General features: G+C 61.6%; 47 protein-coding genes (2 of these 47 cut by a window edge). 23 read left to right on the top strand and 24 right to left on the bottom strand.

Features of this window, described 5'->3' with window-relative positions; translation table 11 throughout:
• The 6 genes from mdtD to betI form a co-directional block, all read right to left on the bottom strand.
• Positions 1–504, bottom strand: the start of a protein-coding gene (gene mdtD / locus AC3WRD_RS03265; protein WP_102619735.1) for a multidrug transporter subunit MdtD. Its footprint begins 924 nt before the window's first position; the window shows 504 of its 1,428 coding nt (coding positions 1–504); it begins with the start codon at positions 502–504; its stop codon lies off the left edge, out of view.
• A gap of 64 nt (positions 505–568) precedes the next feature.
• Entirely contained in the window at positions 569–1,906 is a 1,338-nt protein-coding gene (locus AC3WRD_RS03260; RefSeq protein WP_102619736.1) for a TldD/PmbA family protein, read from the bottom strand.
• Positions 1,906–3,348: a TldD/PmbA family protein gene (locus AC3WRD_RS03255; protein WP_102619737.1), complete on the bottom strand. Its 1,443-nt coding sequence runs from the start codon at positions 3,346–3,348 to the stop codon at positions 1,906–1,908. The genes AC3WRD_RS03260 and AC3WRD_RS03255 overlap by 1 nt, the downstream gene beginning before the upstream one ends.
• 193 nt (positions 3,349–3,541) lie before the next feature.
• Positions 3,542–5,245, bottom strand: a complete 1,704-nt coding sequence (betA, locus tag AC3WRD_RS03250) for a choline dehydrogenase (protein WP_102619738.1) — start codon at positions 5,243–5,245, stop codon at positions 3,542–3,544.
• A 115-nt stretch (positions 5,246–5,360) separates the two neighbouring features.
• Positions 5,361–6,833 carry a betaine-aldehyde dehydrogenase gene (gene betB, locus AC3WRD_RS03245; RefSeq protein WP_102619739.1) on the bottom strand — a complete coding sequence of 491 codons (1,473 nt, stop codon included), beginning with the start codon at positions 6,831–6,833 and terminating at the stop codon, positions 5,361–5,363.
• Positions 6,834–6,921: 88 nt separating this feature from the next.
• Positions 6,922–7,515, bottom strand: coding sequence for a transcriptional regulator BetI (gene betI / locus AC3WRD_RS03240; protein ID WP_085731629.1), 594 nt, complete (start codon positions 7,513–7,515; stop codon positions 6,922–6,924).
• 425 nt (positions 7,516–7,940) lie between these two features.
• Here betI and betT point away from each other — a divergent pair, with 425 nt between their 5' ends.
• Positions 7,941–9,938, top strand: a complete 1,998-nt coding sequence (gene betT, locus AC3WRD_RS03235) for a choline BCCT transporter BetT (protein WP_096817746.1) — start codon at positions 7,941–7,943, stop codon at positions 9,936–9,938.
• An 88-nt stretch (positions 9,939–10,026) separates the two neighbouring features.
• On the opposite strand, the gene choV is transcribed toward betT, so the two are convergent.
• The 3 genes from choV to AC3WRD_RS03220 form a co-directional block, all read right to left on the bottom strand.
• On the bottom strand, positions 10,027–11,205 hold the full coding sequence (gene choV, locus AC3WRD_RS03230; protein WP_096817748.1) for a choline ABC transporter ATP-binding protein: 1,179 nt from the start codon (positions 11,203–11,205) through the stop codon (positions 10,027–10,029).
• Positions 11,202–12,047 (bottom strand): choline ABC transporter permease subunit, encoded by an 846-nt coding sequence (gene choW, locus AC3WRD_RS03225; protein ID WP_085709139.1) that lies wholly within the window; start codon positions 12,045–12,047, stop codon positions 11,202–11,204. The genes choV and choW overlap by 4 nt, the downstream gene beginning before the upstream one ends.
• 66 nt (positions 12,048–12,113) lie before the next feature.
• A complete protein-coding gene (locus AC3WRD_RS03220) occupies positions 12,114–13,061 on the bottom strand; it encodes a choline ABC transporter substrate-binding protein (RefSeq protein WP_096817750.1) in 948 nt (315 codons plus the stop codon).
• A gap of 433 nt (positions 13,062–13,494) precedes the next feature.
• Between AC3WRD_RS03220 and AC3WRD_RS03215 the strand changes: the two genes are divergently transcribed.
• Entirely contained in the window at positions 13,495–14,871 is a 1,377-nt protein-coding gene (locus AC3WRD_RS03215; RefSeq protein WP_102619740.1) for an L-serine ammonia-lyase, read from the top strand.
• Positions 14,872–15,317: 446 nt separating this feature from the next.
• Complete coding sequence (gbdR, locus tag AC3WRD_RS03210) at positions 15,318–16,421, top strand: choline metabolism transcriptional regulator GbdR (RefSeq protein ID WP_065260190.1); 1,104 nt, start codon at positions 15,318–15,320, stop codon at positions 16,419–16,421.
• On the opposite strand, the gene aac(6') is transcribed toward gbdR, so the two are convergent.
• From aac(6') to AC3WRD_RS03175, 7 genes are all read right to left on the bottom strand, one after another.
• On the bottom strand, positions 16,422–16,868 hold the full coding sequence (aac(6'), locus tag AC3WRD_RS03205; protein ID WP_096817754.1) for an aminoglycoside 6'-N-acetyltransferase: 447 nt from the start codon (positions 16,866–16,868) through the stop codon (positions 16,422–16,424).
• Between the two features lie 55 nt (positions 16,869–16,923).
• On the bottom strand, positions 16,924–17,184 hold the full coding sequence (locus AC3WRD_RS03200) for a hypothetical protein (RefSeq protein WP_096817966.1): 261 nt from the start codon (positions 17,182–17,184) through the stop codon (positions 16,924–16,926).
• A gap of 273 nt (positions 17,185–17,457) precedes the next feature.
• Positions 17,458–18,621 (bottom strand): gamma-butyrobetaine dioxygenase, encoded by a 1,164-nt coding sequence (locus tag AC3WRD_RS03195; protein WP_102619741.1) that lies wholly within the window; start codon positions 18,619–18,621, stop codon positions 17,458–17,460.
• Between the two features lie 24 nt (positions 18,622–18,645).
• A complete protein-coding gene (locus AC3WRD_RS03190; RefSeq protein WP_102619742.1) occupies positions 18,646–19,122 on the bottom strand; it encodes a thioesterase family protein in 477 nt (158 codons plus the stop codon).
• A gap of 57 nt (positions 19,123–19,179) precedes the next feature.
• Positions 19,180–20,145 carry an L-carnitine dehydrogenase gene (locus AC3WRD_RS03185; RefSeq protein ID WP_007959763.1) on the bottom strand — a complete coding sequence of 322 codons (966 nt, stop codon included), beginning with the start codon at positions 20,143–20,145 and terminating at the stop codon, positions 19,180–19,182.
• A gap of 70 nt (positions 20,146–20,215) precedes the next feature.
• The gene (gene cdhC / locus AC3WRD_RS03180; RefSeq protein ID WP_011336296.1) at positions 20,216–21,103 is read right to left on the bottom strand and encodes a 3-dehydrocarnitine:acetyl-CoA trimethylamine transferase CdhC; all 888 of its coding nucleotides are present in this window, start codon (positions 21,101–21,103) and stop codon (positions 20,216–20,218) included.
• Between the two features lie 75 nt (positions 21,104–21,178).
• Positions 21,179–22,123: a choline ABC transporter substrate-binding protein gene (locus AC3WRD_RS03175; protein ID WP_096817760.1), complete on the bottom strand. Its 945-nt coding sequence runs from the start codon at positions 22,121–22,123 to the stop codon at positions 21,179–21,181.
• A 192-nt stretch (positions 22,124–22,315) separates the two neighbouring features.
• Here AC3WRD_RS03175 and AC3WRD_RS03170 point away from each other — a divergent pair, with 192 nt between their 5' ends.
• Positions 22,316–23,260 (top strand): GlxA family transcriptional regulator, encoded by a 945-nt coding sequence (locus AC3WRD_RS03170; RefSeq protein WP_085688589.1) that lies wholly within the window; start codon positions 22,316–22,318, stop codon positions 23,258–23,260.
• Position 23,261: 1 nt separating this feature from the next.
• Here the strand turns inward: AC3WRD_RS03170 and AC3WRD_RS03165 are convergent, their stop codons facing one another.
• A complete protein-coding gene (locus AC3WRD_RS03165) occupies positions 23,262–23,678 on the bottom strand; it encodes a DUF3010 family protein (protein ID WP_102619743.1) in 417 nt (138 codons plus the stop codon).
• A gap of 47 nt (positions 23,679–23,725) precedes the next feature.
• Positions 23,726–24,127, bottom strand: a complete 402-nt coding sequence (locus AC3WRD_RS03160) for a lysozyme inhibitor LprI family protein (protein WP_102619806.1) — start codon at positions 24,125–24,127, stop codon at positions 23,726–23,728.
• A gap of 234 nt (positions 24,128–24,361) precedes the next feature.
• Here AC3WRD_RS03160 and AC3WRD_RS03155 point away from each other — a divergent pair, with 234 nt between their 5' ends.
• The 9 genes from AC3WRD_RS03155 (at position 24,362) to AC3WRD_RS03115 (ending at position 39,982) form a co-directional block, all read left to right on the top strand.
• Positions 24,362–25,339, top strand: coding sequence for a dipeptidase (locus AC3WRD_RS03155; protein WP_007959776.1), 978 nt, complete (start codon positions 24,362–24,364; stop codon positions 25,337–25,339).
• A gap of 75 nt (positions 25,340–25,414) precedes the next feature.
• The gene (locus AC3WRD_RS03150; RefSeq protein WP_007959778.1) at positions 25,415–25,945 is read left to right on the top strand and encodes a DUF5943 domain-containing protein; all 531 of its coding nucleotides are present in this window, start codon (positions 25,415–25,417) and stop codon (positions 25,943–25,945) included.
• 15 nt (positions 25,946–25,960) lie between these two features.
• On the top strand, positions 25,961–28,021 hold the full coding sequence (gene dgcA, locus AC3WRD_RS03145; protein ID WP_102619744.1) for a dimethylglycine demethylation protein DgcA: 2,061 nt from the start codon (positions 25,961–25,963) through the stop codon (positions 28,019–28,021).
• Between the two features lie 84 nt (positions 28,022–28,105).
• On the top strand, positions 28,106–30,055 hold the full coding sequence (gene dgcB, locus AC3WRD_RS03140) for a dimethylglycine demethylation protein DgcB (protein WP_074692124.1): 1,950 nt from the start codon (positions 28,106–28,108) through the stop codon (positions 30,053–30,055).
• Positions 30,055–31,275 (top strand): electron transfer flavoprotein subunit alpha, encoded by a 1,221-nt coding sequence (gene etfA / locus AC3WRD_RS03135; protein ID WP_102619745.1) that lies wholly within the window; start codon positions 30,055–30,057, stop codon positions 31,273–31,275. The genes dgcB and etfA overlap by 1 nt, the downstream gene beginning before the upstream one ends.
• A 9-nt stretch (positions 31,276–31,284) precedes the next feature.
• On the top strand, positions 31,285–32,055 hold the full coding sequence (gene etfB / locus AC3WRD_RS03130; RefSeq protein WP_102619746.1) for an electron transfer flavoprotein subunit beta: 771 nt from the start codon (positions 31,285–31,287) through the stop codon (positions 32,053–32,055).
• Positions 32,056–33,251: 1,196 nt separating this feature from the next.
• Entirely contained in the window at positions 33,252–36,704 is a 3,453-nt protein-coding gene (locus AC3WRD_RS03125; protein ID WP_102651345.1) for a GMC family oxidoreductase N-terminal domain-containing protein, read from the top strand.
• 139 nt (positions 36,705–36,843) lie between these two features.
• Positions 36,844–38,712 carry a c-type cytochrome gene (locus AC3WRD_RS03120; protein ID WP_102619748.1) on the top strand — a complete coding sequence of 623 codons (1,869 nt, stop codon included), beginning with the start codon at positions 36,844–36,846 and terminating at the stop codon, positions 38,710–38,712.
• A 25-nt stretch (positions 38,713–38,737) separates the two neighbouring features.
• Positions 38,738–39,982, top strand: coding sequence for a metallophosphoesterase family protein (locus AC3WRD_RS03115; RefSeq protein WP_102619749.1), 1,245 nt, complete (start codon positions 38,738–38,740; stop codon positions 39,980–39,982).
• A 49-nt stretch (positions 39,983–40,031) separates the two neighbouring features.
• Here AC3WRD_RS03115 and gbca read toward each other — a convergent pair whose 3' ends face one another.
• Positions 40,032–41,324, bottom strand: coding sequence for a glycine betaine monooxygenase oxygenase subunit (gene gbca, locus AC3WRD_RS03110; protein ID WP_096817776.1), 1,293 nt, complete (start codon positions 41,322–41,324; stop codon positions 40,032–40,034).
• Positions 41,325–41,605: 281 nt separating this feature from the next.
• Here gbca and gbcB point away from each other — a divergent pair, with 281 nt between their 5' ends.
• Positions 41,606–42,706, top strand: coding sequence for a glycine betaine monooxygenase reductase subunit (gbcB, locus tag AC3WRD_RS03105; protein WP_096817778.1), 1,101 nt, complete (start codon positions 41,606–41,608; stop codon positions 42,704–42,706).
• A gap of 197 nt (positions 42,707–42,903) precedes the next feature.
• Here the strand turns inward: gbcB and AC3WRD_RS03100 are convergent, their stop codons facing one another.
• Both AC3WRD_RS03100 and AC3WRD_RS03095 read right to left on the bottom strand, forming a co-directional pair.
• Positions 42,904–43,728, bottom strand: a complete 825-nt coding sequence (locus AC3WRD_RS03100) for an SDR family oxidoreductase (protein ID WP_102619750.1) — start codon at positions 43,726–43,728, stop codon at positions 42,904–42,906.
• Between the two features lie 452 nt (positions 43,729–44,180).
• Entirely contained in the window at positions 44,181–45,221 is a 1,041-nt protein-coding gene (locus AC3WRD_RS03095) for a threonine aldolase family protein (RefSeq protein ID WP_102619751.1), read from the bottom strand.
• Positions 45,222–45,349: 128 nt separating this feature from the next.
• Here AC3WRD_RS03095 and AC3WRD_RS03090 point away from each other — a divergent pair, with 128 nt between their 5' ends.
• The 8 genes from AC3WRD_RS03090 to fdhA all read left to right on the top strand — a co-directional run bounded on the left by AC3WRD_RS03090 (position 45,350) and on the right by fdhA (position 55,192).
• A complete protein-coding gene (locus tag AC3WRD_RS03090; RefSeq protein WP_102619752.1) occupies positions 45,350–46,060 on the top strand; it encodes a TraX family protein in 711 nt (236 codons plus the stop codon).
• 156 nt (positions 46,061–46,216) lie between these two features.
• On the top strand, positions 46,217–47,470 hold the full coding sequence (glyA, locus tag AC3WRD_RS03085) for a serine hydroxymethyltransferase (protein WP_096817789.1): 1,254 nt from the start codon (positions 46,217–46,219) through the stop codon (positions 47,468–47,470).
• Positions 47,471–47,490: 20 nt separating this feature from the next.
• Positions 47,491–48,741, top strand: coding sequence for a sarcosine oxidase subunit beta (locus tag AC3WRD_RS03080; RefSeq protein ID WP_003206307.1), 1,251 nt, complete (start codon positions 47,491–47,493; stop codon positions 48,739–48,741).
• A gap of 13 nt (positions 48,742–48,754) precedes the next feature.
• Positions 48,755–49,084: a sarcosine oxidase subunit delta gene (locus AC3WRD_RS03075; RefSeq protein ID WP_007959805.1), complete on the top strand. Its 330-nt coding sequence runs from the start codon at positions 48,755–48,757 to the stop codon at positions 49,082–49,084.
• Entirely contained in the window at positions 49,081–52,098 is a 3,018-nt protein-coding gene (locus tag AC3WRD_RS03070; RefSeq protein ID WP_102619753.1) for a sarcosine oxidase subunit alpha, read from the top strand. Before AC3WRD_RS03075 ends, AC3WRD_RS03070 begins: the two co-directional genes overlap by 4 nt.
• Positions 52,099–52,153: 55 nt before the next feature.
• The gene (locus tag AC3WRD_RS03065) at positions 52,154–52,786 is read left to right on the top strand and encodes a sarcosine oxidase subunit gamma (protein WP_096817792.1); all 633 of its coding nucleotides are present in this window, start codon (positions 52,154–52,156) and stop codon (positions 52,784–52,786) included.
• A gap of 249 nt (positions 52,787–53,035) precedes the next feature.
• Positions 53,036–53,893 carry a formyltetrahydrofolate deformylase gene (gene purU, locus AC3WRD_RS03060; protein ID WP_008086918.1) on the top strand — a complete coding sequence of 286 codons (858 nt, stop codon included), beginning with the start codon at positions 53,036–53,038 and terminating at the stop codon, positions 53,891–53,893.
• Positions 53,894–53,992: 99 nt separating this feature from the next.
• Entirely contained in the window at positions 53,993–55,192 is a 1,200-nt protein-coding gene (gene fdhA, locus AC3WRD_RS03055; protein WP_096817794.1) for a formaldehyde dehydrogenase, glutathione-independent, read from the top strand.
• A 79-nt stretch (positions 55,193–55,271) separates the two neighbouring features.
• Here fdhA and AC3WRD_RS03050 read toward each other — a convergent pair whose 3' ends face one another.
• From AC3WRD_RS03050 to AC3WRD_RS03040, 3 genes are all read right to left on the bottom strand, one after another.
• The gene (locus tag AC3WRD_RS03050; protein WP_102619754.1) at positions 55,272–55,658 is read right to left on the bottom strand and encodes a hypothetical protein; all 387 of its coding nucleotides are present in this window, start codon (positions 55,656–55,658) and stop codon (positions 55,272–55,274) included.
• 159 nt (positions 55,659–55,817) lie between these two features.
• The gene (locus AC3WRD_RS03045) at positions 55,818–56,492 is read right to left on the bottom strand and encodes an anti-sigma factor (RefSeq protein ID WP_102619755.1); all 675 of its coding nucleotides are present in this window, start codon (positions 56,490–56,492) and stop codon (positions 55,818–55,820) included.
• Positions 56,489–57,115: a sigma-70 family RNA polymerase sigma factor gene (locus tag AC3WRD_RS03040; RefSeq protein ID WP_102619807.1), complete on the bottom strand. Its 627-nt coding sequence runs from the start codon at positions 57,113–57,115 to the stop codon at positions 56,489–56,491. The genes AC3WRD_RS03045 and AC3WRD_RS03040 overlap by 4 nt, the downstream gene beginning before the upstream one ends.
• Positions 57,116–57,264: 149 nt before the next feature.
• On the opposite strand from AC3WRD_RS03040, the gene AC3WRD_RS03035 reads away from it, so the two are divergent.
• Positions 57,265–57,671, top strand: the 5' portion of a protein-coding gene (locus AC3WRD_RS03035; RefSeq protein ID WP_096817801.1) for a DUF2780 domain-containing protein. 151 nt of this gene lie beyond the right edge of the window; only the first 407 of its 558 coding nucleotides appear in the window; the start codon lies at positions 57,265–57,267; the stop codon falls past the right edge of the window.

Genomic DNA, 57,671 nt, shown 5'->3' with positions numbered 1-57,671 from the left:
GTGCCACGTCAGGTATTGCACCATCCAGCCGCCCATGGTCGGGCCGATCAGCGGGCCGAGCAGGCCGGGAATGGTAATGAAGCCCATGATCCGCACCAGTTCCGAACGCGGGTAGGCGCGCAGCACCACCAGCCGCCCGACCGGCAACATCAGTGCGCCGCCGAGGCCCTGAATCACCCGGGCGCCGATCAGCATGCTCAGGCTGCTCGACAGGGCGCAGAGCAACGAGCCGATGCTGAACAGCAGGATCGCGCCGAAGAAGATTTTCTTGGTGCCGAAGCGATCGGCGATCCAGCCAGAGGCCGGGATCAGCAGGGCCACGGTGAGCATGTAGGCGATGATCACACCCTGCATGCGCAACGGGTCTTCAGCGAGATCCCGGGCCATGGCCGGCAGGGCGGTGTTGAGGATGGTCCCGTCGAGGGACTGCATGAAGAAAGCGATGGCGATGACCCACGGCAACCAGCGGGCGGTGATGGCGTCGAGAGGCGGGCGGTTGGGCATGGAACCTCTTGTGGTGTAGGGCCGTGAATGATCGTTCCCGCGCAAGGCGCGGGAACGATTTGTATCAGAGCGTCAGGGTCAATCGGCTCACCAACGCCCCCGGCAGCAGCGCCGACGACGTATTGCGCTGGCTGTAGGTGCTCGCCGACAGCAGCAACTCACGCTCGGCAGTCAACGCTTCCAGCTGCGAACCCAGCAGGCTGTAGGCGCTGTCGTCGAAACGCATGGTGCTGACCGGCGCCTGAATTTCGCCGTTTTCAACCCAGAACGTGGCAAACCGGGTCATGCCGGTCAGGCGCGCGGCCGGTTGATCGGAGAAGTTCAGGTACCACAGGTTGCTGATGTACAAGCCGGTGCCCAACTGCTTGAGGATCTCGGCCTGCGGCAGATTGCCTACGCCCATGTTCAGCGCACTCGGCGACTCACCACCGCCGGCACCGTTGGCCGTCAGACCGTATTCGGCGGCACTGCGCGAACCGACCAACTGGTCACCCGCCTTGCCTTCGATGATCAACCGCAGATCGCTGCGCGGGTAACCTTCACCGGAAAACGCCGGGCTCAGCGAGTCGCTGACTTTCTCGTCGAGGGACACCAGCGGGCTGAACGCCTGGTCGCCGGCATACAGCTTCTGCAACGGGCTGCTCTTGCTGGCAATCGACTGCGCCGAGAAACCGCCCCAGCACAGCATGCCCATGATTTCTTCCAGGGCTGCGGGCGCCAGATAGGCGCGGTATTGACCGGGCGGCAAGGTGCGCAGCGGTCGCCCCAGAAACTCGAGTTGCTCGCGGGCCTGCTGGAAGCGTTTGGCGAAACCTTCGCTGCTCCACTCGTGCCCGGCGTAGCTGGCTTTCACCGCTTCGCCGTTCTCGTGGAACAGGCTGAAGTCGAAGTTGAAGCTGTTGGCCTGATGCCAACCGAACGCGCCGGAAGAACTGGCGAAGCCACGACTGATCGGGCCGGCGGCATAGAAGCCGACCAGATCCAGACCTTCGGCCGCTTGAGCGATTTCCGCCACGACCTGTTCGGTGTCCGGCAGCGGATGCTCCTGCACGTTCTTGCTCTGCCAGCCATTGTGGTTGAGCAACAGGTAAGGATCCTGCGGCAGCAGCGGCAAGGTTTCGCGCAGTTGCTGCAGGCCTTCGGCCAGACGTTGCAGGTCGGTGGTCGGCTCGCCGGACAGGGTGATGTGCAGGTCGGCATGGCGACCGTCGTCGATCAGTTTCAGGCCGATACCGGCTTGCTGCACTTGCCCGGCCTGACGCACCTTGGCGTGGTTGAAGCGGACGAAGGCCGACGATTCGGCGTCGTAACTCAGGGTGAATTGTTCCGGCTCGCGCACGGTATCGCGCAGCCAGTTGACCAGAACCTTGAAGGCTTCGACCTGGCTCTTGGAAATACTCATCAGGCGTCTCCCCCAAACACATCAACATTGCTGAACACGCAGGCCGGCGAAGCATGGCCGACGCGGATCACCTGGTTCGGTTCGCCCTTGCCGCAGTTCGGCGTGCCCAGCACCCGGGTGGTGCCGGTGTTGCCGACTGCGCGCAGGCTTTTCCAGAAGTGCGCGGAAATGCCCCGGTAGTTCGGGTTCTTCACCACGCCTTTGAGTTCGCCGTTTTCAATCAACTGGCCCCATTCGCAGCCGAACTGGAATTTATTGCGTGCATCGTCGATCGACCACGAACGGTTGGTGCTCATCAGGATGCCGTTTTCGATGCCGCCGATCAGTTGTTCCAGCGGCTGATCGCCCGGCTCGATGTTGAGGTTGGCCATGCGGTCGATGGGCGGTCGGTTCCAGCCGCAGGCGCGGCTGTTGGCGACGCCGTCCAGACCTGCGCGGAACTGCGACAGTGCACCGCCCAGCGGCCGTACCAACAGGCCTTCGCGAATCAGGAATTGCTTGCTGGCTTTGGAACCGTCGTCATCGTGACCGTAACTCGCCAGTTCTTCGGGAATGCCCGGATCGAACGTCACGTTGAGCAGTTTCGAGCCGTATTGCAGGCTGCCGAAATCCGAGGTTTTGACGAAACTGGTGCCGGCGTAATTACGCTCGTCGCCGAGGATCCGGTCCAGTTCCAGTGGGTGACCAATGGATTCATGGATCTGCAGCATCATCTGGTCAGGCATCAGCAGCAGGTCGCGCGGGCCTTGCGGGGTGTTCGGCGCGAGCAGCAATTGCAGCGCCTGATCGGCGACTTGCGGGCCGGCGCCGATCAGGCCGCAACGGCTGATCACGTCGGCGCCGCCCTGCTGGCCGAAGTTCTCGCGGCCGAGGCTGCGGGTCTGGCTGTCGTTGCCGTCGTAGGCGGTGACGTCCAGGCCCGGATAAACGAAGCGCTGGGCCTGGCGCAATTCGGCCCCGGCACTGCTCAGGTAGATCTGTTCAACATGGGTGATGCCGATGCTCACTTCCCAATTCACCAGGCGCTCATCCTTTGGCACCGAGGCGGACTCCGAGCCGAGCAGCTCGAAGCATTCGCTCAGGGACGGGAAGGGTTGTTCGAGATTGGGTGAAAAGTAGTCAGCGCGGTCGCTGGACACCGGCTGCTGGCTCAGGTCGAGCAGGGCGTGGGGCTTGATCCGCCGGGCCTGCTGTTCGGCGCGCTCGAGGGCGGCTTGCAGGCCTTGTTGCGACAGGTCATTGGTCGCGGCGTAGGCTTCGACGCCGTTGACGCGAACGGTGAGCATCGCACCTTCGTCGCGGCTCAGGCTCGGCGGTTCGGCAACGTTCTTGCGCACCGACAGGTACTGGCCGGACTCGCGTACATACCGCAGGGAAAAAAACTCGGCGCCCGTGCGCAAGGCAGCGAAGCGCTGCTTGAGCTGGGGGTGGAAATCGAACATCAGGGAACCTCCTTGTTATGGGAGTAGCGGCGAAGCGGATTCGGCGGGGAGGGGTGAAACGATTGCGCGAGGACTAGAGTAGGCCTGCGTGGGGGTAGGATCAAGTGAAGAGGGGGTGTAGGAGGATTTACTGCTTTGAGTCGGCTGATCGTTCCCACATTGCATGGGAACGATCACCGCCCGGTATTACGACTTACTGAGCAACAGCACTCACATCACGCAGTGCCTTGCCTTTCACCGGCGCATCGCCAGCGACGTAGTACGGCGCCTTGCTGCGTGGCAGTGGCTGACGGCCACGGATCTTGTCGGCGATTTTCTCGGCCATCATGATCGTCGGCGCGTTCAGGTTGCCGGTGGTGATGATCGGCATGATCGAGGCATCGACCACACGCAGACCCTGCATGCCATGCACGCGGCCTTCGCCATCCACTACGGCCATCTCGTCGGTGCCCATCTTGCACGAGCAGGACGGGTGGAACGCGGTTTCGGCGTGCTCGCGGATGAACTTGTCCAGCTGCTCATCGGTTTGCACTTCGATGCCCGGGCTGATTTCGCGGCCACGGAAAGCGTCCAGTGCAGGCTGTTGCATGATTTCACGGGTCAGGCGGATGCCGTCGCGGAATTCCTGCCAGTCTTGTTCGGTGGCCATGTAGTTGAACAGGATGCTCGGGTGCTGGCGCGGATCCTTGGATTTGACCTGGATGCGACCACGGCTCGGCGAACGCATGGAACCCATGTGCGCCTGGAAACCGTGCTCTTGCACACCGTTGCTGCCGTTGTAGTTAATCGCCACCGGCAGGAAGTGGTACTGGATGTTCGGCCATTCGAACTCTTCGCGAGTACGGATGAAACCGCCGGCTTCGAACTGGTTGCTGGCGCCGATGCCGGTGCCGTTGAACAGCCACTCGGCACCGATGGCCGGCTGGTTGTACCAGAGCAGCGACGGGTACAGCGAGACCGGTTGGGTGCAAGCGAATTGCAGGTACAGCTCGAGGTGATCCTGCAGGTTTTCGCCGACGCCCGGCAGATCGTGAACGACCGGGATGTCGAGGCTTTCCAGCAGTTTCGCCGGGCCTACGCCGGAGCGTTGCAGCAGTTGCGGCGAAGCGATCGCGCCGGAGCAGACGATGACTTCTTTACGGGCGCGGGCTTCAACGCGCTCTTCGGCAGCGCCGACCAGGTAACGCACGCCAACGGCACGTTTGCCGTCGAACAAGACTTTGTCGGTCAGGGCGTGGGTGACGATGGTCAGGGTCGAACGCTTCTTGGCCACGTCCAGGTAACCACGGGCGGTGGAAGCACGACGGCCTTTCGGCGTCACGGTGCGGTCCATCGGGCCGAAGCCTTCCTGCTGGTAGCCGTTCAAGTCTTCGGTGCGCGGGTAACCGGCTTGTACGCCAGCTTCAACCATGGCGTGGAACAGCGGGTTGTTGCCCGCCTTCGGCGTGGTCACGCTGACCGGACCTTCGCCACCGTGGTAGTCGTTCGGGCCGATGTCGCGGGTTTCCGCTTTGCGGAAGTACGGCAGGCAGTCGAGGTAGGTCCAGTCTTCCAGGCCTGGCAGTTTCGACCAGCCGTCGTAGTCCATCGCGTTGCCGCGGATGTAGCACATGCCGTTGATCAGCGAGGAACCGCCGAGGCCCTTGCCGCGACCGCATTCCATCCGGCGACCGTCCATGTACGGTTCCGGATCGGTTTCGTACGCCCAGTTGTAGCGACGGCCTTGCAGCGGGAAGGCCAGTGCGGCCGGCATCTGCGTGCGGAAGTCCATGCGGTAGTCCGGGCCGCCTGCTTCGAGCAGCAGGACGGTGACGCCTTCGTCTTCAGTCAGACGGGTCGCCAGGGTGTTACCGGCAGAACCGGCACCCACGATGATGTAATCGAATTCTTGGGACATTGAATGCACCCTCTTTGAAAATTGGTCAGGTCAGACAGCCAGCGCTTCCCGTGTGGGAGCGGCGAGCAGACATGCCCGCGAAGGCGGCTTCGCGGGCAGCGCACGATGGCGGGTCTTAGAACACCGAGACGTAATCGCCCAGCTCGACCTGTACCGATTTGATGCGAGTGAAGTTGTTCAGCGAGCTGATGCCGTTCTCACGGCCAACGCCCGACTGCTTGTAACCGCCGACCGGCATTTTTGCGTCGGACTCGCCCCAGGCGTTGATCCAGCAGATACCGGCTTCCAGTTGATGAATCACGCGGTGGGCGCGGTTCAGGTCGCGGGTGACGATACCGGCGGCCAGGCCGAAGTCGGTGTCGTTGGCACGGCGGATCACTTCTTCTTCGGTTTCGTAGGTCAGAATCGCCATTACCGGGCCGAAGATTTCTTCACGGACGATGGTCATGTCGTCGTTGCAGTCGGTGAACACGGTCGGTGCCACGAACGCGCCTTTGGCGAATTCGCCGTCGGTCAGACGGTCGCCGCCGCACAGAACGCGAGCGCCTTCTTCTTTACCCTTGGCGATGTAGCCCAGCACGTTTTCCATGTGCGCGAAGCTGACCAGCGGGCCGAAGTTGGTGTTTTCGTCTTCCGGGTTGCCAACGCGGATGCGGGCAACGCGCTCGACGATCTTGGCTTCGAAAGCGGCTTTCAGGTGCGCCGGCACGAACACGCGAGTGCCGTTGGTGCAGACCTGACCGGAGCTGTAGAAGTTGGCCATCATGGCGGTGTCGGCGGCGCGATCCAGGTCGGCGTCGTCGCAGATGATCAGCGGGGACTTGCCGCCCAGCTCCATGGTCACGTCTTTGAGCGACGAAGCCGAAGCGCTGGCCATGACCTTCTTGCCAGTGTCGGTGCCGCCGGTGAAGGAGATTTTCTCGATGCGCGGGTGCTCGGTCAGCCAGGTGCCGACTTCACGGCCGCTACCGGTCAGTACGTTGAACACGCCGTTCGGAACGCCGGCTTCGGTGTAGATCTCGGCCAGTTTCAGGGTGGTCAGCGAGGTGACTTCGCTTGGCTTGAAGATCATCGCGTTACCGGCCGCCAGGGCTGGAGCGGATTTCCACAGGGCGATCTGGATCGGGTAGTTCCACGCGCCGATACCGGCAACCACGCCCAGCGGCTCACGACGGGTGTAGACGAATGCGGTGTCACGCAGCGGGATCTGCTCGCCTTCGATGGCGGGTACCAGGCCTGCGTAGTATTCCAGCACGTCGGCGCCGGTAACGATGTCGACGTATTTGGTTTCGGAGTAAGCCTTGCCGGTGTCCAGTGTTTCCAGAGCAGCCAGTTCATCGTTGCGCTCGCGCAGGATGTCGACGGCGCGACGCAGGATGCGTGAACGCTCCATGGCGGTCATCGCGGCCCAGATTTTCTGGCCCTTTTCGGCGCTGACGACTGCGCGCTCGACGTCTTCCTTGGTCGCACGTTGCACTTGTGCGAGGACTTCACCGTTAGCCGGGTTGATGGCTTCGAAGGTGGCATCGCTGCCGGCGTCGGAGTACGCGCCATCGATGTAGAGTTTTTGCAGTTCGAAACGGGCCATAGTGTCCTCGCAAGTGCATAAGTGGTTGGCGTTGACCACCGCGATCAGGCTGCGGTGGCGTTCAGGGGCCGAGCGTTTTCTCTGTGCTCTAGCTCACCTTCTTGGCCAATTGGAAATCCATGTATTCGTAAGCGATCTGTTGCGCCTGCGCGGTGTCGAAAGCGTCTCCCGACAGCGCGCCGCGCAACCACAAGCCGTCAATCAGAGCTGCCAGTCCGCGGGCGGCGCTGCGCGCATCTTCGAGCGGCAACACACGGCGGAACTCGCAGCACAGGTTGGAATACAGACGGTGATCGTTGATCCGCTGCAACCTGTGCAAAGACGGCTGGTGCATGCTGGTGGCCCAGAAGGCCAGCCAGGTTTTCATTGCCGGGCCATTGACCTGGCTGGCGTCGAAGTTGCCTTCGATGATCACCTGCAGATGCGCCCGGGGGCTGCTGTCTGCCAGCGCCTGACGGCGCGCGGTGACGTTCTCGCTGAGGACGCTCATCAGATACCGCATCGTGGCGGCAATCAGGCCGTTCTTGTCCTGAAAATAGTGACTGATGATGCCATTCGAGACACCGGCCAAACGGGCGATCAGCGCAATGCTGGCGTCCCCCATTCCGACCTGATCGACGGCCTGCAAAGTGGCTTCGATCAGTTGTTGGCGGCGGATGGGTTGCATACCGACCTTGGGCATCTTGCACATCTCCTTAGGCCTTCCAACGGGCGATAAACGCCGATCGGATTGAGGGCCAGTCTATTTTGTTTTGATTGAACGTTCAATCAACAAAGAATAAGATCTGCGACAAATCGTCGCTGCCTACAGATTTTTCCTACGTGTAAGTGGCGATAAACCGACATCCGAAAATGCTCGAAACCTGCGCGGGGCAAGGCGCGGTTCGACGTTCGATGGACGTGTTGAATGGGCAAGACGCTCGCGGCCAGGTTTCGGATGAACGTCCAGACCTCGGCCACGACGGCGATACGCGGTGCCATCTCTGCAGGTTCGGGCTTTTTTCGGGGTGTCTTTATATCACCCGCCGGTCGGCTGCCAACTAACCGATTGGTCGGGTTCCGTGTTGCCTTGTGTTCTTCTCTCGCACTGCCTGGAGCATTTGTGCCATGAGTTCTGCCTCGCTTATAAAGACCCCGCCCGAGAAGGTGACGGTCAACGGTTGGGTGTTCTACACCTCGACCGCGTTGATTCTGTTGTTGACCGCCATTCTGATCATCGCCCCGCAAGAGGCCGGCAGAATGCTGGGAGTGGCTCAGGCCTGGTTGTCCCGCAGCTTCGGCTGGTACTACATGGTGGTGATCGCCGCTTACCTGGTGTTTGTGGTGGGCCTGGCGTTCTCTTCCTACGGCAAACTCAAACTGGGTAGCAAGGACGACACCCCGGATTTCAGCTATGGCGCCTGGGCGGGGATGCTGTTCTCGTCGGGTATCGGTATTTCGCTGCTGTACTTCGGCGCCTCCGAGCCGCTGGATCACTACTTCAACCCACCGGAAGGTGCGTCCGCTACCAACCTGGCGGCGCGTCAGGCTGTTCAGCTGACTTTCCTGCACTGGGGCCTGCACGGCTGGGCGATCTACGCACTGGTCGGTCTGGCTGTTGCCTATTTCGCTTACCGTCATAACCAGCCGCTGGCACTGCGTTCGGCGCTGTACCCGCTGGTGGGCGAGCGTTGGGTCAAGGGCGCTGCCGGTCATGCGGTAGACGGTTTCGGCATGTTCGTGACCCTGCTGGGTCTGGTGACCAACCTGGGGATCGGCTCGCTGCAAGTGTCTTCGGGCCTGGAAAACCTGTTCGGCATGGAGCACAGCAACACCAACCTGCTGATCGTGATCATCGTGATGAGCACCGTGGCGACCATCGCTGCCGTGTCCGGCGTGGAAAACGGCATCCGTCGTCTGTCCAACCTCAACATCATTCTGTTCAGCGGCCTGCTGATTTTCGTGCTGCTGTTCGGCCCGACCCTGCACCTGCTCAACGGCTTCGTGCAGAACATCGGCGACTACCTCAACGGCGTGGTGCTGAAGACTTTCGATTTGTACGTCTATGAAGGCGACAGTGCCAAGTCCGACCGCTGGCTGGGCCTGTGGACTCTGTTCTACTGGGCATGGTGGATTTCCTGGGCCCCATTCGTCGGCATGTTCATCGCGCGGATTTCCCGTGGTCGTACCGTGCGTGAACTGGTGGCCGGCGTGCTGCTGATTCCGCTGGGCTTCACCCTGGCGTGGCTGTCGATCTTCGGTAACTCGGCACTGGACCTGGTGATGAACCACGGTGCGGTGGAGCTTGGCAAGACGGCGCTGGAACAGCCGTCGATGGCGATCTATCAGTTGCTTGAACATTACCCGGCGTCGAAAGTCGTCATCGGTGTGTCGATCTTTGTAGGTTTCGTACTGTTCCTGACCCCGGCCGACTCTGGCGCGGTAATGATGGCCAACCTGTCGTGCAAGGGCGGCACCGTCGACGAAGACGCACCGCACTGGTTGCGGATCTTCTGGTCGGTCGTGATCACCCTGGTGACCATCGGCCTGCTGTTCGCCGGTAACTTCGAAGCCATGCAGACCATGGTGGTGCTGGCCGGTCTGCCGTTCTCGGTGGTGCTGGTGTTCTTCATGTTCGGCTTGCACAAGGCCATGCGCCAGGACGTGCAGATCGAACAGGAGCAAGCGCAACTGGCTGAGCGCGGTCGTCGTGGTTTCAGCGAGCGCCTGACTCAACTGGACCTGCAACCGAGCCAGTCGGTGGTGCAACGCTTCATGGACAAACACGTTACTCCGGCGCTGGACGATGCGGCTGCCCAGCTGCGTACCCAAGGCCTGGAAGTGCAGACGCTGCTGGGTAAATCCAAGCGTTGCATGGGCGTGCGGGTCGAGATGGAAGAGGGCAACCCTTTTGTCTACGAAGTGAGCCTGGACGGCTATCTGGCGACCCCGACCGAATCGGCCCAGTCCGATGAAGCGCGCCAGCGTTACTACCGCGCCGAGGTGTACCTGCACAACGGCAGCCAGGATTACGACCTGATGGGCTTCACGCAGGATCAGATCACTCGCGATGTGCTCGATCAGTTTGAAAGCCATCGGCAGCTCCTTGGCCGGGTGTACAGCTAATAGCGATTGTTCATTCCCACGTCCTGCGTGGGAATGATGAAAACAAAAACGCCGCGATCCTCTCGCGGCGTTTTTGTGTCTGCTCTCTTTACCCCAGGTTCTTGCCGAGCAGCGCGTGATACAGCTCGCTGTCCCCAAGAATCCCCACCACATGGTTGTTGTCGTGCAGCACCAGCTTGTTTCCGGTCTGGTAACGGATCTGCAAGGCGTCACGCATGCCGATGTTCGAATCCACCAGTGTCGGACGACGATCCAGGCCTTCCACCGCTTGCCCCGGTACCCAGTTCTGCAGGTCGAGTACCGAACCGTTCTTGCGTGCACCCTTGATGGTGTTGCCTTCTGCCAGATCCAGCCACGAATCGCCGCCCGGATCGAGGCACACCGAACCATTGATGCGTTTGCAGTTGTCCAGCGTGCGCATCAGGCTGCGACCGCAGAGCACGTTCAGCGGATTGGTGTGGGCAACGAAGGTGCGCACGTAATCGTCCGCAGGATTGAGCACGATCTCTTCCGGCACGCTGTACTGGATGATCCGGCCGTCTTTCATGATCGCGATGCGGCTGCCCAGTTTCAGCGCCTCGTCGAGGTCGTGGCTCACGAACACGATGGTCTTGCTCAGCTTGCGTTGCAGTTCCAGCAATTCATCCTGCAGACCCTGACGGATCAGCGGGTCGAGGGCCGAGAACGGTTCGTCCATCAGCAGAATGTCGGCGTCCATCGCCAGTGCGCGGGCCAGGCCTACACGCTGCTGCATGCCGCCGGACAGCTCGTTGGGTTTCTTGTTGCGCCACTGGGTCAGGCCGACCAGCTCAAGCTTGTCGTCCACCAGTTTGCGCCGTTCTTTCTCGGGACGGCCCTGCATTTCCAGACCGAAGCTGATGTTCTCGCGCACGGTCAACCAAGGCATCAGGGCGAACTTCTGGAACACCATCGCAATGCGCTTGGTGCGCATCATTTTCAGTTCGGCCGGGGTGCAGGAGGCGATGTCGATCTGCTTGCCTTCGTGCTCGACGAACAGCTTGCCGCGGCTCACGGTGTTGAGGCCGTTGATGCAGCGCAACAGGCTGGATTTGCCGGAGCCGGACAGGCCCATCAGTACGCAGATTTCACCTTTCTCGATATCCAGGCTGGCCTTTTCAACGCCGACAATCTGCCCGGTCTTTTTCAGGATCTCGTTACGGGTCATGCCCTGATCCAGCAGCTTGAGCGCCTCGCGTGGATCCTTGGCGAAGATAACGTCAACGTTATCGAAGCGAATTATGCTCATGCGTCACCCCCTACTTTTGCGTCGGGTTGTTTGCAGATACGGTCGAGCATGATCGCCAGCAGTACGATCGCCAGGCCCGCTTCGAAGCCCAGGGCGATATCAGCAGTGTTCAGTGCGTTGACCACCGGTTTGCCGAGTCCGTCGGCGCCCACCAGTGCCGCGATCACCACCATCGACAATGAAAGCATGATGCACTGGGTGATGCCGGCCGCGATGCTTGGCATGGCGTGGGGCAGTTCGATCCGTGAAAGCAGTTGGCGACGCGAGCAGCCGAAGGCCTTGCCGGCGTCCATCAGTTCTTCCGGGACATCGCGGATGCCCAGGTAGGTCAGGCGGATCGGCGCAGCGATGGCGAACACCACCGTGGAGATCAGGCCCGGAACCACGCCCAGCCCGAAGAGGGTCAGGGTAGGAATGAGGTAAACGAAGGTCGGTACGGTCTGCATCAGATCGAGCACCGGCCTCATCAAAGTGTAGAACATCGGTTTATGCGCAGCGACGATGCCCAGCGGCACGCCGATGACCACGCAGACCAGGGTCGCGAACATGACCTGGGCGAGGGTTTCCATGGTTTCCTGCCAGTACCCCAGATTGAGGATCAGCAGAAAGGAGGCGATCACGAAGGCGGTGAGGCCCCATTTGCGTTGAATGAAGTGCGCGAGCAGAGCGATGAGGCCGATCAACACCAGCGGGTTGAACCAGGTCAGCGCAAACGTCACGCCGTGGATCATCGTTTCCAGGGTCACGGCGATTGCGTCGAAGGTGCTGGCGCCGTGTTGCGTCAACCATTCAACGAAGCCCGCGATGTACTGGCCTAAAGGGATTTTCTGATCAATCAGCATGGTAGTGAACGTCCGCATGCAAGGAAATAAACAGCCCGGACGGCCGGAGCCGTCCGGCATAAGCGATTACTGATTCAACTTGGCTTTCACGGCCTCCAGGCCAGGTTTACCGTCAATGGTGGTCACGCCAGCGAGCCAGGTATCGAGCACCTGTGGATTCTTTTTCAGCCAGGCCTTGGCGGCCGCGTCAGGCTTCATCTTGTCGTCCAGGATGTTGCCCATCAGGGTGCTTTCCATGTCGACGGTGAACTCCAGATTCTTCAGCAACTGACCGACGTTGCTGCATTCTTCGACGTAGCCCTTGCGGGTGTTGGTCGCGACGGTGGCTGCACCGAAATCCGGGCCGAAGAAGTCGTCGCCGCCGGTCAGGTATTGAATCTTGAAGCGCTTGTTCATCGGGTGCGGCGCCCAGCCGAGGAAAACCACGGCGGTGTCGCGTTTCTGCGCGCGGTCGACCTGCGAGAGCATGCCCGCTTCGGACGATTCGACGACCTTGAAGCCCGCGGCTTTCAGGCCGAAGGCATCCTTGTCGATCATGCTCTGGATCAGGCGGTTGCCGTCGTTGCCAGGCTCGATGCCGTAGATCTTGCCGTCGAGCTCTTTCTTGAATTTGGCGATGTCGGCGAAGTCATGCAGGCCCTTGTCGTACAGCGCCTGCGGTACGGCGAGGGTGTATTTGGCACCCTTGAGGTTGGTGCGCACGACTTCCACGGTGCCGGCATCACGGTAGGCCTTGATGTCGTTTTCCATGGTCGGCATCCAGTTGCCGAGGAATACGTCCATGTTCTTGCCGTCGGCCAGCGACTTGTAGGTCACGGGCACGGAGATCATGGTGGTCTTGGTCTTGTAGCCGAGGGCGTCGAGCACCACGCTGGTGGTCGCGGTTGTTGCGGTGATGTCGGTCCAGCCGACATCGGAGAAGTTAACGGTACTGCACTGCGCCGGTTCTGCGGCTTGAGCCAGTAACGGCAGACTCAGCATGGCGGCCAACAACAACGACGGGGAACCTTTCATGGATGGACTCCTTGGTGTTTTTTTTGGCAGTGTTCCGACTGGACCACCGCACTTATAGGTTGCGGTTGGATGGCGTTCTGGAGACAGCTCTACCACGGCGCCTTGCAATCGAGTCGATACGATCATGTACCAGTGAAAATCTGACGCCTACAGGGTGCGTCGTATCCAGTACAGGGATGGTCGCATCCAGTGTCGGTGACGTCGTTTACAGCTTTTTTCAGCCCCGTTTGGCCATCTGAACCGCATAAAAACGGCGAAAACACGGGCGAAAACCGGCACGGCGTTAGTGGGCATGAGTGCGTCGGTGTCAGACGCCGAGCGACCCGGGAAAAGCCTGATGATGCGGGCATTCCGGCGGATCGCAGCTTGAGCGTAGCAGCTCCGCCAGCGGGCGCTTCACGCCCCGGACGGCACTCTCAGGAGCTCTGCATCAATGGCTATCAGCGTTTTCGACCTGTTCAAAATCGGCATCGGCCCGTCCAGTTCCCACACCGTCGGGCCAATGCGCGCCGCGGCGCTGTTCGTCGAGTCTCTGCGCGACAAATTCCTGCTGGAGCAAGTGCGGCGGATCGAAGTGCAACTGTTCGGTTCGCTGTCGGCCACCGGTGTCGGTCACGGCAGCGACAACGCCGTGATCATGGGCCTGATGGGCGAGTGGCCGGACGCGATCGATCCGTCGCAGATCGGCCCGCGGATCCAGGCCCTGCGCGAAACTCACACCCTATTACTGGATGGTCGTTTGTCGGTGCCCTTTATATGGGCCCGCGACATGCGCCTGATCGACGAAAACCTGCCGTTCCATCCCAACGCCATGACCCTGGTTGCCGAAGGCGATCACGGCGAGATTCATCGCGATACCTACTATTCGGTCGGCGGCGGTTTTGTCGTCGACGAAGCGCAGGCGTCCAGCGGTGTGGTGGATCTGGATCGCACCGAATTGCCTTATGACTTCTCCAGCGCCGTCGAACTGCTGGAGTTGTGCAAGCAGAACAACCTGCGCGTGGCTGAGTTGATGATGGCCAACGAGAAAGTCTGGCGCAGCGAAGAGGAAATCCGCGCCGGGCTGATGAAGCTCTGGCGGGCGATGCAGGATTGCGTCGAGCAGGGCCTCAAGCACGAAGGCATCCTGCCTGGCGGCCTCAATGTGCGCCGGCGCGCGGCGAAACTGCACCGCAGTCTTCAGGAGTTGAACAAGCCCAATGTGATCGGCTCGACCCTCAGCGCCATGGAGTGGGTCAACCTGTTCGCCCTGGCGGTGAACGAGGAAAACGCTGCCGGCGGGCGCATGGTCACAGCACCGACCAACGGCGCGGCCGGGATCATTCCGGCGGTGCTGCACTACTTCATGAAATTCAGCGAGGCAGTGACCGACGCCAACGTGGTCGACTATTTCCTCGGGGCAGCGGCGGTGGGGATTCTGTGCAAGAAGAACGCCTCGATCTCCGGCGCCGAAGTCGGTTGCCAAGGCGAGGTCGGTTCGGCCTGCGCAATGGCGGCGGCAGGGCTGGCGGAAATCCTTGGCGCAAGCCCGGAGCAGTTGTGCAACGCGGCGGAAATCGGCCTGGAGCACAACCTCGGCCTGACCTGCGACCCGGTGGGCGGTCTTGTCCAGGTGCCGTGCATCGAGCGCAACGCGATTGCGGCGGTGAAAGCGATCAATGCGGCGCAGATGGCCTTGCGTGGCGATGGGCAGCACTTTATTTCGCTGGACCGGGTGATTCGCACCATGCGCGATACCGGCGCCGACATGCATGACAAATATAAAGAGACTTCTCGAGGTGGCTTGGCGGTCAGCGCGGTCGAGTGCTGATTCCTCCGATAACACCAGACCAGTCAAAACTGCGCACCAAGCGAGCATCGGCAATAAAACGCGCCACCTTTTGGCGCGTCGCAATCAGATAAGAGTCTTTCCCACCTCCAGCGCGTGATTGATGCTGGCGACCGTCCGTCACCCGTGCCTGCGGTGACACTGTCCGACAATCGCGCCCGGCCCTGTTCCCACAAGTGCTACCGATTTGCTCACGCGCTTCGGGGCAGGGCTTTCACCGCCGCTGATGGCACTTCGAACTACCTTTCGTCGGACGGCTTGTATAGACGCGTCGCGACGTCGTTTTCAGGAGTTATTGAACGCACATTCAATTTCAGGCATGGCAATTGCTCTGTCATAACAAAGCCCCGTCTCACGCAAGAGAACGATGGCAATAACAAGAGCCTCCGCCTGAGGCCATCACCCGCTTTGTGTGAGGAGATACCGCGATGACGTCGTTCAACTCCGGGGCTCAACCCCAGAACCGTGCGCCTCAATCCATCGGCTTTCTGCTGCTGGACAATTTCACGCTGATTTCCCTGGCTTCTGCAGTCGAACCGCTGCGCATGGCCAACCAGCTGTCCGGTCGCGAGCTGTATCGCTGGACCACCCTCACCGTCGACGGTGGCCAGGTCTGGGCCAGTGACGGTCTGCAGATCACTCCCGACGCCTCCATGCACAAAGCCCCGGCCCTCGACACCATCATCGTGTGCGGCGGGATCGGCATTCAACGCACTGTTACTCGTGAACACGTCTCGTGGCTGCAAAGCCAGGCGCGCCAGTCCCGTCGCCTCGGTGCCGTGTGCACCGGCAGTTGGGCCCTGGCCTGCGCCGGCCTGCTCGACGGCTTCGATTGCAGCGTGCACTGGGAATGTCTGGCGGCGATGCAGGAAGCTTTCCCGCGCGTTGCGATGAGCACCCGTCTGTTCACCCTCGACCGCAACCGTTTCACCAGCTCCGGCGGCACCGCGCCGCTGGACATGATGCTGCACCTGATCAGCCGCGATCACGGCCGTGAACTGTCCGCCGCGATCTCCGAGATGTTCGTCTACGAGCGCATCCGTAACGAGCAGGATCACCAGCGCGTGCCGCTCAAGCACATGCTCGGCACCAACCAGCCGAAACTGCAGGAAATCGTCGCGCTGATGGAAGCCAACCTGGAAGAGCCGATCGACCTCGATGAACTGGCGGTGTACGTCGCCGTGTCCCGTCGCCAGCTCGAGCGCCTGTTCCAGAAATACCTGCACTGCTCGCCGTCGCGCTACTACCTCAAGCTGCGCCTGATCCGTGCCCGGCAATTGCTCAAGCAGACGCCGATGTCGATCATCGAAGTGGCGTCGGTCTGCGGTTTCGTGTCGACGCCGCACTTCTCCAAGTGCTACCGCGAATACTTCGGCATTCCGCCGCGTGACGAGCGCGTCGGTTCCAACACCACCCAGCAGGTGGCGATGCTGCCGCTGCCGCAGGCCATTGTGATGTCGCCGCTGTCCGGGCCGATGTCGGCGCTGAGCCAGGCGCGCAACGAATCGACCTTTGCCAGCGTGCGCCTCTGATCAGAGCGCGCGTTTGAAGTACACGACGCGCTCGGTTTCCTCGAAGCCGAGCGCCTTGTGTGTCGCTTGACTGGTCAGGTTGTCGACACCGGTATCGGAAGCCATTTCCACGCAGCCGTTTTCCCGTCCCCACTGCGCAACGTGCTCGATCAACCGGGCGGCAACGCCATGGCGGCGCTGCTCCGGTATCACGTAGATACCTTCCAGATACACCACCGGCGAGCTGTCGGTACCGTTGACGTAATCGGTGCGCAATGAGGCTTCGGCGAGGCCGACGGGATGGTGCTGCGTGTCGTAGGCGACGAAGTTGATATAGCGCTGCGGCGCTTTCAGTTGCTGCTCGATTTCATCGCGATGTTCGTGTTCCGAAGCATCGGGCCAGAGGGCCTGGCGCAGGGGCAGCCAGCCCGATTGCTCGCTGGACTGGCAGTTTTGGATAAGGAACATCGGCGTTCGCTCGTGGTGGTCATCAAGGCCACCACTCTAGCAAACGCCCGGGATGTCAGGCGCGGGTCTGCTGGTACTGCGCCAGGGCCGGCAGCAACTGCTTGTCGATGGCCTCACGCACGGTCGGCTGAATACTCGCGCTGCTGGTGTACATCTGCTTGACCATGGTGCGCAACGTATTGGCCCGCACATCGTCCAGGCCCCGCACGGCGCACTCACAGGCCTGCTGCGCAGACGAGCCCGACGGTACTTCGAATCCCAACGACTTGAGTTGGCCCAACAGGTCTTCCTGATCGATCAAATCGGCATACATCATGACGCGAATCCTTCTTCGGCAACGGAGGTCGTGGCTCGATTCTGGTAGGCCTGCCCAGGCACGGCAAGGGCGATTTGTCGCAGTGTCCACATTGGCTATGAGCATGTCGTTTTCGGCTAACTTGCCGTATCGGGGAGTGGGCACACTGAACCCAGCTCGCTTCACGAAGGTTTGGTCACCCTCGGCACGGCAGCTCCTCAACAGTACCCTCGCCCCGATCCTGTCACGGCTTGCATCGGGGCTTTTTTTGCCTGCGAATAACGATGACGCGGTCTAGCGCTGCAACACCAGAATCCGTGACAACAACTCATCCCGATCGATGTAGCAGCCCTGAAAGTGCCGGGCTCCGGTGGTCGGGTCGAAGGCGTTGCGAGCATGCAGGGTGCGGCGGTTGTCGAAGCACCACAACTCGCCCGGATTGAGCCGCTGCATCAGCCGGAAGCGTGGCTCGCGGGTCATGGCGATGAAGCGTCGATACGCGCGATACAGCAGGGGCATTTGCTCGACTGAGGTGTCGAACGCGCCGCGCAGAAAGTTGGCCATACGGATTTCCGCAACCCGGCCCAAGGCATCCAGGGCGATGATCGGGGCGAGGCAGCGATAGTCGCTGTGGCGGTCCTTGTTGCGAAATTCCACCGGGATCTCGCACAGCGCCTTGAACGACGCGGGATCTTCCTGACGCAAGGCTTCGGCAATCGCAAAACCGTCGACGAAAATACTCTCGCCACCCTCGGCGTCGTTCACCAGACAATGCAAAAATTGCAGCCCCGGTTGCAGCTCGCGAGTCGGCAGGTCGGTGTGCAACGGCAGGTTGAAAGCGGTGTAGGCATTGCTGTCGGCATCGGCCTTGGATTGCACGTTGAACAGCACGCCGAAATTGCTCTCGCGGATGAACGAAATGCGCTGGGCGATCAGCTTCAGCGAACCGGGTTCGGTGGGCACGCCGCGCACCTGGGTCAGACCGATGTCGCGCACGGCCAGCAACCATTGCAGCAGCGCGGCGTTGTCGTTCATCAGGGCTGAATAGTCGAACACCGGCAACTGCAAGTCGCTGCGCCAGAGAAAGGCTTTCGGCTTGGCGGCCAGGCGTTCGGCGCGGGTCTCGTCGTCATAGGCGTGGGCCCGCAACCAACCCGCATCGAAGCAGCTGAAATGGCCGTCTTGCCAGTCGATGCGCAGGCAGCCATTGGTGTCGATATGGGCGGCGGAGGGCGACAGATCCTGCGCCGCATCGACGATCTCGAACACCTGCTCGCGGGTAACGCTGTAGACGCACTGCGGACACGGGCAGTTGTCCCGCAGCCACACATGGTGGAACGGGCTGACGCGCCCGTCGGCCCATTCGATCAGGACGCGATCCGCCAGGTTCTGCACGCCGTTCAGCGCGCTGATCAACGGATAAGTACGAAAATCGGCAACTGCGGCGGCGGTTTGCATGGCGGCTCCTTGCGTTGGATGGATTTACCGGGCTGGCGGCAATGCGATGACCCGGCCGATGTAAGCCGGGGCGGGCAGGTCGGCCTGCTCGGCGACGATGGCTTGCAGGCGGCTCAGGGTGTCCGGGGTAAACGGTGTGGAACGCGGCCCGGCGAGGTCGACGTGCAGCAGCATCTGTTCGTTGCCGGCCAGTTCCTTGTCACCGCCGGCCAGGTGCAGGCTGTGATAGAGGTGCAGGCGTTTCTGGTCGTGGCCGATGATTTGCGTGCGCACTTCGACCTCGGCATCGAGCTTCACTTCGTGCAGATAGTTGAGGTGCAGTTCGAGGGTGAACAGCGAGTTACCGCTGGTCTCGCGGTTGTTGCTGTCCATACCGAGGCGGTCCATCAGGGCGTCGGTGGCGTAGCTGAAGATCAGCAGATAGAAGGCGTCGCGCAGGTGGCCGTTGTAATCGACCCAGTCGGGGATGATTCTGGTTTGGTAGGTGGTGAGGGTGGGCATACTTATCTCCAGGCACGTTCGTACCCACGCTTTGCGTGGGTACGATCAATCAACACATCACTCGCTGAAACTCATCCCGTGCTTCTCTTTGGTGGTCTTCACCGCCTCAAGCACCGCCAGCAGGCAATCATCACGATAGCGCTCCAGCGCCGAAATACTGTGTCGCCCCAGTTGATCGCTGGTGCCATCCACCACATCGTCGATCAACTTGTCGGTCAGTTCCGGTGCCGGCAGATAGGTCCACGGCAACTGCAACGCCGGGCCGAACTGCGACATGAAGTGACGCATGCCGGCATCGCCCCCGGCCAGGGTGTAAGTCAAAAACGTACCCATGAACGACCAGCGCAGACCGGCGCCAAAGCGGATCGCATCATCGATTTCTCCCGTGGTTGCCACCCCGTCGTTGACCAGATGCAGCGCCTCGCGCCACAGCGCTTCGAGCAGGCGGTCGGCGATGAAGCCCGGCACTTCCTTGCGTACATGCAGCGGGCGCATGCCGAGGGATTCGTAGACTTTCATCGCGGCCTGCACGGCTTCCGGCGCGGTGTTCTTGCCGCCGACCACTTCCACCAATGGCAGCAGGTAAACCGGGTTAAACGGGTGACCGACCACGCAACGTTCCGGGTGGGTCGAACTCTCGTAGAACTCGCTTGGCAACAGGCCCGAGGTGCTGGAGCCGATCAGGGCATTGGGCTTGGCCGCCGCGCTGATTTTGCTGTGCAACTCCAGTTTCAGTTCGAGGCGTTCCGGGGCGCTTTCCTGGATGAAGTCCGCATCGCGTACGCATTCTTCAATGGTCGCCACAAAGCGCAGGCGGTCCTGCGAGGCGCCCGGCGCCAGACCGTTTTTCTCCAGCGCGCCCCAGGCATTGGCCACGCGTTTGCGCAGCGCCGCTTCGGCACCCGGCGCCGGGTCCCAGGCCACCACGTCGAGGCCATGGGCGAGGGCGCGGGCGACCCAGCCGCTGCCGATGACGCCGCTGCCCAGTGCTGCGAAGGTTTTGATTTCGGTGATAAAGCTCATGGTCACTTCCTGGAATGAGGCAAAAAAACGGTGGGCGCCAATTGCCCGCCCACCGGGGGAAAGGGTGGCTTCAGCCGCGCTGGGTCAGGCCCATTTTCTTGCGACCTTCAGCCGGGGTCAGTACGCGGGCGCCGAGACGGCTGAGGATTTCGCTGGCGCGTTCGACCAGTTGGCCGTTGGTCGCGAGCACGCCTTTGTCCAGCCACAGGTTGTCTTCCAGACCGACCCGCACGTTGCCGCCGAGCAGCACCGCTTGCGCCGCCATCGGCATTTGCATCCGGCCGATGCCGAAGCCCGCCCACACCGCGTCGGCGGGCAGGTTGTCGACCATGGCTTTCATGGTGGTGGTGTCGGCCGGCGCCCCCCACGGGATGCCCAGGCACAGCTGGAACAGCGGGTTGTCGAGCAGGCCTTCCTTGATCATCTGTTTGGCGAACCACAGGTGACCGGTGTCGAAAATCTCAAGCTCCGCCTTCACGCCCAGCTCGGTGATGCGCTTGGCGCCGGCGCGTAGTTGCGCCGGGGTGGAGACGTAAATGGTGTCGCCGTCGCCGAAGTTCAGGGTGCCGCAATCCAGCGTGCAGATTTCCGGCAGCAGCTCCTCGACGTGGGCCAGACGGGTCAGCGGGCCGACCAGGTCGGTGTTCGGGCCGAACTCCATCGGGTTCTCGCCCGGGCCGATTTCCAGATCGCCGCCCATGCCGGCGGTGAGGTTGACGATGATGTCGACATCGGCTTCGCGGATGCGCTCCATGACTTCGCGGTACAGCGCCACGTCACGGCTGAACTTGCCGGTCTGCGGGTCGCGGACATGGCAATGCACGACGGTGGCACCGGCCTTGGCCGCTTCCACAGCGGCTGCGGCGATCTGTTTCGGAGTGACCGGCACGTGAGGGCTCTTGGCGGTCGTGTCGCCAGCACCGGTGAGTGCGCAGGTGATGATGACGTCGTGGTTCATGGTGCGTTTTCCTTCAGGCGTGATGGGTCTGTTCGCAGCCCGTCGCGGGCTGCGAAGTGGTTCGTTCGTTGCGATTTATTTACTGGTGAGCTGGAGGTTTTCAGCCGCCGGTTTGCCATCGAAGGTGGTGACGCCTTCGAGCCAGCGCTGTTTGTCCTGCGGGTGATCCTTGAGCCATTGTTTGGCCGATTCGAAAGCGTCCTTGTGATCGAGCAGCGGCTGCATCATCCGGCTCTCGTCTTCGGCGGTGAACGTCAGGTTGCTCAGCAGGCGGCCGACGTTCGGGCATTGTTCGGCGTATTTCGGCGCGGTGACGGTCCACACGGTGGCCATGCCTTCGTTCGGGCCGAGGGCGTCGTCGCTGCCGGTCAGATAAGTCATCTTCACGTTGACGTTCATCGGGTGCGGCGCCCAGCCGAAGAACACCACGGCTTCCTTGCGGCGCACGGCGCGATCGACGGCGGCGAGCATGCCGGCCTCGCTCGATTCCACGAGCTGGAATTTGCCGAGGCCGAACTGGTTCTTGGCGATCATCGCCTTGATCTGGGTGTTGGCGCCCGAGCCTGGCTCGATGCCGTAGATCTTGCCGCCCAGTTCTTTCTCGAACTTGGCGATATCGGCGAAGGTTTTCAGACCCTTGTCCGCCAGATAGGTCGGTACGGCGAGGGTGGCGCGGGCATCCTTGAGGCTCGGGGCCTGGAGGACTTTGACCTGATTGGCATCGACGAACGGGGTGATGGTCTGGGTCATCAACGGGTTCCAGTAGCCGAGGAACAGGTCCAGACGCTGGTCGCGGATCCCGGCGAAGATGATTTGCTGGGAGGCGCTGGTTTGTTTGGTGCTGTAGCCGAGGCCGTCGAGCAGAACCTGGGTCATGGCGCTGGTGGCGATCACGTCGGTCCAGTTCACGACGCCCATGCGCACGTTCTGGCACGCGGCAGGTTCGGCCGCCATGACACTGGCGCTTAAAAACGCGGTACCGCTGAGTGCGAGAACACAGCTGCTGATCAGTCGTTTCATGTCGGGTTCCTCGGCAGGTCGTTATTGTGGGTCCCGGCATCTGTCGTGCCGGTGATGCCAAATTACGCAGCAATGCACCGATGAAAACGCACTGCGGCGACCAGCTCTTGCACTGCAGCGACCTGTGCTCTTGAATGCCGCCGACAACTGGCGTATCAACGTTGCACGCTACCCGCTGACCGAGTGCGCGCCATGTCCCAGGATTTCTACTTTCTGTTGATGCCGGGTTTTTCCGCCATCGGTTTCATCTCTGCGATCGAACCGCTGCGGGTGGCCAACCGCTTTCGCGGCGAGCTGTACCGCTGGCACGTCTTGAGCGCCGATGGCGGGGCGGTGCTGGCGAGCAACGGGATGTCGGTCAACGCCGATGCGGCATTGGAACCGCTGAAAAAAGGTGCGACGCTGCTGGTGGTCGCCGGGTTCGAGCCGCTGAAATTCGCCACGCCGGCGCTGGAGCACTGGCTGCGACGCCTGGACAACGAAGGCGTGACCCTCGGCGCCATCGACACTGGCAGCTTCGTCCTCGCCGAGGCCGGCCTGCTCGATGGCCATCGCCTGACCCTGCACTGGGAGGCCATCGATGCCTTCAAGGAATCTTATCCACAGCTCAGCGTCACCCAGGAACTGTTCGAGATCGACCGTCGGCGCATCACGTCCGCTGGCGGCACCGCATCCATCGACCTGATGCTCGACCTGATCGCCCAGGCCCACGGCCCGCAACTGGCGATCCAGGTCAGCGAGCAGTTTGTATTGGGCAGGATTCGTCCGCGCAAGGACCACCAGCGCATGGAAGTCGCCACGCGTTACGGCATCAGCAACAAGAAACTGGTGCATGTGATCGGCGAGATGGAACAGCACAGCGAACCGCCGCTGACCACCCTGGAACTGGCGGAATCGATCAAGGTGACGCGGCGGCAACTGGAGCGGTTGTTCCGCCTGCACCTGAACGACACGCCGAGCAATTTCTATCTGCGCTTGCGGCTGGAAAAAGCCCGGCAGCTGTTGCGCCAGACCGACATGAGTGTGCTGGAAGTCAGCATCGCCTGCGGGTTTGAATCACCGTCGTATTTCACCCGCAGTTACCGGGCCAAGTTTGCCCGGTGTCCGCGGGAGGATCGGCGTACCGCTCAGGCTTGAGTTACTTTTTCAGCAAGGCGGAGCAGGCCGCCTTGTAAGCCTCATGCTGATACTTGTTCAGCGTCCCCGGCAGCTCAACGTTGTGCTTCTTGATCTGGGCATTGATTGTCTGCGGCGACAGCAGCGTCACCTCGCAACCGTCCAGCAACTGAAACACGCCCTCGATCTTGAACGTGGTCGGCCCACCGGCAAACTCGCCCTTCTTGCTGCGCTTCTTGATCGCGATGCGATCAATGGCGTTTTCCCGCACAAACGACGCTATCTGCGCAGCGAACACTTTGACGTTGGCCGCCTCGTCGTCATCGTCCAGCGCGATTTTCTTGGTGCTCAAAGCAACATGGCTCAGCGCCGAGCCGTCGAGGGAGGCCACGGCGATGATCGCTTCACTGCCTTTGATTTCGATACCGCAGATGTTCATGTGAATCCCTTGATTGGCTGGAGAGGTGCAGCTTACAGCTCAAGTCCTCACTCCTGACCTATCGACTCCAAAAACTCCGATCGCTCGTCACTCATCCGCGCCACGCAATCATTCTGCGCAATCTTGAACGCCTTGCTGCCGTCCGTCGCCGGGAAGGCTTCTACGGCGCAATCGGCGTCGCGGGTTTTCAGCCATTGTTGCTGGGCGGTCTTGAGTTTGGCGGTGATGTCGGCCAGTTGCGCAGGGTTTTTGCCGTAGGTCGATTGCATGCGCTCGTTCAGGCTTTTGAAGTTGTCCTGGAGCAGGTCTTCGGCGGTGGTGCGGCTGTAGGTCGAGCATTCCAGGGTCTGGACGTCGTTTTCCACCGCGTCGCACGGGTTGTTGTCGGACTCTTCGGCGGCGTGTACGCCGGTCGCAATCAGTGCCAGGGCCAGGAAGATCGATTTCATTGATGTCGCCGCTCTAATCCAGTGGTGTTTCCGAGATGCGGCAGATTCTGGCTCAAGCTTGCGGGCTTGAACAGGTGGCTGGTCGGACCGGTTGGCGACCCTTTGTCGCGGATTGACGCTTTCGGCAATTCCCCTGTCGTTTTTGCACCCGGCTGGTCGCGCACCGAGGCATATGCTGGCCCCAAAGCGCCGGCAGACGATTCGGCGCATGAATCGCCAATAAGGGGACGCCTGATGAGCCCAGCCGAATTACACGCCGACAGCATCGTTATCGACGGTCTGATCATTGCCAAATGGAACCGCGAGCTGTTCGAAGACATGCGCAAGGGCGGTCTGACGGCGGCCAACTGCACCGTGTCGGTGTGGGAGGGCTTTCAGGCCACGGTCAACAACATCGCTGCCAGCCAGAAACTGATTCGCGAAAACAGCGATCTGGTGATCCCCGTCCGCACCACCGCCGACATCCGCAAGGCCAAGGAGCAGGGCAAGACCGGCATCCTCTTCGGCTTCCAGAACGCCCATGCGTTCGAAGACCAGATCGGCTATGTCGAGGTGTTCAAGCAGCTCGGCGTCGGCATCGTGCAGATGTGCTACAACACCCAGAACCTGGTGGGCACCGGTTGCTACGAGCGTGACGGCGGCCTGTCGGGCTTCGGTCGCGAAATCGTCGCCGAGATGAACCGCGTCGGCGTCATGTGCGACCTGTCCCACGTCGGCTCCAAGACCTCCGAGGAAGTCATCCTCGAATCGAAAAAACCGGTCTGCTATTCCCACTGCCTGCCGTCGGGGCTCAAGGAGCACCCGCGCAACAAGTCCGATGAAGAACTGAAGTTCATTGCCGACCACGGCGGTTTCGTCGGCGTGACCATGTTCGCGCCGTTCCTGGCCAAGGGCATCGATTCGACCATCGACGATTACGCCGAAGCCATCGAATACACCATGAACATCGTGGGCGAAGACGCCATCGGCATCGGCACCGACTTCACCCAGGGTCACGGTCAGGACTTCTTCGAATACCTGACCCACGACAAGGGCTACGCCCGCCGTCTGACCAATTTCGGCAAGATCATCAACCCGCTGGGCATCCGCACCGTCGGCGAGTTCCCGAACCTGACCGAAACCCTGCTCAAACGCGGCCACTCCGAGCGCGTCGTACGCAAGATCATGGGCGAGAACTGGGTCAACGTCCTCAAGGACGTCTGGGGCGAGTAAGCCGCTTCTCTGAATACTTTCCCCCGGCCGTCCGCGCCGGGGGCAACACCCAAATTTTTCTGGAGTTAAGTTTCCATGGCCAAGATCGCCCCGCAATTGCCAATCGAAGTCGACAGCGAGACCGGTGTCTGGACCTCCGACGCCCTGCCGATGCTGTACGTGCCGCGCCACTTCTTCGTCAACAACCACATGGGCATCGAGGAAGTGCTGGGCGCCGACGCCTACGCCGAAATCCTCTACAAGGCCGGCTACAAATCCGCCTGGCACTGGTGTGAAAAAGAAGCCGAATGCCACGGTCTGGAAGGCGTCGCGGTGTTCGAGCACTACATGAAGCGTCTGTCGCAGCGCGGCTGGGGCCTGTTCAAGATCCAGGACATCGACCTCGATAAAGGCACCTGCAGCGTCAAGCTCGAACACTCGGCGTTCGTCTACGTCTACGGCAAGGTCGGACGCAAGGTCGACTACATGTTCACCGGCTGGTTTGCCGGCGCGATGGATCAGATCCTCGCCGCTCGTGGCAGCAAGATCCGCACCGTGGCCGAGCAAGTCTACGGTGGCTCCGAAGAAGGCCACGACGACGGCCTGTTCACCGTCAAGCCGTTGTAAGTCGAGGAACCCGCCATGGCTTTCGAAGCAATGTTTCAGCCAATTCAAATTGGCAAACTGACCATCCGCAACCGCGTGCTCAGCACCGCGCACGCCGAGGTCTACGCGACCGACGGCGGCATGACCACCGAACGGTACGTCAAGTATTACGAAGAGAAAGCCAAGGGCGGCATCGGCCTGGCGATCTGTGGCGGTTCGTCCGTGGTGGCGATCGACAGCCCGCAGCAATGGTGGAGTTCGGTGAACCTGTCCACCGACCGGATCATCCCGCACTTCCAGAATCTCGCCGATGCCATGCACAAGCATGGCGCCAAGATCATGATCCAGATTACCCACATGGGCCGTCGCTCCCGTTGGGACGGTTTCCACTGGCCGACCCTGATGTCGCCGTCGGGCATCCGTGAACCGGTGCACCGTGCCACTTGCAAAACGATTGAGCCGGAAGAGATCTGGCGGGTGATCGGCAACTACGCGCAAGCCGCGCGCCGTGCCAAGGCCGGTGGCCTGGACGGCGTCGAACTGTCGGCCGTGCACCAGCACATGATCGACCAGTTCTGGAGCCCTCGCGTCAACAAGCGTACCGACGAATGGGGCGGCACTTTCGAGGGCCGGATGAAGTTCGGTCTGGAAGTCCTGAAAGCCGTGCGCGCCGAAGTCGGTGACGATTTCTGCGTCGGCATGCGTATCTGCGGTGACGAGTTCCACCCGGACGGCCTGTCCCACGAAGACATGAAGCAGATCGCCAAGTATTACGACGACACCGGCATGCTCGATTTCATCGGCGTCGTCGGCTCGGGGTGCGACACCCACAACACCCTGGCCAACGTGATTCCGAACATGAGTTATCCACCGGAGCCGTTCCTGCACCTGGCGGCCGGGATCAAGGAAGTGGTCAAGGTTCCGGTGCTGCACGCGCAGAACATCAAGGACCCGAACCAGGCCACGCGGATTCTGGAGGGCGGTTACGTCGACATGGTCGGCATGACCCGCGCCCACATCGCCGACCCGCACCTGATCGCCAAGATCAAGATGGGCCAGATCGACCAGATCAAACAGTGTGTTGGCGCCAACTATTGCATCGACCGTCAGTACCAAGGTCTGGACGTGCTGTGCATCCAGAACGCCGCGACCTCCCGTGAATACATGGGCGTGCCGCACATCATCGAGAAATCCACCGGGCCGAAACGCAAGGTGGTGATCGTCGGTGCGGGCCCGGCGGGGATGGAAGCAGCCCGTGTGGCGGCCGAACGTGGCCACGACGTGACCCTGTTCGAGAAGAAGGAATTCATCGGCGGGCAGATCACCACTGCCTCGAAAGCGCCGCAGCGTGACCAGATCGCCGGCATCACCCGCTGGTTCCAGCTGGAACTGGCGCGGCTGAAAGTCGACCTGCGTCTGGGCACTGCCGCCGATGCCGACACCATCATGGACCTGCGTCCGGACATCGTGGTGCTGGCCGTCGGCGGGCATCCGTACCTGGAGCAGAACGAGCACTGGGGCGCCGCCGAAGGGCTGGTCGTCAGCAGCTGGGACGTACTCGACGGCAAGGTCGCGCCGGGCAAGAACGTGTTGGTCTACGACACCATTTGCGAGTTCACCGGGATGTCGGTCGCCGACTTCCTCGCTGACAAGGGCAGCCAGGTCGAGATCGTCACCGACGACATCAAGCCGGGCGTGGCCATCGGCGGTACGTCGTTCCCGACCTACTACCGCAGCATGTACCCGAAAGAAGTGATCATGACCGGCGACATGATGCTGGAGAAGGTCTACCGCGAAGGCGACAAGCTGGTCGCGGTGCTGGAGAACGAATACACCGGCGCCAAAGAGGAGCGTGTGGTGGATCAGGTGGTCGTCGAGAACGGCGTGCGCCCGGATGAAGAAATCTACTACGCCCTCAAGGACGGCTCGCGCAACAAGGGCCAGATCGATGTCGAGGCGCTGTTCGCGATCCAGCCGCAACCTTCGTTGAGCAGCAACAGCGACGGTTATCTGCTGTTCCGCATCGGTGACTGCGTGGCGCAGCGTAATACCCACGCTGCGATCTATGACGCCCTGCGGTTGTGCAAAGACTTCTAAACGCTCTAGGCCTGATCGTTCCCACGCGGAGCGTGGGAACGATCGTCACGTGTTTCTCCAGGCTGTACTGGTGGGAGCTTCACCATGTTGAACACCCTTCTTCCAATCCTGTTGTTCGCAGCCCTGGCCCTCGCGGTGCTGGGCGCGTTGCGGCGGGTGGCCATGTGGCGCCGGGGCCGGGCCTCGAAGGTCGATCTGATCGGCGGCCTGTTTGCCATGCCCAAGCGTTACATGGTCGATCTGCACCACGTGGTGGCGCGGGACAAATACATCGCCAACACCCACGTCGCCACGGCGGGCGGTGCGGTGGCGTCGATCGTGCTGGCGATTCTGGTGCACGGTTTCGGCCTGCATAACCGCATTCTTGGCTACGCGTTGCTGCTGATGACGGCGGTGATGTTCGTCGGGGCGATCTTCGTTTATCGGCGTCGGCTCAACCCGCCGTCGCGGCTGTCGAAAGGCCCGTGGATGCGCCTGCCGAAAAGCCTGCTGGCGTTCTCGGCGTCGTTCTTCCTGGTGACCTTGCCGGTGGCCGGGATCCTGCCGGAAAACTTTGGTGGCTGGGTGCTGGCAGCGATTCTCGGGATCGGTGTGTTGTGGGGCGTGTCGGAACTGTTCTTCGGCATGACCTGGGGCGGCCCGATGAAACACGCCTTCGCCGGTGCGCTGCACCTGGCCTGGCACCGTCGCGCCGAACGTTTTGGCGGCGGCCGTTCCACCGGTTTGAAACCGCTGGACCTGAATGATCCGACCGCACCGCTGGGTGTGGAAAAGCCCAAGGACTTCACCTGGAACCAGTTGCTCGGTTTCGACGCCTGCGTGCAGTGCGGCAAGTGCGAAGCCGCGTGCCCGGCGTTCGCCGCCGGCCAGCCGTTGAACCCGAAAAAGCTGATTCAGGACATGGTCGTCGGCCTCGCCGGCGGCACCGATGCCAAGTTCGCCGGCAGCCCTTATCCGGGCAAACCAGTGGGCGAACACAGCGGCAATCCGCATCAACCGATTGTCAACGGCCTGGTCGATGCCGAAACCCTGTGGTCGTGCACCACGTGCCGCGCCTGCGTCGAGGAATGCCCGATGATGATCGAGCACGTCGATGCCATCGTCGACATGCGTCGTCACCTGACCCTGGAAAAAGGCGCGACCCCGAACAAGGGCGCCGAAGTCCTGGAAAACCTGATCGCCACCGACAATCCGGGCGGTTTCGCCCCGGGCGGGCGGATGAACTGGGCGGCGGACCTGAACCTCAATCTGCTCAGCGAGAAGAAGTCCACCGACGTGCTGTTCTGGGTCGGTGACGGCGCCTTCGACATGCGCAACCAGCGCACCTTGCGCGCCTTCGTCAAAGTGCTGAAAGCGGCCAAGGTCGACTTCGCGGTGCTGGGTCTTGAAGAGCGCGACAGCGGCGACGTTGCCCGACGTCTTGGTGATGAAGCGACCTTCCAGTTGCTCGCCAAACGCAATATCCAGACCCTGGCCAAGTACAGCTTCAACCGCATCGTCACCTGCGATCCGCACAGCTTCCACGTGCTGAAAAATGAGTACGGCGCGTTCGATGGCAACTACCTCGTGCAGCACCACAGCACTTATCTGGCGGAAATCATCCAGGCCGGCGCGCTGAACCTCGGTCAGCACAAAGGCAACAGCGTGACTTACCACGATCCGTGCTACCTCGGCCGCTACAACGGCGAGTACGAGGCGCCGCGCGAAGTGCTGCGTGCGCTCGGCATCGAGATCAAGGAGATGCAACGTTCCGGCTTCCGTTCGCGCTGCTGCGGCGGTGGTGGCGGGGCGCCGATCACTGACATTCCGGGCAAGCAGCGGATCCCCGACATGCGCATGGAAGACATCCGCGAGACCGGTGCCGAGTTGGTGGCGGTGGGTTGTCCACAGTGCACGGCGATGCTCGAAGGCGTGGTCGAACCGCGTCCGCTGATCAAGGACATCGCCGAACTGGTGGCCGACGCGCTGCTCGAAGACGCCGCGCCGAACAAGCCTGCCACCCCGGCCAAACGTGAACCTGCGGAGGCCCACTGATGAGCGACATTATCCGCCGCGACCCCCGCGCCGAATGGATCGCACGCAACCGTCTGCATCCGCTGCACGCGGCCATGCAACCGGCGCAACACAGCTGGATGGGGCCCAACGGGATCATCCGCAAGAACCTGCACGGCATCGGCTTCATCGGGCCGAACGGCATCAAGCGCATCGACCGCAGCGGCGCCCAGCAGGGCGGGGCGGTCAAACGCTCGGCAGCGGTGGAAGTGCAATTGCCGCTGCATCAGGTACCGGCCCCGGCGTTCTACATCAGCGTGGTGCCCGACATGGTCGGTGGCCGCCTGAGCAGCCACGACCGTGATTTGCTCGGCCTGGCTCATCAACTGGCCGGCAGCGACGGCGCCGTGTTGGCCGTGGTCTTCGGCGAGCACAAGGAAAACGCTTTTGCCACGGCAGGCGTCGATCGCTTGCTGGTGCTGGAAGGCGAAGAATTCAGCGGTTATGCACCGGAACAACGGATCCAGGGCCTGCGAGCTGTGGATAACCAGTTCAACCCGCGTCACTGGCTGCTGCCGGACAGCCGCAGCGGTGGCGGCGAACTGGGTCGGCGCTTTGCTGCCGCACTGGGCGAACGCCCAGCCACACGGGTTTGGCAAGTCAAGGATCAGGAGTGCATCGGCCGCGCCGGTGCAGGGTTACAGGATCTTGCCCGTCCGGTGGCGCGCTTGATTCTGGCGTCCGCCGAATGCGCCGAACCGGTCAGCGAAACCCGTCACGAAGCGCTGCCGGTGGAGTTATCCACATCGGTCGCGCGCAGCCTGTCGCGGATCGAGGATCTGGGCGCCGTAGCGGTGGATCCGTCGGCGATCCCGATGGCCGAAGCCGAGTTCATCTTCTCTGGCGGCAACGGCGTCAAGGACTGGGAGCTTTTCCACAGGACCGCCGCCGCTCTCGGTGCCACCGAAGGCGCCTCGCGGGTGGCGGTGGACGACGGCTTCATGGCGCGCGACCGCCAAGTCGGCGCGTCCGGCACCTGGGTCACGGCGCGGGTTTACGTGGCCGTGGGGATTTCCGGGGCGATCCAGCACCTGCAAGGCATCGGTGCCTGCGACAAGGTGGTGGCGATCAACCTCGATCCGGGCTGCGACATGATCAAGCGTGCCGACCTGTCGGTGATCGGCGAAAGCGCGGAAATTCTTCAGGCCTTGATCGCGGCGGTAGAGGCCTACCGCAACGAAGCCAAGCGCGATGCGGCTTAAGGAACGGTTATGAGCACAAAGATCATCAGTCTGGTTTCAATCGGTGCCCACCCGACCTCGGGCCGCCCGCGCCGCGCCGAACAGGACGCCCGCGCGGTGGAGCTTGGTCTGCAACTGGCTGGGGATAACCTGCAAGTGCTGCATGCCGGGGACATTGGCGAACCTGCGCTGCGCGCCTATCTGGGCATGGGCCTTACACAGATGCATGTGCTGGAACAACCGTCCGGCGCCGACGCGCTGCCGGCGTTGACCGACTATCTGCGTGACGCCGGTGCCCAGGTCGTGCTGACCGGCAGCCAGGCGGAAACCGGCGAAGGTTCGGGGATGCTGCCGTTCCTGCTGGCCGAAGGGCTGGGCTGGCCGCTGGTGGTGGGGCTGGCACAGGTCGAGTCGATCAACGACGGCTCGGCGCTAGTGCTGCAGGCGTTGCCCCGTGGGCAGCGGCGCCGGTTGAAGGTGCGTCTGCCGTTTCTCGCGACTGTGGATAACGCCGCGCCCAAGCCTCGGCAGAGTGCTTACGGCCCGGCGCGGCGTGGGGTTCTCCAGGCAAAAGACGTGGAAGTGGTGGACGACGAATTGCTTGCGGTGTCGACCCTGCAACCGGCCAAGCCACGGCCGAAACGGTTGAAGGTGATCAAGGCCAAGAGCGGGGCGGACCGGATGAAGGCGGCGACGGCGAAGGCCAGTGGTGGCGGGGGGCAGGTGCTTAAGGGCATGACTGCCGAGGCAGGTGCCGAAGCGATCCTCAAACTGCTGATTGAAGAAGGTGTTGTCCGCTGAAGAGCCAAAGCCCCTCACCCTAGCCCTCTCCCAGAGGGAGAGGGGACTGACCGAGTTGGGCCGGCCATTTACGTCGACCTGCGACTCCGACGGTGACCTTGGTTCGCCAAGCCTCAATCACTCTCTCGCCTTGATTTAAGAAAAACTAAGGTCGCGATGAGCGTCCAGGTCGATGTACCTCGCGAGATCACCACCGTAGGCTCCCTCTCCCTCCGGGAGAGGGCTGGGGTGAGGGAGGGCTGTTTACCCACAATCCCTGTTGGCGGATCTGTGGATAACGTGTTCGCCCATCCCTGAACCCCACGCCAACCAAGCCCTCCAGCCTTAAGATCAAAAAACAACCAGCCTAACTCGCGGTTTTTTCGAGCTTTTTCCTCAGGATCACTCCCCAAGTTGCCCCCAATCTCTGTTGGCGCTTCTGTGGATAAGATGTTCGCTATCCGCTGTAAGCCATATAAAACGTGGCTTGCGAAGAGTTGATCGAAAAACGATCAATTCAGCCTTTTGACTCGCAAGACCTCGCGTAAACCTCGATTTATCAAGGCCTCCAGCGCTTTTCCACAGATCCCGCCAAGTTACCCCCGAAGTCTGTTGGCGCTTCTGTGGATAAGGTGTTCGCCATCCTTTGCAAGCCAAGCAATCCGTGCCTTGCAGGCTTGTGATCAAAAAACACTCAATCGTTGCTGAAAACCCTGCTTCTGGATAAGTCACGGTTTTTCTTTACAAAACCGTCGATATTTTTCCGGGTCATCCACAGTTGTCCCCATTTGCTGTGGGTGGCTATGTGGATAACTTGTTCGCCAAACCCTGCGAGCCCCGCCGGCTATAGTCCAAACGGTAATTGATCAGATTTCATACAGTTCTAAAGCGCTGCCTTGACTTCAATCCGGCCGCTGTCTTCACTCCAATGGCACAAGGACCGCCGTCACTTATCCACATCTGGTTCAGGGAGAACGCGTGATGGATACCCAGCCACATCGCTCACCCCTCAATCCCCGCATGCTCCGCGCCTTACCGGCCCCGCTGCCGCGCAAGCGCACCTTGCGTCGTGCCGCCAATCAGCACGCCCGTCTCTAGCGAGTCGATATTGCCCACATCGCTGTACTGCCGCCGAAACCGGAGGCCAGGTGCCCGTTCGCCCATTGATTGCAGGCAACCGCAGAGTTGCCCCATCTGCCTGAGAGAGGAACCACCTCATGACACGGATCGCAACGCCCATCAGCGACATCAAGGAACACTACGACGTGATCGTCATTGGCTCCGGGTATGGCGGCGGCATTGCCGCTTCGCGCCTGTCCCGGGCCGGCAAAAAGGTGTGTCTGCTGGAACGCGGTCGGGAAATCCAGCCCGGCGAATACCCCAACACCATGATCGCTGCGACCGAAGAATTGCAGGTGAATGACCCGGACGGCCACATCGGCTCGCGCACCGGGTTGTTCGATCTGCACGTCAACGCGCAGCAGAACGTAGTGGTCGGCTGTGGCCTGGGTGGCACGTCGCTGATCAATGCCAACGTCTCGCTGGAGCCCGAGCCCGGCGTCTTTGACGACCCGCGCTGGCCGCAGGAGGTGCGCGAACACCGCGACACCCTGCTCAAGGACGGTTATGCCCGCGCCCGGGAAATGCTCAAACCCAATCCTTACCCGAATACCGCGCCGAATTTGCCCAAGCTCGACGCCAACAAAAAATCCGCGGATTTCCTCAAGCAAGGCGCGCACTTCTACAAGCCGCCGATCAACGTGACCTTCGACAAACTGCCGAACAACCTCAACCACGTCGGCGTCGAGCAACTGCCGTGCAACCACTGCGGCGACTGCGTTTCGGGCTGTAACAACAAGGCCAAGAACACCACGCTGATGAACTACCTGCCGGACGCCTGCAACCATGGCGCCGAGATCATCTGCCAGGCCCAGGTGCGGCATCTGGAGCGTGACGGCGATGGCTGGATCGTGCACTTCCAGTATCTGGACAGCGGTCGCGAGAAATTCGACGCACCAACCCTGTTCGTGAAAGCCGACATTGTCGTGGTGTCCGCCGGCACCCTCGGTTCCACCGAGATTCTGCTGCGCTCGCGGGACAAGGGCCTGGCGATGTCCGGGCAGCTCGGCGAGAACATGAGCGGCAACGGTGACATCCTCGGCTTCGGCCACAATTGCGAACAAACCATCAACGGCATCGGTTTCGGCACGCACCCGGCCAAGGAAATGAAACCGGTCGGCCCGTGCATTACCTCGATCATCGACATGCGCACCGAAGGCGACTGGCGCAGCCGCATGGTCATTGAGGAAGGTTCGATCCCTGGCGCGCTCGGTCGGCCGATGGTGCCGGCGATGGCCGGGTTTGCCGAGCTGATCGGCAAGCCCACCGACGACAGTTTCAGCGGCAAAGTGAAGTACAAGGAGCGCGAGGCCGAAAGCTTCCTGCGCGGCCCGTACTACGGCGCGCTGCACAACATGCAGACGTACCTGATCATGAGCCACGACAGCGGCCAGGGCCGTATGGTCCTCGACAGCAAGGATCAGTTGCGCATCGACTGGCCGGGCGTCGGCGAACAGGAAAACTTCAAGATCGGCAACGAACGCCTGCACCAGAGCACCCAGGCGCTGGGTGGGATCTGGGTCGAGAACCCGATCTGGACCAAACTGCTCAAGCACAGCATCGTCTCGGTGCATCCGCTGGGCGGTTGCGTGATGGGCAAGGACGCCGGGCAAGGCGTGGTCAACCACAAGGGGCAGGTGTTCAGTGGCGCCAGTGGCACCGATGTCTACGCCAACCTGTACGTGACCGACGGCGCGGTGATTCCGACGTCACTGGCGGTCAACCCGCTGCTGACCATCTCCGCCGTCAGCGAGCGCAACATGGGCCTGCTGGCCGCCGATCGTGGGTGGCACATCGACTACACGCTGCCGTCGGCGCCGCGCAAACAGACCGCGCCGCCGACCCTTGGCGTGCAGTTCACCGAAACCATGAAGGGCTACTTCTCCCGGGCCTTCACCGCCGCGCAAAGCACCGACCTCAAGGTTTATGAGGCGGCGGCCAAACGTGGCGAGGCAGACAACTCGCCGATCGACTTCACCCTGACCATCACTGCCAACGACCTCAACCGGATGATCAAGGAGCCGGAACACGCCGCGACCATCGTCGGTACGGTGATCGCCCCGGCGCTGTCGCCAGAGCCGCTGACCGCCAGCAACGGCGTGTTCAACCTGTTCGAGCAATTCGAGCAGCAGGTCGACACGCGCCACATGAAATACGACATGAAGCTGACCGCCGAGGATGGCAGCGACTATTTCTTCAGCGCCTTCAAGACCGTGCCGGAAGACAACGGCGTGCTCAACATCTGGCACGACACCAGCACCCTTTACGTGACGCTCTACCGTGGACCGGACAAGTCGGGCGAGGTGATCGGTTCAGGTGTGATGCACATCCATCCGGCCGATTTCGCCAAGCAGATGACCACCATGAAAGTCCTCAATGCGCGCAACGAGCGTGAGCGCATCGAAGGGCTGGCGCGGTTCGGCAAGTTCTTCGCCGGGATTCTCTGGGAGAGTTACGGCGGGGTGTTCGCCGGTGACAAATACTTCAACCCTGATGCACCGCCACGCTTGAAGCGGCCGCTGGATGCGCCGACGCCGGCTGTGCATTTCTTCCCCACCGAGGATGGCGTGGAGCTGCGCCTGAGCCGCTATCAAGCCGGCAGCAAAGGCCCGGTGATGCTGGTGCATGGCTTGGGTGTGGGCTCGAATATCTTTTCCACCGATACGATCCAGACCAACCTGCTCGAATTTCTGTGCAAGCACGATTACGACGTGTGGCTGCTGGATTTCCGGGTGAGCATCCTGCTGCCGGCCAGCAAGAAGGAATGGAACGGCGATCAGATCGCCCAGTACGACTTCAAGGCCGCCATCGGGCAGATCCAGCAGCAGACCGGCGCGAAGGACGTGCAATGCGTGGTGCATTGCTACGGCGCGACGACGTTCTTCATGTCGTTGCTCGCCGGTTTGCAGGGCGTGCGTTCGGTGGTCTGCTCGCAGATTGCCGCCGACACGGTGGTCGCGACCGCAACGGGCTTGAAGGCTGGTCTGCACCTGCCGGGCATGCTCGATGCGATTGGCGTGAAGTCGATGACGGCCTACGCCGACAGCAAGGAGAACTGGTTCAACAAGCTCTACGACAAGGCCCTCAACGGCTACGCGCGGATCGAAGCCCAGGGCTACTGCACCAACCCGGTGTGCCACCGCATCACCTTCATGTACGCCTCGCTGTACCGCCACGACACCCTCAACGAGACGCTGCATGACAACCTGCACGAACTGTTCGGCGAGTCGAACATCGAGACCTTCGAGCACCTGGCGCTGATCGTGCGCAAAGGGCATCTGGTGGATTTCAAGGGCAACGATGTGTACATGCCGCACTTCGACCGGTTGACCATGCCGATCTGCTTCATCAGCGGTGCGGAAAATCAGTGCTACTTGCCGGAGAGCACGCTCAAGACCTATCAGCGGGTTTGCGAGAAGCATGGGCCGGAGCGTTATAGCCGGCATGTGGTCCCGGGTTACGGCCATATCGATTGCATGTTCGGCAAGAACGCGGTGGTCGATGTGTATCCGATCATCCTTGAACACCTGGAGAAAACGGCCCTCGGATAGCACCCGATCGTTCCCACGTCGAGGCGTCGAACCGTCTGCGTGGGAATGCATCCCGGGACGCTCTGCGTCCCAAGAGCGGACGCAGAGCGTCCATGGCGGCATTCCCACGCGGAGCGTGGGAACGATCTGGGGAACTGATATGGACAGCTACATCCGCTGGTTTCAACGTTTCATCTGGCTCGGCATTGCGATGAACATGGTGTTCGCGATCCCGGCGCTGTTCGCGCCGGGGTTGCTGACATCGGTGGTCGGCCTGCCGCCGCAACTCTCCGACCCGTGGCTGGAAAACGCCGGGATGCTGCTGGTGGGCATCAGCGTGTTCTACATGCCGTCGGGCTTCAACGCGCCGCGCTATGTGGTGCATTCCTGGTTGTGTGTGCTGACGCGGCTGATCGCCGTGGCGTTCTGGATCTACCTGATCAACACCAGCAGCCAGGGCTCGGTGTTCGTGCCGATGCTGATGGGTGACCTGAGCTTTTTCCTGATCCTCGGCATCCTGCTGTACCTCGGCACCACCCCGGAAAACCGCCCCCTTGCCCTGCTCTGTGACGGCTGGCGCGAATGGCGGGCGGCGTGGGCGCGGCATTGGCAGAGCCACGCGTTCAAGGTCGGCACGCTGGTCGTGGTCGCGTTGCTGGGGTTCATCGGCTACGAGACCTGGTATCAGATGCTGCGCGTGGTGCCGGAGCAGGAATATGCCTCCGACGAAGATCACTACAAATACGCCGCCATTGGCCTGGGCATCGAAGCGCGGATCCCGTATTACCTGTTCTCCGTACTGCCGCAGATGTGCCCGGAAAAAATGCCGAAACCCGGTGGTTGGGAAGTCTTCGGTTTCCTGTTCGAGAACGGCAAGGACCTGCCGATCGGCATGGCCAAGCGGCAGATCGGCTACCCGACCGTCGAGCCGAACTGCGCGCTCTGCCACACCGGCTCCTACCGCGCGAATGCCAGTGATGTCGCGGTCAATGTGCCGAGCGCACCGGCCAACACCCTGCAACTGCAAGCCTTCCAGTGGTTCGCCTACGATTGCGCCAGCGACCCGAAATTCACCACCGACGCGGTGATGGCGGCGATCAACAGCAAGTTCCAGCTCGGCTTTTTCGAGCGCATCTACAACCGTTACCTGATCATCCCGATGGCCAAGACCGCGCTGCTCAAACAGAAGCAGGCCTATGCCTGGCAGAAGCTGCGTCCGCCACAGGGGCCGGGGCGTACCGACACCTTCAACCCGACGAAAATGGTGGTGTTCGGCTTCCCGGATGACTCGACCATCGGCACCGTGGACCTGCCGCAAGTGTGGAACCAGAAACCCCGAGAATCGATGTACCTGCACTGGGACGGCAATAACAACAAGATCCACGAGCGCAACTACGCCGCTGCGATGGCGGTGGGTGCGACGCCGGAGTCGGTGCTGCCGCCGAGTTTCAATCGCGTGACCAACTGGCTGCTCGGGCACAAGGCGCCGGCGTGGCCGTGGGCACTGGATCAAGCCAAGGTCACCCAGGGCAAACCGATCTGGGAAACCAATTGCGCCGGTTGCCACGACTTCGGTCGCGTCGACACCGGGCAGGTCACCACCAACATCGACCAGCTCGGCACTGATCCACATCGACTGGACTCGTTCACTGTCGGGTTGGTGGCGGCGTTCCACACCTTCAAGAAACCGCCGTTCGACTTTGGCGCCTACCGCAAGACCCAGAGCTACAGCAACACGCCCACCGACGGCATCTGGCTGCGCGCGCCGTACCTGCACAACGGTTCGGTGCCGACCCTGTGGGATTTGCTGCAACCGCCGGAAAAACGTCCGCAGGTGTTCGTCACCGGCTCCGATGTCTACGACCCGGTCAACGTCGGCTTCGTGACCAGCGGCGCGCAGGCCAAGGCCTCGGCGGACTTCAAGTACGACACGCGCCTGGAGGGCAATCACAACACCGGTCACCTGTATGGCACGACGCTGTCGGACGACGACAAACGCGCGCTGATCGAATTCATGAAAACCCTGTGAACCCCTACGGATAGAGGATTACGTCATGTCGGCAGTCGGTCATCTGAAGCATGAATACGACAAGGTCAAACTGCGTCTGCACGGCCTGTTTACCCGGGTGGAAATGGCCTGGATGAAGCTCATCAGCGAACTGGAACCCGAGGAGTTCCAGGCCATCATCAAGTTGCTCCAGCGCGGTCACGATCAGGCGCAGTACGTGCTCAAGCACGGCGAGTTGCCGGACGACGTGCCGGCCGTGCCGTGGGAGTTGTCCCACGGTCTGTCGATCCTGCGCATCGGCAACGCAACGCCGCTGCCGCAGTCCCCTGATCAACTGCAAACCAAAGTGCTCAAGGACGGCACGCTGCTGGGGTGTCGCAAGTGGGAGCTGCTGGATCTGCTGTGGAGCGAGGCGCTGCTCAAATGGATCGAAAACCTGCGCCATCACGCGACCTTCGGCACCGATCCTGCGCTGGTGACAATGGAGCGCGAAGTGACGCTGGCGATTGCCGGCGACTGGGGCACCGGGCCGTTCAACAGTCATGCGCCGGCGGTGTCGGTGGCCAACCAGATGCAACTGGCTAACGCCGACTTCACCATTCACCTGGGGGATGTCTATTACGCCGGTACCCATTCCCAGGAAGACACCGACATGGCCGGCTGGCCGATGGGCACCCACGGCTCGTTCACCCTCAACTCCAACCACGAGATGTACAGCGGCGCCCACGGTTACTTCAAGGAACTGGCCGCGCGTTTTCCGGGGCAGCAGGGCACCAGCTACTTTGCCCTGATCAACGACGACTGGCTGATTGTCGGGCTGGACACGGCGTACGCCTCGGATGTCATGAACCTGTACATGGACGGCACCCTGAACAAGCCGCAGATCGAGTGGATGAAAAGTCTGCCGAAACGCAAAAAGCTCATGGTGCTCAGCCACCATCAGGGCTTCGACATCACCGGGCACAACAAGACCGCGCTGTATCAACCGGTATGCGATGCACTGGGGCGCGAGCCGGATTACTGGTATTGGGGGCATTTGCACAACGGCATCGTCTACGCGACTCAGGGTGGACTGCATGCGCGCTGCGCCGGGCACGGGGCGATTCCCTACGGCACCACCAGTGAACTGAACGGGCATTCGGGGGTGCTGTTTTCGGAGACGCAGGATGCGAAGGATCCGGACTATCCACTGCGGGTGTTGAACGGGTACGCAAGAATCAGGCTGGTGGGTGAGGATATTTTCGAGGAGTTTATTGGCGAGGATGGATCTGTGAGGTGGTCATCGAAGTGATCCGTTTGATCGTTCCCGCGCAGGACGCGGGAACGATCAATGACGCGAATCAACCCTGAACCGGAACACCTTTGAGATACGGCGCAGGCTCGGCCCCGAGGTTGCTCAACAACCGCTCGCTGTACCAGTCGACGAAGTTGACCACACCGAACTCATAGGTCTTGGAGTAAGGCCCAGGCTGGTAGGCGGTGGAGTTGATCCCGCGCTGGTTTTCTTCGGCCAGACGACGGTCCTGATCGTTGGTCGCGTCCCACACCTGGCGCATGCGTTCGACGTCGTAATCCACGCCTTCGACGGCATCCTTGTGCACCAGCCATTTGGTGGTGACCATGGTTTCCTGGGCGCTGATCGGCCACACGGTGAAGACGATGATGTGGTCGCCCATGCAGTGGTTCCACGAGTGCGGCAAGTGCAGGATGCGCATCGAGCCCAGGTCCGGGTTCTTGATCCGGCCCATCAGCTTGGCGCAGCCCTGTTTACCGTCCAGGGTCATCGATACGGTGCCTTTAAGCAGCGGCATGCGCACGATGCGGTTGCGCAGGCCGAAGCTGGCGTGGGCGTAAGGGATCTTCTCGGCTTCCCAGGCCGCAGCGGAATCGGCGACGTGATCCTTGAAGGCCTGATCGGCGCGCGGGTCGGTGACGTCGTCCCATTCCAGGAGGGTTTTCAGCAGTTCCGGGTGCGACGCGTTGCAGTGGTAGCACTCGCGGTTGTTTTCCAGCACCAGTTTCCAGTTGGCCTTTTCCATCAAGGTGGTGGTAATCGCCACCTTGGTGTTCTCCATGTCGTACGGTTCCATGTAGTGGTTCAGGGTCGACAGGAAGTCATCGATGGCCGGCGGGTTCTCCGCCAGGCTGATGAAGATGTAGCCGCCGGCGGTCTTCACGTTCACCGGTTTGAGGCCGTACTGGTTCATGTCGAAGTCGGCGCCCATCTCGGTGCCGGCGAACAGCAGGCGGCCGTCCAGCTCATACGTCCACTGGTGGTAGTGGCAGACCAGTTTGGCGACCTTGCCCTTGTCGCTGGTGCACAGGCGTGAGCCACGGTGGCGGCAGACGTTGTGGAACGCGTGCACCACGCCTTCGGCGCCACGGATCACGATGATCGGGTTCTTGCCGATCTGCAGCGTCAGGTAGTTGCCCTTGGCCGGGATCTCGCAGGTCATGCCGGCGATCAACCACTCTTTCTGGAAGATCTCCTGCATGTCGATATCGAACAGGCGCTCGTCACTGTAGAACGGTTGCGGCAGCGAGAAGGTGCGCTCGCGCTCTTGCAGCATTTGTGCGGTGGCCTTGCGTGCGGGTTCCAGCGGGTCGCCCAGGCTGATTTTTGCGGTGTCCATCGATGTAATCCTCAAGGCCATCTGCGTGGCCGCGAAAGTGGCTGATCAGGGTTGCAGCGCAAGGTGTAAAGAATCTGTTTGTGTTGGGGCGAGTGTGGGGCCGCCGCAGGCGAGAACCTTATCCATGGGCGACATGGTGCAATCTGTTCCCGACGCGCAACCCCCGGTGGTTGGGGGCTGGTCGCGATAAGTATGTCAATGTCGCGGATAGGTAAACGGGCCGTCTGCGCTATACGCAGAATCGCCACATGAAGGCCGACAGTCGGCCGTGGAGAACAAGCATGTCCAACAGCTTCCTGAATCCGGTCACCACTCAGACCTGGGCCAATGGCCGACACATTGTCCGTTGCGTCAAAGTCATCCAGGAAACCTGGGATGTGCGTACCTTTTGCTTCATGGCCGACCAGCCGATCCTGTTCTTCTTCAAGCCCGGGCAATTCGTGACCCTGGAGCTGGAGATCGACGGCCAGCCGATCATGCGTTCGTACACCATCTCCAGCTCGCCGTCGGTGCCGTACAGCTTTTCGGTGACCATCAAGCGCGTACCGGGGGGCAAGGTGTCCAACTGGCTGCACGACACCCTGCATGAAGGCCAGGAGCTGGCGGTACACGGGCCGGTCGGGTTGTTCAACGCCATCGACTTTCCGAGCCCGAAAGTGCTGTACCTCAGCGGCGGGGTCGGCATCACGCCGTGCATGTCCATGGCGCGCTGGTTCTACGACACCAACGGCAACGTCGACATGACGTTCATCCACAGCGCCCGCTCACCGAAAGACATCATTTACCACCGCGAGCTGGAACACATGGCGTCGCGGATCGACAACTTCAGCTTGCACCTGATCTGCGAGAAACACGGGCTGGGCGAGCCGTGGGCCGGCTATCGCGGCTACCTCAACCACAAGATGCTGGAACTGATGGTGCCGGACTTCCTCGAGCGCGAAGTCTTCTGCTGCGGCCCGACGCCGTACATGACGGCGGTCAAGCGCCTGCTGGAAAACGCCGGCTACGACATGAAGCGCTATCACGAGGAATCCTTCGGCGCCACGCCACCGGAAGCCCGCGCGGATGCGGTGGAACAGGCCGAACAGGCAGCGGAAGCACCGGAAGTGCCGGCGGCGGATCTGCACCTGGTGGAATTCACCTCATCGGACAAGAGCATTCGCGTGGCACCGGGTGAGACTGTGCATGCGGCGGCTGCCAAGGTTGGGCTGATGATCCCGAAAGCCTGCGGGATGGGGATCTGCGGGACGTGCAAGGTGCTCAAGCTGGGCGGCGAGGTGGAGATGGATCACAACGGTGGGATTACCGAGGACGATGAGGCGGAGGGGTACATTCTTTCTTGCTGCAGTGTGCCGAAGGGGGATGTGCGGATCGAGTATTGAGGGTACTTCAAAAGCTCCCTCACCCCAGCCCTCTCCCGGAGGGAGAGGGAGCCGACCGAGGTGTCTTAAGTGATCCATCGACCTGAACGATCGGGTCGATTATGGATTCGGTACTTTATTTTCAGGTCGGCGTAATCCTTGAGCATCCCCCAATCAGTCCCCTCTCCCTCCGGGAGAGGGTTAGGGTGAGGGGCTTTTCAGTCGATAAACAAATCTGGCATTAGTGCGACGTCGCTTTCCCGTTCAAAACGGTAATGATCAAACTCCGTCACGCCGCTCTCCCGCAAGATCTCCTCATCAATCAACAACCGCCCGGTAATCCGCCGTCCGCTGCTACTCAGAATCACATGCGCCGCATCCGCCATGATCGCCGGCGTGCGCGCATGCTTGAACGACTCGCGGTTGCCCAACTGAAACTCGATCGCCGCCGTGGCAATCATGGTCTGCGGCCACAGCGAATTGACGCTGATGCCGTAGTTGGCAAATTCTTCGCTCATCCCGACAGTCAGCATGCTCATGCCGTACTTGGTCACGGTGTAGGGGCTGTATTGCGCGAACCACTTGCTGGCCAGATTCAGCGGTGGTGACAGGTTGAGAATGTGCCCGGAGGATTTCTTCAGATAGGGCAGGGCCGCCTGACCGCACAGCAACACTGCACGGGTGTTGATCTGGTGCATCAGGTCGAAGCGCTTGAGTTCGATGTGTTGAACACCGGTCAACTTGATCGCCCCGGCGTTGTTCACCAGCGCATCGATCCCGCCGAAATGTTCATTGGCCTGGGCCAGCGCCTGACGCACTGCCTCTTCATCACGCACATCCAGTTGCAACGCCAAAGCCTTGCCCCCGGCCGCCTCGACTTCAGCGGCGACGCTGTGAATGGTGCCGGGCAACTTGGCGTGCGGTTCGGCGCTCTTGGCGGCGATCACGATATTGGCCCCGTCCCGCGCAGCCCGCAGCGCAATCTCGCGCCCGATGCCACGGCTGGCGCCGGTGATGAACAAGGTTTTGCCTTTTAGCGACATGCGGATGCTCCTGCTTATTGTTATGTGAGCGATGGCTCGACAAACAATGTAGACGATGGAGCTGAAACGGGAGGGAGCCAGATCGTTCCCATGCTCCGCGTGGGAATGCAGCCCTTGACGCTCCGCGTCATGACGGTGCCAGACGTTGCATCAGCGGTGAGGCAGGAACGCGGAGCGTCCCGGTATGCATTCCCACGCAGAGCGTGGGAACGAGAAGAATGGGGTCGATGAAGTGATCTCGCTAGCAGAGACGTCTGTAGTGACGGTGGGAAAAGTCAACGTAGAGTCGGCGTTTGATCGTTCCCACGCTCCGCGTGGGAATGCAGCCTTTGACGCTCGGCGTCATGACGATGCCTGGCGTTGCATCGGCGGTGAGGCAGGAACGCGGAGCGTCCCGGGAGGCATTCCCACGCAGAGCGTGGGAACGATCAGGAGAAGGGCGAGGGGAGGGATCAGGCCGACATGACTTCGCGGATGTCGCACGCCAGTTCGCGTACGCGTTCTTCTTCGGTATCCCACGAGCACATGAAGCGGGCGCCGCCCTTGCCGATGAAGGTGTAGAAGCGCCAGCCGCGAGCGGTCAGGGCGGCGATGGCCGGTTCCGAAAGTTGCAGGAACACGCCATTGGCCTGGACCGGGAACATCAGTTCCACGCCCGGGATGTCGCTGACCAGTTCGGCCAGCAGTTGCGCGCAGTGGTTGGCGTGGCGGGCGTATTTGAGCCAGGCGTCGTTTTCCAGGATGCCGACCCACGGGGCGGACAGGAAGCGCATTTTCGAGGCCAGTTGCCCGGCCTGTTTGCAGCGGTAGTCGAAGTCTTCGGCCAGTTTGTGGTTGAAGAACAGGATCGCTTCACCCACCGCCATGCCGTTTTTCGTGCCGCCGAAGCACAGCACATCGACGCCGGCCTTCCAGGTCAGGTCTGCCGGCGAGCAGCCGAGGAACGCGCAGGCGTTGGAAAAGCGTGCGCCGTCCATGTGCAGGTTCAGGCCCAGTTCCTTGCAGGTGTCGCTGATGGCGCGGACTTCTTCCGGGGTATAGACGCTGCCGACTTCGGTGGCCTGGGTCAGGGTCACCACGCGTGGTTTCGGGTAGTGGATGTCCTGGCGCTTGAGGGCGACTTCGCGGATCGAGGCCGGGGTGATCTTGCCGTTTTCGGTGCCGGCGATCAGCAGTTTCGAGCCATTGGAGAAGAACTCCGGGGCGCCGCATTCGTCGGTTTCGACGTGGGCGGTTTCCGAGCAGATCACGCTGTGATAACTCTGGCACAGCGACGACAGCGCCAGCGAGTTGGCGGCGGTGCCGTTGAAGGCGAAGAACACTTCGCAGTCGGTCTCGAACAGCTTGCGGAAATCATCCGAGGCGCGTGCGGTCCACTCATCGTCGCCATAGGCGCGCTGGTGGCCGTGGTTGGCCTGTTCCATGGCAGCCCAGGCTTCAGGGCAGATACCGGAGTAGTTGTCGCTGGCGAATTGTTGGCTCTTGTCGGTCATGGCCGGCTTCCGTGATCGAGGCGCTTGTGGCGCTTCGTGGGGTCAATGATGGTGCGCACTTTACCGAAGATCATCCGGGGAGCACACGGGATGTCGCTGACAGAACATTACAGGGATGCGGGTCGATTATGCACCTGAGCCGACGCGACGGCGCACTCGATCTGCTCAAGTGGCTGGCGCTGCTGAGCATGCTGCTCGATCACCTGCGATATGTCGGGATCAGCGCCGATTGGCTGTATGTGCCGGGGCGGTTGGCGTTCCCGTGGTTCTGCCTGGCGATGGCGGCGAACCTGGCGCGTGACGGGGCGCGCAAGACCGAATGGCGCTATCCGGGCTGGTTGCTGCTGTTCAGTCTGCTCAGCGAGATTCCCTACCGTTTGTACATTCCCGATCCCGACACCTTGAACGTGATGCCCACGCTGGCGCTGGGCTTGCTGGTGGCGCGGGGCTGGCAGGATCGAGCGCTGGTTTCACGACTGCTGGGCATCAGCGCCTTGCTGGTGGCGGCGTTGTTCCCGGAGCGACTGATGTTCGGTCTGTTCGGCATCCTGCTGCCGCTGGCGATGTTGCTGGCGTTTCGCAAACCCTGGTATTTCAGCCTGCTGCCGGGGTTGGTGTGTCTGGCGGCGAATCAGTGGCAGGTGCTCTACGAGTCCGCGCAGTTCGGCAACCGTGTGGCGATCTTCGGCATTGCGACATGCCTGATGGCGCCACTGCTCGGAATGTTCCTGTTGCGACATGTCACTTTCCTCCGCGCGCCACCCATGCGTCGCTGGGCGTATGTGCTCTATCCCGCGCATTTCATGGTTCTTCTGGGCTTGCGCCAGCTGCTTGTTTGAGTCCGTCGCCCCCGCCATGTCGTAAACGCACCTTTGCGTGGCGTCCGTAGGCATTTGACCTCCCTGCGCCGGCCATACCATCGCATCAAAGGGCACTGCCGAAACGCCGTGCCTTACCGAGACGAATGGCGCACAGATGCCGCTGGGAGAGACGCGATGTTCAGCAAGCAAGACCAGATCCAGGGTTACGACGATGCACTGCTGGCGGCGATGAATGCCGAGGAGCAACGTCAGGAAGATCACATCGAGCTGATCGCGTCGGAGAACTACACCAGCAAACGCGTCATGGAAGCGCAAGGCAGCGGCCTGACCAACAAATACGCCGAAGGTTATCCGGGCAAGCGCTACTACGGTGGCTGCGAGCACGTCGACAAGGTCGAAGCGCTGGCCATCGAACGCGCCAAGCAACTGTTCGGCGCCGATTACGCCAACGTCCAGCCGCACTCCGGTTCCTCGGCCAACAGCGCTGTCTATCTGGCGCTGATCCAGGCTGGCGACACCATCCTTGGCATGAGTCTGGCCCATGGCGGTCACCTGACCCACGGCGCCAAGGTTTCGTCTTCGGGCAAGCTGTATAACGCCGTGCAGTACGGCATCGACACCAAGACCGGCCTGATCGATTACGACGAAGTCGAGCGTCTGGCCGTCGAGCACAAACCGAAAATGATCGTCGCCGGTTTCTCGGCCTACTCGAAAACCCTCGACTTCCCGCGCTTCCGTCAGATCGCCGACAAGGTCGGTGCGCTGCTGTTCGTCGACATGGCCCACGTGGCTGGTCTGGTGGCTGCCGGTCTGTACCCGAACCCGCTGCCGTACGCCGACGTGGTCACCACCACCACTCACAAGACCCTGCGTGGTCCGCGTGGCGGCCTGATCCTGGCCAAGGCCAACGAAGAGATCGAGAAGAAACTCAACGCTGCGGTATTCCCCGGCGCCCAGGGCGGCCCGCTGATGCACGTCATCGCCGGTAAAGCCGTGTGCTTCAAGGAAGCGCTGGAGCCGGGCTTCAAGGCCTATCAGCAACAAGTGATCGACAACGCCCAGGCGATGGCGAGCGTATTTATCAAACGTGGCTACGATGTAGTGTCCGGCGGCACCGACAACCACCTGTTCCTGGTCAGCCTGATCCGTCAGGGCCTCACCGGTAAAGACGCGGACGCCGCCCTCGGTCGCGCTCACATCACCGTCAACAAGAACGCCGTACCGAACGACCCGCAGTCGCCGTTCGTCACCTCCGGCCTGCGCATCGGCACCCCGGCGGTGACCACGCGCGGCTTCAAGGTGACCCAGTGCGTGACGCTGGCCGGCTGGATCTGCGACATCCTCGACAACCTCGGCGACGCTGATGTCGAGGCCAATGTCGCCCAGCAGGTTTCGGCCCTGTGCGCTGACTTCCCGGTTTATCGCTGAGCGTTCTGGAGTACATGACTATGCAACGCTATTCGGGCTTCGGCCTCTTCAAACACTCCCTCAGCCACCACGAAAACTGGCAGCGCATGTGGCGCACGCCGACCCCGAAGAAGGTCTACGACGTAGTCATCGTCGGCGGCGGCGGGCATGGCCTGGCGACTGCCTACTATCTGGCCAAAGAGCACGGCATCACCAACGTGGCCGTGGTCGAGAAGGGCTGGCTGGGCGGCGGTAACACCGCGCGCAACACCACCATCGTTCGCTCCAACTACCTGTGGGACGAGTCGGCGCACCTGTACGAACACGCGATGAAACTGTGGGAAGGCCTGTCTCAGGACCTGAACTACAACGTGATGTTCTCCCAGCGCGGCGTCTACAACCTGTGCCACACCCTGCAGGACATTCGTGATTCCGAGCGTCGGGTCAGCGCCAACCGCCTCAACGGCGTCGACGGCGAACTGCTCAACGCCAAGCAAGTCGCGGACGAAATCCCGTACCTCGACTGCTCGAAAAACACCCGCTACCCGGTGATGGGCGCAACCGTCCAGCGTCGCGGCGGCGTGGCCCGTCACGATGCCGTGGCCTGGGGCTTTGCCCGTGCCGCCGACGCCTTGGGCGTGGACCTGATCCAGCAGACCGAAGTGATCGGTTTCCGCAAGGAAAACGGCGTGTGCATCGGCGTTGAAACCAACAAGGGTTTCATCGGCGCCAAGCGCGTCGGCGTGGTCACCGCCGGTAACTCCGGGCACATGGCCAAGCTCGCCGGTTTCCGTCTGCCGATCGAATCCCACCCGTTGCAGGCACTGGTGTCCGAGCCGATCAAACCGATCATCGACAGCGTGATCATGTCCAACGCCGTGCACGGTTACATCAGCCAGTCCGACAAGGGCGACCTGGTGATCGGTGCCGGTATCGACGGCTACAACGGCTACGGCCAGCGCGGTTCGTACCCGGTGATCGAGCACACCATCCAGGCCATCGTCGAGATGTTCCCGGTGCTGTCGCGGGTGCGCATGAACCGTCAGTGGGGCGGCATCGTCGACACCACGCCGGACGCCTGCCCGATCATTTCGAAAACCCCGGTGCCGAACATGTTCTTCAACTGCGGTTGGGGTACCGGCGGCTTCAAGGCCACACCTGGCTCGGGCAACGTGTTTGCCGCGAGTCTGGCCAAGGGTGAAATGCACCCGCTGGCCGCACCTTTCTCCATCGACCGTTTCCACAACGGTGCGTTGATCGACGAACACGGCGCTGCGGCTGTCGCCCACTAACAGGAGAAATCCCATGTTGCATATCTTCTGTCCTCACTGCGGCGAACTGCGCTCCGAAGAGGAATTCCACGCATCCGGCCAGGCGCACATCCCGCGTCCGCTGGACCCGGCAAGCTGCACTGATGAAGAGTGGGGCGACTACATGTTCTTCCGCGACAACCCGCGCGGCCTGCACCACGAGTTGTGGGATCACGTCGCCGGTTGCCGCCAGTACTTCAACGTCACCCGCGACACCGTGACCTACGAGATTCTCGAAACCTACAAGATCGGCACCAAGCCGCAATTCACCGACAAGGCTGACACTGCGAAAACAGCCACGACGGCGCTGGGAGAGAAGGTATGAGCCAGACCAATCGCCTGTCCAACGGTGGACGGATCGACCGCAACAAAGTGCTGAGCTTCACCTTCAACGGCCAGGTCTACAAAGGTTTCGAAGGCGATTCGCTGGCCGCAGCACTGCTGGCCAACGGCGTCGACATCATTGGCCGCAGCTTCAAGTATTCGCGTCCACGCGGCATCTTCGCCGCCGGTGCCGAAGAGCCGAACGCGGTGCTGCAGATCGGTGCTACCGAAGCCACCCAGATCCCCAACGTGCGCGCCACGCAACAGGCGTTGTACCAAGGCCTGGTCGCCACCAGCACCAACGGCTGGCCGAGCGTCAACAACGACATGATGGGGATTCTCGGCAAGGTCGGCGGCAAGCTGATGCCACCGGGTTTCTACTACAAAACCTTCATGTACCCGCAATCGTTCTGGATGACTTACGAGAAGTACATTCGTAAGGCAGCAGGTCTTGGCCGTTCGCCGACCGAGAACGATCCGGACACCTACGACTACATGAACCAGCACTGCGACGTGCTGATCGTCGGTGCCGGCCCGGCCGGTCTGGCGGCTGCCCTGGCGGCTGCGCGCAGCGGTGCGCGGGTGATCATCGCCGACGAACAGGAAGAGTTCGGCGGCAGCCTGCTCGACTCCCGCGAAAGCCTCGATGGCAAGCCTGCGGTGGAGTGGGTCGCCAGTGTCGTTGCCGAATTGAAGAACACCCCGGACGTGCTGCTGTTGCCGCGCGCCACGGTCAACGGTTACCACGACCACAACTTCCTGACCATTCACGAACGCCTCACCGATCACCTCGGCGACCGCGCTCCGATTGGCCAGGTGCGTCAGCGCATTCACCGCGTCCGCGCCAAGCGCGTGGTGCTGGCGACCGGTGCCCACGAGCGTCCGCTGGTCTACGGCAACAACGACGTGCCGGGCAACATGCTCGCCGGTGCTGTGTCGACTTATGTGCGCCGTTACGGTGTGGCGCCGGGCAAAAAACTGGTGCTGTCGACCAACAACGATCACGCCTACCGCGTGGCACTGGATTGGCTCGATGCCAGCCTGCAAGTCGTGGCCATCGCCGACGCCCGCAGCAATCCGCGCGGTGCGCTGGTGGAAGAGGCGCGCGCCAAAGGTATCCGCATCCTCACCGGCAGCGCTGTGATCGAGGCCCGTGGCAGCAAGCACGTCACCGCTGCCCGCGTGGCGGCGATCGATGTCAAAGGCCACAAGGTCACCAGCCCGGGCGAATGGCTCGACTGCGACCTGATCGCCAGCTCCGGCGGTTACAGCCCGGTGGTTCACCTGGCGTCGCACCTCGGCGGCAAGCCGATCTGGCGCGAAGACATCCTCGGTTTCGTACCGGGCGAAGCACCGCAGAAGCGCGTGTGCGTCGGTGGTATCAACGGCGTCTACGGTCTCGGCGATTCCCTGGCCGACGGTTTTGAAGGTGGCGTGCGCGCTGCGTCCGAAGCCGGGTTCCAGACAGTTGAAGGCGTGTTGCCGAAAGCCTTGAGCCGTCACGAAGAGCCGACGCTGGCGCTGTTCCAGGTGCCGCATGAAAAGAACACCTCACGGGCACCGAAGCAATTCGTCGACCTGCAGAACGACGTGACCGCCGCCGCCATCGAACTGGCGACCCGCGAAGGTTTCGAGTCGGTCGAGCACGTCAAGCGCTACACCGCGCTGGGCTTCGGCACCGATCAGGGCAAGCTCGGCAACGTCAACGGTCTGGCGATTGCCGCCCGTTCGCTGAACGTGACCATCCCGCAGATGGGCACCACGATGTTCCGTCCGAACTACACGCCGGTGACTTTCGGCGCGGTAGCGGGCCGTCACTGTGGGCACATTTTCGAACCTGTGCGTTACACCGCACTGCATCAATGGCACCTGAAAAACGGCGCCGAGTTCGAAGACGTCGGCCAGTGGAAACGTCCGTGGTACTTCCCGAAAAACGGCGAAGACATGCATGCCGCCGTCAAACGCGAATGCAAGGCTGTGCGCGACAGCGTCGGTCTGCTGGACGCTTCGACCCTGGGCAAGATCGACATCCAGGGCCCGGACGCCCGTGAGTTCCTTAACCGCGTGTACACCAACGCCTGGACCAAACTCGACGTGGGCAAGGCCCGTTACGGCCTGATGTGCAAAGAAGACGGCATGGTCTTCGACGACGGTGTGACGGCGTGTCTGGCCGACAACCATTTCGTCATGACCACCACCACCGGCGGCGCGGCTCGCGTACTGCAATGGCTGGAGCTGTACCACCAGACAGAATGGCCAGAGATGAAGGTGTACTTCACCTCCGTCACCGACCACTGGGCGACCATGACCCTGTCCGGCCCGAACAGCCGCAAGCTGCTCAGCGCCGTGACCGACATCGACCTCGCCAACGAAGCGTTCCCGTTCATGACCTGGAAGGAAGGTCTGGTCGGCGGTGTGCCGGCGCGGGTGTTCCGCATCTCGTTTACCGGTGAGCTGTCGTACGAAGTCAACGTCCAGGCCGACTACGCGATGGGTGTGCTGGAAAAAATCGTCGAGGCCGGCAAGCAGTACAACCTGACCCCGTACGGCACTGAAACCATGCACGTCCTGCGTGCGGAGAAGGGCTTCATCATCGTCGGTCAGGACACCGACGGCTCGATGACCCCGGACGACCTGAACATGGGCTGGTGTGTCGGTCGCACCAAACCGTTCTCGTGGATCGGCCAGCGCGGCATGAACCGAGAAGACTGCGTCCGTGACCAGCGTAAACAGCTGGTGGGCCTGAAACCGATCGATCCGAACGTATGGCTGCCGGAAGGTGCGCAACTGGTGTTCAACACCAAGCAGTCGATCCCGATGACCATGGTCGGCCACGTGACCTCCAGCTACGCGCACAACTCCCTCGGTTATTCGTTTGCCATGGGCGTGGTGAAGGGCGGTCTGAAGCGTCTGGGCGAGCGGGTGTTCGCACCGCTGGCGGATGGCAGCGTGATCGAGGCGGAAATCGTTTCTTCGGTGTTCTTCGATCCAAAAGGCGATCGCCAGAACATCTAATTGATCGCTCCCGCGCCTGGCGCGGGAGCGGCACAGAATTCAGGAAGGGTGCTTTATGACCGCAGCCAATGTTTACCAACAACGCCCGACCACCGGGGCCAAGGCCGAGTCGTCGCTGCATCACGCCGACCTCGCCAGCCTGGTGGGCAAGGGCCGCAAAAGTGCCGGTGTGACCGTGCGCGAGAAGAAACTCCTCGGCCATCTGACCATTCGTGGCGACGGCCACGATGCTGCGTTCGCTGCCGGTGTGCACAAGGCCCTGGGCATTGAGTTGCCGGGCGCCCTGAGCGTCATCGTCAAAGGCGAAACCAGCCTGCAATGGATGGGGCCGGACGAGTGGCTGCTGATTGTGCCGAGCGGCGAAGAGTTCGCCGCCGAGCAGAAACTGCGCGAAGCGCTGGGCGATCTGCACATTGCGATCGTCAACGTCAGCGGCGGCCAGCAAGTGCTCGAACTGAGCGGCCCGAACGTGCGTCAGGTGCTGATGAAATCCACCAGCTACGACGTGCACCCGAACAACTTCCCGGTCGGCAAGGCCGTGGGCACGGTGTTCGCCAAGTCGCAGCTGATGATCCGCCACACCGCTGAAGACACCTGGGAACTGCTGATTCGTCGCAGCTTCTCGGATTACTGGTGGTTGTGGTTGCAGGATGCTTCGGCTGAGTACGGGTTGAGCGTTCAGGCTTAAGTAGATTGAGTTGCAACGGCTTGTGAGTAGGGCTTGAGATCCTACCCCCTCACCCCAGCCCTCTCCCCCAGGGGGGAGAGGGGGAAAGGGAGCCGATCTCGGTTGTTTTTGCGATCTATATTCACCTGCGAAATTTCAGGTCGATGTAGCTCTGCAGACACTTCGGTCAGTCCCCTCTCCCTCCGGGAGAGGGCTAGGGTGAGGGGAAACTCCCTGACACCCCGCACAAAGAACAGGAGTCACCGCACCATGAGCCGCGCCCCAGACACATGGATTCTGACCGCCGACTGCCCCAGCGTTCTCGGCACCGTGGACGCGGTGACGCGTTTTCTGTTCGAGCAGGGCTGCTACGTCACTGAGCACCACTCGTTCGACGACCGGCTCTCGGGTCGCTTCTTCATTCGTGTGGAATTCCGTCAGCCCGACGGTTTTGACGAGCAATCCTTCCGCGCCGGCCTCGCCGAACGAGGTCAGGCGTTCGGCATGATCTTCGAGCTGACCGCGCCGAACTACCGGCCAAAAGTGGTGATCATGGTCTCCAAGGCCGATCACTGCCTCAACGACTTGCTCTACCGCCAGCGTATCGGCCAGCTATCGATGGACGTGGCGGCAGTGGTGTCCAACCACCCGGACCTCAAGCCGCTGGCCGATTGGCACCAGATTCCCTACTACCACTTCCCCCTCGACCCCAACGACAAGCCGTCGCAGGAGCGTCAGGTGTGGCAGGTGATCGAAGAGTCCGGTGCCGAACTGGTGATCCTCGCCCGCTACATGCAGGTGTTGTCGCCGGAGCTGTGCCGCAAGCTCGATGGCAAGGCGATCAACATTCATCACTCGCTGCTGCCGGGCTTCAAGGGCGCCAAGCCGTATCACCAGGCCTACAACAAGGGCGTGAAACTGGTGGGTGCGACGGCGCACTACATCAACAACGACCTGGACGAGGGGCCGATCATCGCCCAGGGCGTCGAGGCGGTGGATCACAGTCATTACCCCGAAGACCTGATTGCCAAGGGCCGCGACATCGAAGGCCTGACCCTGGCACGGGCGGTGGGTTATCACATCGAGCGACGGGTGTTCCTGAACGCCAACCGCACCGTCGTTCTTTGAGTCACAGACAACGCAAGACCAACAAGCAATAACCCGAGCACTTAACGCGCTGCCTGCCTGGGCGGCGCGGTTCCATAAAAACAACAGCGAGGTGAAAGCATGTCTGGCAATCGTGGTGTGGTGTATCTCGGCGCTGGCAAGGTCGAAGTACAGAAAATCGACTATCCGAAAATGCAGGATCCGCGCGGCAGGAAGATCGAACACGGTGTCATCCTGCGTGTGGTTTCAACCAACATTTGCGGCTCCGACCAGCACATGGTGCGCGGCCGCACCACGGCGCAGACCGGTCTGGTACTGGGCCATGAAATCACCGGTGAAGTGATCGAGAAGGGTTCCGACGTCGAGAACCTGAAGATCGGCGATCTGGTGTCCGTTCCGTTCAACGTGGCTTGTGGGCGCTGCCGTTCCTGCAAGGAGCAACACACCGGCGTCTGCCTGACCGTCAACCCGGCCCGTGCCGGCGGTGCCTACGGTTACGTCGACATGGGCGACTGGACCGGCGGCCAGGCCGAGTACGTGCTGGTGCCGTACGCCGACTTCAACCTGCTGAAACTGCCGGACCGCGACAAGGCCATGGAGAAAATCCGTGACCTGACCTGCCTCTCCGACATTCTGCCGACCGGTTACCACGGCGCCGTTACTGCAGGCGTTGGCCCGGGCAGCACCGTTTACATCGCGGGCGCCGGCCCGGTCGGTCTGGCCGCTGCCGCTTCGGCCCGTCTGCTGGGCGCGGCGGTGGTCATCATCGGCGACGTCAACACCATCCGCCTGGCCCACGCCAAGGCTCAGGGTTTCGAAATCGTCGACCTGTCGAAAGACACTCCGCTGCACGAGCAGATCGCCGCACTGCTGGGCGAACCGGAAGTGGATTGCGCTGTGGACTGCGTGGGCTTCGAAGCCCGTGGTCATGGCCATGACGGCGTCAAATCCGAAGCCCCGGCCACCGTGCTCAACTCGCTGATGGGCGTGGTGCGCGTAGCTGGCAAGATCGGTATTCCGGGCCTGTACGTGACCGAAGATCCGGGTGCTGTGGATGCTGCCGCAAAAATGGGCAGCCTGAGCATCCGCTTCGGCCTCGGCTGGGCCAAATCCCACAGCTTCCACACCGGCCAGACCCCGGTGATGAAGTACAACCGCCAACTGATGCAGGCGATCATGTGGGACCGCATCAACATTGCCGAAGTGGTGGGCGTGCAGGTCATCAGCCTCGACCAGGCGCCGGAAGGCTACGGCGAGTTCGATGCGGGTGTGCCGAAGAAGTTTGTGATTGATCCGCATAAGTTGTTTAGTGCGGCGTAAGTTGTAACCACGAAAAAGGGCGGCCGGTCAGGTCGCCCTTTTTTGCGGAATTGTCTCGTCCTGTCTTCGAAACTCTCGACTAATTGAACGCGCACTTTTGAACGTCACCGTCCTTGGTTGCGCAGTCATCGTTTTTCCAGTCTGGTCCAGTCAGATTGATCGGCGATCCTTTTTTCAAGACCAGTGAAGCTCCAATTTCCGATCCTTTGCTTTCGTATTGGCAGATGACTCTGGCCGCATTGGTAGTCGTTTCTTTTGCTCGTGCGGCTGTGAAGGGGAGTGCCTGGACATCGCTTTCACTGGCGCTGCCGGGATCAACATCAACTTCAACCTTGCCATAGGGGCTCGTTGCTTCGAATTTACCGTCACTCAGTTTTTTGAATGACGTGGCCTCCAGGCAATTTGCATAGACAGTGCTGCTGAGTGTCAGGGCGATGACTGAACCGGCAATCAGATATTTGAGCATGGGACGTACTCCGTTACAGGGTTGGAGGACACATGTTCAGATACTGTCGTTTTTTAAGGTACTGTCAGATTTGACAGTCAATAAGCCTGTTTTGGAATAAAGGATGCGTTGGCAATTACTCTTGGGCAGAGAGCATGCCTTGTCCGTTCCCGATCTCATTCACAGCGCCGCCAACGCCCCTTGATAAAGAACCGGCCCCGTAGGCTGCCCGGTCGGCGACCCACCCTTCGGCTCAAGACTGACCGCCAGCGCAATCGGCTTGCCGATCAGCGCTTTCTGCGCCTCGCTCAGTTCAACCTTGCCTTTGCCACCTGCCGGGATCACACCCAGCGAGATCGGCTTGCCATCGGCCGGAATCGCCCACAGTTCCAGACTGCGCTGAGGATCGACAGCCGCCAATGTCAGCGGCTCGACTTGCAGGTAATCGTCATGCGCCTCGACCTTCAGCGCCGGTTTCGCGTCGGCGCTCAGCAGGGTGGCGCGGTAGCGGGCGTCGTCGTGGGTGTACAGCGAGCCGAGGAACACCAGCACCACGATTGAAGCCAGTGCCGCCGTCACCCGCAGCCAGTTCCAGAACGGACGCTTCTCGGGGACGTGCAGCACCTGCGGCTCGATACGCGCAGTAACGCCGTGCCACACGCGCTCCGGCACCGGAACCTGCGGCAATGTTTCGGTGAGGCTGGCGAGGCTTTCCTGCCAGTGCGCCAGTTCGACGCGCAGGGCCGCGTCTTCCAGCAGCAACTGCTCGAAACGCCGACGGGCCGGCGCAGCCATCAAGCCGATGGCGTAATCGGCGGCGAGGGCGCGGCGCAGGGCAGGGGGCTGGTAGTTCATGATTCAAGGCACCGGCGCAGGCGTTCCATGCCACGGCGAATCCATGATTTGACCGAGCCGAGCGGCGCCGCCAGATGCTCGGCCAGTTCCGAGCAGGACAAACCCTGAAAGTACGCCACGGTAATCGACCGGCGCTGCATGCCTTCGAGGGTTTCCAGGCAGCGGTTCAGGGCTGTGGCCTCGCGGGCGCTGTTCAATTGGTCATGGGCCGACGGGCTTTCGTCCGCCAGAGCGTCCTGTTCAACATCGGTCAGAGGCCGGTCTCGGTGTTTACGCAACTGGTCGATGGCCTGGTTGCGGGTGATGTTGATCATCCAGGTCATCGGCGCCGACAGGTGCGATTCGTAGCGCGAGGCGTTGTTCCAGATCCGCACGAAGCTTTCCTGCAATACTTCCTCGGCAAGATCCGGGCGCCCCATGAACCGCAGGGCAACGCCGTGCAGGCGCGGGCCCACGCTGCGGTACAGCGTTTCGAAGGCACGGCGGTCGCCCAGTGAACACTGGGCCAGCAATTGCCGCAGCTGATCGGTGTCGGCGAGGGTAATGACAAGTCTCCAGACAGGGCGGGCGCTGGTTTCGGGTAGTTCACAGGCTAGTTCAGCTGCTGCGCTCGTGCCATTCATCATGGGGTTTCCGGGGTTTCACGTTTCATATACGCGGCCGGGTTCAGAATGGATGCGCTACGCTCGGAACATGCCGGCGGATACTCGGTCAAACCGGCAGTTTGTCCCTTCGCTGACGAAGGGTTTTTACGCCACAAGAGGATGTCTGAATGAAGATTTCACGCGGTTTTGCCCTGGCATCGCTCCTGACCCTGGCGGCAGGTCCGGTATTTGCCGGTTTCAGCCTGAGCGACGTTGCCGGTGCGGTGTCGGGCATGCAGGGCGGTGACAAGGCTGCGGCAGCGGCGCCAACCTCGGAAACCGCCGGTCTGTTGAGTGCACTGAGCGCGCTGAACGTCACGCCGCAGCAAGCGGTCGGCGGTACCAGTGCCATGCTGGGGCTGGCGAAAAACCAGCTCAGCAACACTGACTATTCGCAGTTGGCCAAGGATGTGCCGGGGATCGACAAACTTTCCGGTGGCGGCGGCAATCTGGCGGCGTTGAGCGGGTTGCTCGGATCGTCCGGCAAATCCGCCGGGCTGGAAAACGCGCTGGGCAACGTCAAGGACACCAATGA

The organism is Pseudomonas sp. FW215-R2, assembly GCF_058789255.1.
Note: the sequence above shows the minus strand (reverse complement) of the source record. Positions and strands in the feature narration are given on the sequence as shown.

Bases quoted from the DNA above. Each gene is read 5' to 3' on its own strand.
- AC3WRD_RS03260 (WP_102619736.1), bottom strand. From the start codon at position 1,906: ATGAGTATTTCCAAGAGCCAGGTCGAAGCCTTCAAGGTTCTGGTCAAC.
- AC3WRD_RS03255 (WP_102619737.1), bottom strand. From the start codon at position 3,348: ATGTTCGATTTCCACCCCCAGCTCAAGCAGCGCTTCGCTGCCTTGCGC.
- betA (WP_102619738.1), bottom strand. From the start codon at position 5,245: ATGTCCCAAGAATTCGATTACATCATCGTGGGTGCCGGTTCTGCCGGT.
- betB (WP_102619739.1), bottom strand. From the start codon at position 6,833: ATGGCCCGTTTCGAACTGCAAAAACTCTACATCGATGGCGCGTACTCC.
- betI (WP_085731629.1), bottom strand. From the start codon at position 7,515: ATGCCCAAGGTCGGTATGCAACCCATCCGCCGCCAACAACTGATCGAA.
- betT (WP_096817746.1), top strand. From the start codon at position 7,941: ATGAGTTCTGCCTCGCTTATAAAGACCCCGCCCGAGAAGGTGACGGTC.
- choV (WP_096817748.1), bottom strand. From the start codon at position 11,205: ATGAGCATAATTCGCTTCGATAACGTTGACGTTATCTTCGCCAAGGAT.
- choW (WP_085709139.1), bottom strand. From the start codon at position 12,047: ATGCTGATTGATCAGAAAATCCCTTTAGGCCAGTACATCGCGGGCTTC.
- AC3WRD_RS03220 (WP_096817750.1), bottom strand. From the start codon at position 13,061: ATGAAAGGTTCCCCGTCGTTGTTGTTGGCCGCCATGCTGAGTCTGCCG.
- AC3WRD_RS03215 (WP_102619740.1), top strand. From the start codon at position 13,495: ATGGCTATCAGCGTTTTCGACCTGTTCAAAATCGGCATCGGCCCGTCC.
- gbdR (WP_065260190.1), top strand. From the start codon at position 15,318: ATGACGTCGTTCAACTCCGGGGCTCAACCCCAGAACCGTGCGCCTCAA.
- AC3WRD_RS03200 (WP_096817966.1), bottom strand. From the start codon at position 17,184: ATGATGTATGCCGATTTGATCGATCAGGAAGACCTGTTGGGCCAACTC.
- AC3WRD_RS03195 (WP_102619741.1), bottom strand. From the start codon at position 18,621: ATGCAAACCGCCGCCGCAGTTGCCGATTTTCGTACTTATCCGTTGATC.
- AC3WRD_RS03190 (WP_102619742.1), bottom strand. From the start codon at position 19,122: ATGCCCACCCTCACCACCTACCAAACCAGAATCATCCCCGACTGGGTC.
- AC3WRD_RS03185 (WP_007959763.1), bottom strand. From the start codon at position 20,145: ATGAGCTTTATCACCGAAATCAAAACCTTCGCAGCACTGGGCAGCGGC.
- cdhC (WP_011336296.1), bottom strand. From the start codon at position 21,103: ATGAACCACGACGTCATCATCACCTGCGCACTCACCGGTGCTGGCGAC.
- AC3WRD_RS03175 (WP_096817760.1), bottom strand. From the start codon at position 22,123: ATGAAACGACTGATCAGCAGCTGTGTTCTCGCACTCAGCGGTACCGCG.
- AC3WRD_RS03170 (WP_085688589.1), top strand. From the start codon at position 22,316: ATGTCCCAGGATTTCTACTTTCTGTTGATGCCGGGTTTTTCCGCCATC.
- AC3WRD_RS03165 (WP_102619743.1), bottom strand. From the start codon at position 23,678: ATGAACATCTGCGGTATCGAAATCAAAGGCAGTGAAGCGATCATCGCC.
- AC3WRD_RS03160 (WP_102619806.1), bottom strand. From the start codon at position 24,127: ATGAAATCGATCTTCCTGGCCCTGGCACTGATTGCGACCGGCGTACAC.
- AC3WRD_RS03155 (WP_007959776.1), top strand. From the start codon at position 24,362: ATGAGCCCAGCCGAATTACACGCCGACAGCATCGTTATCGACGGTCTG.
- AC3WRD_RS03150 (WP_007959778.1), top strand. From the start codon at position 25,415: ATGGCCAAGATCGCCCCGCAATTGCCAATCGAAGTCGACAGCGAGACC.
- dgcA (WP_102619744.1), top strand. From the start codon at position 25,961: ATGGCTTTCGAAGCAATGTTTCAGCCAATTCAAATTGGCAAACTGACC.
- dgcB (WP_074692124.1), top strand. From the start codon at position 28,106: ATGTTGAACACCCTTCTTCCAATCCTGTTGTTCGCAGCCCTGGCCCTC.
- etfA (WP_102619745.1), top strand. From the start codon at position 30,055: ATGAGCGACATTATCCGCCGCGACCCCCGCGCCGAATGGATCGCACGC.
- etfB (WP_102619746.1), top strand. From the start codon at position 31,285: ATGAGCACAAAGATCATCAGTCTGGTTTCAATCGGTGCCCACCCGACC.
- AC3WRD_RS03125 (WP_102651345.1), top strand. From the start codon at position 33,252: ATGACACGGATCGCAACGCCCATCAGCGACATCAAGGAACACTACGAC.
- AC3WRD_RS03120 (WP_102619748.1), top strand. From the start codon at position 36,844: ATGGACAGCTACATCCGCTGGTTTCAACGTTTCATCTGGCTCGGCATT.
- AC3WRD_RS03115 (WP_102619749.1), top strand. From the start codon at position 38,738: ATGTCGGCAGTCGGTCATCTGAAGCATGAATACGACAAGGTCAAACTG.
- gbca (WP_096817776.1), bottom strand. From the start codon at position 41,324: ATGGACACCGCAAAAATCAGCCTGGGCGACCCGCTGGAACCCGCACGC.
- gbcB (WP_096817778.1), top strand. From the start codon at position 41,606: ATGTCCAACAGCTTCCTGAATCCGGTCACCACTCAGACCTGGGCCAAT.
- AC3WRD_RS03100 (WP_102619750.1), bottom strand. From the start codon at position 43,728: ATGTCGCTAAAAGGCAAAACCTTGTTCATCACCGGCGCCAGCCGTGGC.
- AC3WRD_RS03095 (WP_102619751.1), bottom strand. From the start codon at position 45,221: ATGACCGACAAGAGCCAACAATTCGCCAGCGACAACTACTCCGGTATC.
- AC3WRD_RS03090 (WP_102619752.1), top strand. From the start codon at position 45,350: ATGCACCTGAGCCGACGCGACGGCGCACTCGATCTGCTCAAGTGGCTG.
- glyA (WP_096817789.1), top strand. From the start codon at position 46,217: ATGTTCAGCAAGCAAGACCAGATCCAGGGTTACGACGATGCACTGCTG.
- AC3WRD_RS03080 (WP_003206307.1), top strand. From the start codon at position 47,491: ATGCAACGCTATTCGGGCTTCGGCCTCTTCAAACACTCCCTCAGCCAC.
- AC3WRD_RS03075 (WP_007959805.1), top strand. From the start codon at position 48,755: ATGTTGCATATCTTCTGTCCTCACTGCGGCGAACTGCGCTCCGAAGAG.
- AC3WRD_RS03070 (WP_102619753.1), top strand. From the start codon at position 49,081: ATGAGCCAGACCAATCGCCTGTCCAACGGTGGACGGATCGACCGCAAC.
- AC3WRD_RS03065 (WP_096817792.1), top strand. From the start codon at position 52,154: ATGACCGCAGCCAATGTTTACCAACAACGCCCGACCACCGGGGCCAAG.
- purU (WP_008086918.1), top strand. From the start codon at position 53,036: ATGAGCCGCGCCCCAGACACATGGATTCTGACCGCCGACTGCCCCAGC.
- fdhA (WP_096817794.1), top strand. From the start codon at position 53,993: ATGTCTGGCAATCGTGGTGTGGTGTATCTCGGCGCTGGCAAGGTCGAA.
- AC3WRD_RS03050 (WP_102619754.1), bottom strand. From the start codon at position 55,658: ATGCTCAAATATCTGATTGCCGGTTCAGTCATCGCCCTGACACTCAGC.
- AC3WRD_RS03045 (WP_102619755.1), bottom strand. From the start codon at position 56,492: ATGAACTACCAGCCCCCTGCCCTGCGCCGCGCCCTCGCCGCCGATTAC.
- AC3WRD_RS03040 (WP_102619807.1), bottom strand. From the start codon at position 57,115: ATGAATGGCACGAGCGCAGCAGCTGAACTAGCCTGTGAACTACCCGAA.